Genomic DNA, 42,332 nt, shown 5'->3' on the forward strand with positions numbered 1-42,332 from the left:
GCTTCGCTCACAGCCAATTATGGTAGGGCGCGAAGCCATTGTACATTATTCACTGTGCATTGTACATTCTACACTACTCAAAGATACTCATTCCCCGCCGTTGCGGCTGTCGATCTGGCTGCTGCCGCTGCTGTTTTTCGAGAGATTTTTTACCTCATCGAAGCTGGCCCGGCTGGCTCCGGTGGTCGATACGTTGGCGGTTTCTACGCGCATCTGTCTGGCGTTGAGCTTGCTGGCCCCCGACAGGGTGGCCGTCACCTTGTCAGCCTGGCCGCGCAGGATAATTTTTGCCGCCCCGGTCTGGTCGGTCACCAGCGTTTTCACGTTCGTCTTCACCAGCACCTGACTATCGCCCGACAGATCGACCGTGAGCTTGTCCAGCGCGTCGAACTCGGTCATCCGGGCCACCGCCCCGCCCGATAGCCGCAGGGTTTCTACCGTGGGCAGGGTGATAGTGATGCCCATGCGCGGCCCCAGATCGTTACCTCGTTGTTCAATGCGCAGTGTGCCATCTTCGTTGGTATGACTTACGTTGGCCAGTTGCTCCTGACCGTTGCCATCAACTACGGCTTTGAGCTGATTACCCTTCTGGAAACGAACCGCGAAGTTGCCCGAAACAGTCACCGTTGTGGGTGTATTAGCTGGCGAATTTGGACCCAGTTCCAGCGTCTTCGTTTCTGACCCGTCGGTATCTACGTCCACATCGTCAGTACCATTAGCGTCACCCTCGTCGTTCTGGCGTGAACTGGTGTCTTCTTTGTCCAGCGTACGCTCGAAACCAATGCCTACCAGGCCGGTTTCCAGAAACTGCCACCGCTTGTTGGCGATGTTGTCAAACTCCTTGTCATCGAACCGGTTCTGGATGAAGTGTGCCGCATCGTTCGACATACGGAACGCCCGACCGTAGGGGATATAGACGGTCACGTTCAGGCTCTGCCCGCGGAACTTGGCATTGTCGGGCAGGAGGAACTCGCGGCTGAACTTTACCAGTGAATCGGTCACAAGGGGCTTATACTGAACCAGTTGGGCTTGGGTCTGTGCATCGCGGCGGCTGCGTCCACGGGCAGTGGCCACCGTGACCACTTTGATGTCGGTACCGGCATACCCCTGCAAGTCTATGTTAGGCCGGAGACCGTCTTCTTCGTCGGCGTTGTCCATCACAAACGTGGGGGTGCCCGCGGGATTGATCACCTGCGTGTTTTCTACAGTGCCGTTTTTGCTGAATTCCCTGACGGTCTGCGGTATGGTAACGGCCAGCATCACGGCGCAAACTACCCAGGCCCCTAGCAGGCTTAGGCCGGTGCTGCTGCTGATGAGCGCCCTGCGGGTCATCACCAGCAGGCCCGTGAGCGCCAGCCCCAGGCTGGGTATGAAACAAACCCCAAACCCAGCCAGCAGGGTTAGGAAATTGCCATCTTCGTGCAAGAGCGATACCCAGACCGGATCACTGCTTCCGGGGCCAAAGTGAACCCCGTTGAAGATGCCTATGCCAAAGCCCAGGAATACGAGGCAGGTGATCATGAAGCCGATACCCATGCACACCATGATGAGGCCAAACAAGATGCGAAGTACGCTGCCCAGCCCCCTGAGTGTACCGCCCAGCAACCGCCCAATGACCCGAAAAACGGCTGCCAGCGCCCGAAACGGGAACAACAATAGTTGGGTGAAGCCACCCTCAGGGACCGTTTCTGAGATGTTCAGGCTACTTTTCACGCTATGTTCGATATTGCTGAGCGTAATGGGCTGCCCCGCCATTTCCATTTTTTGCGTCAGGGTGCGGGCTTCGGGTGCCACCATCCAGAGAATGATGTAGGCCAGAATACCGAAGCCAAACAGGAATACGCTGGCAACGAGCGCAAACCGCACAACGCCCGCGTCGAGGCCAAAATAAACGGCTAGCCCCGATGCCACCCCGCCCAGCACTTTGTTGTCGGGGTTGCGGTAGAATTTTTTAACGCCTTTTTCTTCTTCCAGCGTGGTTTCGCCCGGTAGGAAAATCCAGAGCAGTATGTAGGCGATGACAGTGACGCCACCCAGCGACCCAAATCGACCGTTGCCATGCATAAACCCATCGCCGATGGCCGGAAAACCGACTACCAGACAAACGATCAGTACCCGCATCCAGACCGGGTCGATTCGGAAATAGTGAGCCAGACCAGCAGCTACCCCGCCCAGTGTTTTGCGGCGCAGGTCGCGGGCCAGTTTGCGGCCATTGTAGCTGTAAGAAGTTCGCGCTTTGCCCGTGGTGGGGTCATACTTGTAGTCGTATTCGTAGCCACGCTGGCTGCTTTGACTACCGCTGGCTGGTTCGTCGTCAAAGGTACCTGCTCCCGTCGCGTTGGGGCGGGGTGGGGTGGTAGGGGCAGCGGTGCCTGTTTTGGCCCGGCTGCCACTGGCCACCAGCATATCGTCATTATCAACGGCTTCAAAGTCGGCTACGGTACCCATCTGGGCAATAAGTCCGTTGACATCGTCGATGGTAACGGCCTGGCGGGCGGGATTTTTTTCGTCGCCTTTGAGGGTCTTGAGGAGCTTTTCGGCAATCCGGTTCTCAATGTCCGTTACAATTTCCTGGCTGTCCTCGTAGGTTGAAAAGTATTGCTGAATAGACGACAGATAGCCCTTGAGCTTCTCGTAGCCATCTTCTTCAATGTGGAATATCACCCCACTGATGTTGATGCTGATAGTCTTTTTCATGATCGTAGGGGAAGATTATTGGTCTTGCTTAGGTTGGGGTACCACAATGTCAATAGAAGAAGCGTCGGCGGGCTTGTCGGTTGAAGGGCCAGCGGCGGGTTCGGGTTTGGGCGCGGGCTGCACCACCACCGACACTTGCGGGGGGGCACTACTTCCTTTGCCGTTTTTGCGGGTGTGGCTCACGATCTGATCAACCGATTCAGACAACTCCTGCCAGGTTTCGTCCAGTGCTTCGAGCGAGTTTTTGCCCAAGTCGGTGAGCACGTAGTACTTACGCGGCGGCCCCGACGTCGACTCCACCCATTTATAGTCGAGCAGACCAGCGTTTTTCAGGCGAGTGAGCAAGGGGTAGAGTGTACCTTCAACCACCATAATCCGGGCCGAAGTCAGCTCATCGAGCATATCGGAGGCGTAAATTTCGCCCCGCGAGATGATGTGTAGGATGCAGAATTCCAGAATGCCCTTGCGCATCTGGACCTGCGCGTTTTCGATATTCATATGCTGTTGGGGATCATAGGCCAAACCGATGCATCAAAAGTAGTATAAGGTACTTTGTGATGCAAGGTACCTAAGCACGAATACAAAAATTTGTATGACGAACGGTGGATACGAAGGATATATGATTTTGGATTGGGGATTGCGGATTTCGGATTGTTGCTTACGCACGGGGTTGCTTCGGCAACAATCCGAAATCCGCAACCGCAGCGGCGGACCGCCCCAATCCAAAATCCTTCCCGTAACTTGTAGCTGTTTTTATGACCACCGTATGCTATCACGTTTATACCTTTTTCTGCTGATACTAGCTGCTTCGAGTTCCTACGCCCAAAAAGCCGTTTATGGCAATGAGTGGATCAACCCGCAGCAGGCCTATTATAAAATCCCTATTGCCCAAAAAGGCCTGTATCGCCTCACCTTCGCCGACTTGCAGAAGGCGGGTCTGCCGCTGACGAGCCTCGACCCCCAGAAACTGCAACTCTTTCACCGGGGCACCGAACAGGCCATTTGGGTAGAAGGCGAGGCCGATGGTAAATTCGACGCCACCGACTACGTGGAATTTCTGGGAAGAGGTAACGACGGTGTGCAGGACTCGACGCTCTACCGCCCCGCCTCGGCGCAGCCCAATGCCTATTACAGTCTCTATTCCGACAGCACGGCTTTCTTCCTGACCACCCGCCTCGACGCACAGGGCGGCAAACGCATGGCCCGCTACACCGACCTCGATGCCGGAACAGGCGCAGCGGCACTACAGCCTGAGCCTTACGTCTGGGCTGAAGAACTGCGGTATTTCAACGATTCGTACCCGGCGGGCAACATCTACCCCATAGGGGCCTGGTATGACAACGGTGCTATTCTCGCGCCCTATGACGTGGGCGAAGGCTGGATGGGCAGCAACATCAAACCAAAAACAAACTACACGCAAGCCATTACCCTAACCAACGTGTTCAGCAGCAGCCTGGTACAGCCCATGCTGATGATGCAGCTTATTGGCCGCACCCCCGTGGCACATACTGTCAACGTGCAGGTTGGCGCGTCTGCCAATCCGCGCAAACTAGCACCAATCCAAAGCCAGAACTACGATCCGTACCTGCTGACCGTGCCGCTCTCAACCACCGACGTGGCCGATGGGGGGCGGGTGGTATGTACGCTGAGTCCGCAGAACGACGACGACGAAGTGTCAATGGCCTATTTGCGGGCTGTGTACCCCCATCAAACCAACATGGCGGGCTACGCCTACCGCGAATTTTGGCTGAACCCGGTGGCGGGGGGGCGGGCCTTGCTGCGGCTCACCAACGTGGCGGCTAATGCCCGCGTGTATGACGTCACCACGCCCGGCCAAACGTCGATACTGTCGGGTACACTGGTGAATGGCACGTTTACGAGCGTGGTACGCGAAGCCGCTACGGCGCGTAAACTACTGATTACCAACGCAATATTACCGGTGTCATCTATCAGGCTAGCGGCGTTTCGGGCCATCAACCCCGCCAAAGCCAGTTTCATTATTATAGCTCACCCTATGGTGCGTACCGCCACCGCCGATTCGCCTGATCCTGTGCTGACCTATGCTGCCTACCGTGCCTCGAAAGCGGGTGGGGCGCATGACACCCTGACGCTCAACATTCATCAGGTATACAATCAGTTTGGCTACGGCGAACGGTCGCCCGTAGCTATCCGGCGCATGGTTGACTACCTGACCAGGAACGGCAATGCCAAACACCTGCTGCTTATTGGCCGGTCGCGCGATCCGCAGGCGGTACGCCGCAACGCCAACGCCGATACCCTCGACATGATCCCGAGCGGCGGCTGGCCGGGGTCTGATCTGGCCATTGTGACGGGCCTGAACGGCAAAGCGCCCTACGCCCCCGCCATTGCCGTGGGTCGGCTGAACGTGACACAGCCCCGGCAGGTTCTGGACTACCTGAACAAAGTGAAAGAGCACGAAGCCGCCCCCGTCACCGCCCCCTGGCGGAAGCAGATGCTGCACCTGAGCGGCGGCAAATCGGCTTATGAACTGAGCCTGTTCCGGGCTTTTGTGGATGAGTTTGGACGAAGCATCACGGCTAAATACGTCTGCGCCACGGTAGAAACGGTCTCGAAACAAACCGACGACCCCACTGAGGTGATATCGGTAGTGGCGCAGGTGAACCGGGGGCTGGGCATCATTTCCATGTTTGGCCACTCCAGCCTCGAACTGTCCGACATCGACATTGGCTACGTGAGCAACGACCGGCTGGGCTACCGCAACAAGGGTCTGTACCCTTTGTTGCTGGCCAACGGCTGCGCGTCGGGCAACTTTTATTATGGCCCCAGAACGTTTGTCACCGACTGGGTGCTGACCCCCGACCGGGGTGCTATTCTGGGTTTGGCCCACACCCATAATGGCTTTGCCAGCGCGCTGAAGGCCTATTCAGATAACCTTTATGCCGTGATGACCGACAGCCTGTACCAGGCCAAAACCTTCGGCGAAATCCAGGTTGAAGCCATTGGCCGGTACGTAGCGGCCAACACGTCGGTGTTTGACAAGGCTGGTGCCGAAGAGATCGCCCTTCAGGGCGACCCTGCCGTGCGGCTGTTTCCGTTTGCCAAACCCGACCTCACGTTTTCCAATAAAGGTGTGGTGGTGAAGGCCGTGAAGGATTCGGTCGTGATCCAGGCGGTATCGCTCAACCTGGGCCGGGGCACGGGTATTCGGCCCGACGTGCGCATCCGCCAATATGCCGCCAACGGCCAACTCCTGCTCGACACCAGACAGCGCGTGAGTGCCGCTGCCTATGCCGATACCCTGCGGGTGAAGCTGAAAATTGCCCGCCTCACCGACACCTACTTCGAGCTGTTTGCCAACCCCGACAGCCGTCTCGACGAAGAGCGGACGGACAATAACAGCCTGCAAATCAAGGCCGACGGACAGGTGGCGAACCTGCCGTTTGACGTGGATAATACCCCCCCCGTGGTGGAGGTATCGTTTGACGGGCGGCGCATTCAGAACGAAGCCTACGTGGCCCCCCAACCCCAGATTCAGGTGCTGGTAGCCGACGAAAACACCAAACTCTTCCGCACCGACCCCGCCGGTCTGGAACTGTATTTGCAACGGCCCTGCGCGAGTCAGCCCTGCCCCTACGACCGGCTGCCCATCTCGTCGGCCACGGCCTCGTGGTCGTCGGTGGGGGGTAAGTTTATGTTGGTTTACCGCCCCGCGCAGCCCCTGCCCGACGGTGCCTATACGCTGGAAGTATACGGCAGCGACCTTAGTGGCAACCGCGCCCAACCCTACGCCATCCGGTTTTTGGTTAAGACCGAATCAACGCTGGCGAATTTGAGCGTATCGCCTAATCCGCTCATTACCAGCACGGTAGTGCGTTATACGCTCACGGGTGCGCAGGTGCCCACCATGCCCGCCACGCTCCGTTTGTTCGACATCACCGGTCGCGAGATTCGGTATTTCAGCCAGCCCGTTTCCATTGGTACCAACGAATTTGTCTGGGATGGCACCGACGGCGGCGGCACCCGCCTGTCCAACGGCGTGTACCTCTACCGTCTCGACATCCCCGGCCAGACCCCGTTCTCCGACAGCACGAAATCGAACCTAACGGGACGCATTTTGCTAACGCGATGAAGGAGGGTTTACTGTTTGCTATCTGGCTGTTGCTGGGGGGGTTAATTGGCGGGTTGAGCTACGTCAATCCCAACCACTTCACCAGCCCCGACTCTACCTACTACCTGGCTTTTGCGGGCTGGCTGGTGGGGCTGGACGGCAACAGGTACGGGCACGTCAGCACGGGTTGGGACGGCACTTTTCCGTTGGGGTATCCGCTGCTGATTGGGCTGCTGGCGCGGGCCACGGGGCTATCGTTGCTGGTGGCATCGAAAGTGCTCAACGTGGGGCTAGTGGGTATTTTCCTGCTCATCTGGCGGCGGCGGCTGGGAGCGCGGCGGGCCGTATGGGTAGGGTCGGTGCTGCTGCTGGGCGGCTTTGTGCGCATCCTTACCTACACATGGTCGGAGTGGGCGTTTCTGATTTTGCTACTGGAATGGGCGTGGTTTATAGGCCACCAGACCACCTTGCCTACCTACGCCACAACCACCCGGCTGCTGGTCCTGACCATGTGCCTTTTTTTGCTCCGCTACGTGGGCGGCTACGTGGTTATCGTCTACGGATTGCACGCCCTGTGGACTTACGCCCGTGGGGCTTACGGACAACCTGGGCGCGACGTGTTTCGACAGCGAATCGGCCCCGACGCGCTGTATGGGCTGGTTTCTGTGGGTTTCATGCTGGGTTATTTCTACCTCAACGCCCTGCTCACACCCTCGGCCTACGGTGGCGAACGCTTCTACGAAACCGCCGAAACCCTGGGCGATAAGCTCCTGCTGATTGCCATTGCCCTGCCCAATGAACTGCTCCTGCTCCGCGACTACATCATTGGCGAACCCAGCAGCCTGGTTTGGCTGGGATTATTCATGCAGCTTGGCCTGGGCATCTGGGGTTGGCGAATTATTTCGGACAAACGGGCCACGCTACCCGGTGAGTTACCTACCGAAAGAGCTATGCTGAACTGGCTGCTGCTGTCGGCGGGGGTATACTTGGCTATTCTGTTCATCATGCGGTTGTTCAGCCCCTTCAACGGCCCCAACGCCCGGCTGATGGCGCCCATCACGCTACCTTTTCTCTGGCTCCTGGCCCAATACATCAGCCGCTGGACCAACGTTATCAGCCGCCGCCAGCTGGGTTTCTGGTGGACCATCTTACTGCTCTGTTCCTGGCTCCAACTGCTTCCCCAAGTCGATCTACTGGGAAAGTTGGGGTTGGGGAGGTGAGTGTTGGCCATTGTGCGTATGTTCAAGCGTATTCGTGCCGTAGGTACGACATGTTTGTAGCCCGTAGGGGTACACGTGCCGGATAACCACAGCGTGCCGTAGGTACGCGACCACCGCGCCTGTGTTGTGGCGTACCTACGGCACGCTGTGGCTACACACGCACAATTTCTCTGCTACAAACATGTTGTACCTACGGCACAAATAGCCCCAATGCCTGCACCATTGATAGCCGTTCACTGTTTCACCTGTCCCAACGCTTTTCCCGTTAGCCGGAGTTGTGCCGTTGAGTCGGCTTGCAAGGTGAACCCGTTGACGAAATCGCTGTACTGATGCAGCCGGGCACTGTCGCGAACGGTGACGTTGGCCTGAGCGATTTGGTTATTGAATTCCTGAAAAGTGAGCTGATTGTGTCCTGACAATGAGGCGATTAAGTTTTTTGTCTGGACATGATTCAGTAGCAGCCGACCACCTAAACCCTGTTGCTGTAGCGTAAGTGTAGGGGTTACAACATCACACAGTTGACAGTACACATTGGTTGTTGACAGCGCTCTAAGTGAAGAGATTTGCACCACGTAGTGCACCCCGTGCCAATTGTCATCCTCGTCGTCAGGCCTGAAATCCCAACCGTTCACAGGGGCCATTTGCATGAACAACGTATCACGTTCTACACGATACGTATACCCGTCCTTACCCGAATGATTCCCTGACGTATCGACTAGGAGTCGGCATGTTTTACCGGGTTCAACCTGCACCATCGCCGACGACGGTCCAGTGATCGCTACCACCGAAAAATTGGGCAATGGCTTCTTTTGCCAACGGGCATAGGGATCTTTCTTGTCGAAGCTATCATATTGATGCCGTAGCGAAATGGCGGCCACGAACATAGCGGCAACCAGGCTTAGTAAGAGGCTGATGAGGAGTTTGGTGCTGGTATTCATGAGGCAGCGGCTAGTTGAAACGTGTTGAATCGGGTTTCTAAATCAGCAATGGTAATGCCCAGCAGGGTCATGGTGCGGAATACGTTGGGCAGTTCTACGTCCAGGAAACGGGCGCGGCGCATGGCGCGTACGCGGTCGGGGGCATCGTCGGCGGCGTAGTAGCCCATGCCGCGTTTGTTATACAAAATGCCCTGTTGCTGGAGGTAGTCAAATGCCCGCATGGCCGTATTAGGGTTTACTTCCAGCGACGAGCCAAGGTCGCGCACCGACGGAATGCGTTCGCCGGGTGGCCAGGCCTGCTGGAGAATCTGCTCGCAGACATAGTCGGCGATTTGCAGGTAGATGGGTTGTTTATCAGAGAATTCCATGTGCTTACCGTTCTAGTTCGTTAAACCGAATCCGGGCAATCACCCACATGGCCATCAGCGTACCACCATAAGCCAGGTAAGTAAGCCAGCCGGGCGGCATCAGGGTTTCGTATCCATTTATGTCATGCACGTTTACGGACAGAAAAGGCAGAGTTGAATTCACCTCATGCCCGCCAAATTGCGACATCATGATCCAGAAATAAAGCAAAACCAGCACCACGGCACATATGATAGCCACGCCTACATTACGGACAAACACGCCGCGCCGAAAGTAGAAACTACCCAGCCAGGCAATGGCCAGCCCCAGGAAGATAGCATAAGCCAGCATCAGCAAGATGCCCTTCTCGTTGTGTGTGGGCGTTGAATAATACAACAGCGTAGGTACGTACCGTTCGGTTTGGCTGGCGGGCAAGCGGCTATTGGCAATGCTAAATATAAGGGACTCATAACCCCAGAAAACTATTGAAAACAAGACCACGGCCATCACCGAATACAGCACACCCAGCCAGAATTTCTCGCCCCGCGATGCCGGAATCATCAGGTACGATATGGCCGACTCCTGCCGATAAAGCGCACTATATACGTCGCTGCCTATACTGCCCGCCAGGAGTAGCGCCAGGATGTTGAAATAAACGATATGGCTGGTTAATATGGCTGTGTCAAACCTGGTTTCATAGGCCAGCACCTGCGATAAAATCAGCACCGTAATGACAAGCAGCGCCACCGCGGCTAATGAGTAAGTACGGCCTTTCAACGCCCAAAACCAACGGTTGAGGCGGGCGAAACGGGTGAGTGAAAAGGTCTGATTCATCGTTTTTGGTCTGGAAAAAGGGTTTTCATGCGTTGCGGGCTGCTGATGGCGGCGTTAAACAGCCGCTCTAGGTCAATGGGTGTGTCGTCGGTGGCATCGTAGTTTTCGCGCACTACGGCGTGACCGCGTAGGCTCGGTTCGGCATAGAGCACGTCGGCGGGAATGTCGCGGCCCGATGTCTCGAAGCGGAGGCGTTGGCTTACCTGCTCCAGCGGCGCGTTGAGCAGCAGTTCGTGGTCGTTGAGCACCACCACCGAGTCGATCAGCGTGTCGAGGTCGCGCACTTGGTGGGTCGAGATAACGATGAGCCGGTCGTCGGTGAGTGCCGCCGAGACTACCTTCCGAAACTGCGCTTTCGACGGAATATCGAGGCCATTCGTGGGCTCGTCCATGAGCAACACGCCCGTGTTGGTGGCCAGCCCGAAGCTGATAAACACCTTTTTGCGTTGCCCCAGCGACAGGTCGCTCAGTTTACCAATGTCGGCAGGCAACTGAAACACCTTCAGGTAGTTGCGAAACTGACCGTCGCTGAAGCGAGGGTAGAAAGGGCTCATCGTAGCTACGTATTTCGCCAGCGTCAGCGCCGGTACGTCGACCTCTTCGGGCAGGAAAAACAGGTCTTCCAGAAAAGCCGGTTCACGGCGGCGGGGTTCGCGTTCGTTTACCCGAATCTGCCCATCGGTGGGGTAGAGGAGGCCCGCCATCAGTCGCATTAGGCTCGACTTACCCGCCCCGTTCGAGCCTAGCAGGCCGTAGATATGCCCCGGTCTGAGGTGCAGACTTAGCCCCTGTACTACCGGCGGCTTATGCCCGTACCGAAAGGTGATGTTGTCTAGGTTTATCATTGTTGCAGTGTATTAGTGATATAATACACTGCAATAGTAGAAATTGTTTTTGAAAAAGCAAGTGGGGAGTGAAGGAATGTACAATGAATAATGTACATTCCTTCACTCCCTAAACGTACCTGCCGCATACCACAGGCCGGCAATGGCTTTTTGGTATTTGGTGCGTAGTTCTTCCAGTTTCACGCCCAGGTCGATGAGTTTGCTTTCGCGGGAGTTGACCAGGAACAGGGAGCTTTCGCCCAGCGTAAACCGCTGTTGTTCAGCCTGTACCAGCCTGCGCTGATTAGCTACGGCCTGCTCTTGGACCCGTAACTGCTGACTAAGTGTCAGCAACTCGTTGCGGGTGGTGAGGATATCGTTTTGAATGTCGCGCACGGTCTGCTGCCGGTCCAGGACCAGCTGTTGGCCCTTTATCTGTACCTGCCTGAGTTTACCCCGCTCTTTGCGTAGAAACAGCGGGAAAACAAGGTCAACGCCGATCTTATGGTTGCCGGGGCTAAAAGCATAATAACTGTTCCAGTCATAGCCTTTCTGTAGGTCGGGGGTTTGGCTGAGAAGGCTGGCACTGAGTGCAATCTGAGGCTGTAATAGCGCCCGCCGAAACCTTGTTTCCAAATCATTTTGGGCTGTCTTCGCGTCAATCTTAGCCAGTTCGGGGTGCTGCTCCAGCGCCTGACTCAGTAGCCGTTGCACCACTGTTTCGCTCACGTCAATTGGCACCGATAATTGCGGCACTACGGTGGCGGGCAGGTCGATAGGCTGGCTGTTGGGTCCCCATAAAAACACCGACAGCCGTAGCCGGGCATTCTGCAAGTCGACTTCGGCCTGCTGCCGTTGCACCAGCCGGTCCTGCACCGTAATGAGGGCCTCGGTGGTGTCGATAGTGGCTGCTTCGCCGATGAGTGCCCGCTGCCGAATGCCCGTAAAGCGTACGTTGGCCAGATTAAGGCCTTCATTCACCAGGGTATAGGACCGGTAGGCCAAATACCACTCCCAATAGACCTTGGCAGCTTCGAAAAGGGCTTTGTTGACCTGTTTGCGGCGGTCGGCTTCGGCCAGTCCCAACCCAGCCTGTGCTTGCCGCAGGGCCGTGCGCCGCCCGTCAATCAACAGCGTCTGGCCAATAGGTACGCTCACGCCCACCAGCATCAGGCCCGACGGGGGCGTACTGATTTCAGGGTTTATGGCCTGCCCCACGGCCCGGTCATACTCTACCTTCAGATCGATCCCCGCCGCCCGGATGGGCACCGACAGACCGGTCTGCCAGCGCTCGTAATACAGCTTCTGCGTAAATTCTTTCCGGTCGAAATAGGAGGTCAGCTTGGGGTCGAACGCGCCCCGTGCTTCCATGATCTCGGCGCGGGCCTGTTCTGGAAACAGGTTAGCCTGCCGCACTACGGGGTGATAGTTCAGCACCGCATCGAAAAATTCGGCGGCGGTAAAGGTTGTGGTATCCTGGGCGTAGGTTAATGGTTTGATCAAGAGAAGGATAAACGCAAGTAGGGTGATACGCGAAGCTACCCTACAACGCGAAGCCACACATGCTACGACGCCAGACTGCTGCTTACTGCCCACTGCTACTGCCCATGTCTTCATTTCTTTGCTCCAGTTGATGCCGACGGTTCAGATTTCAGGCTGGGCGGAAAGCCGTTGAGCTGCCGCCAGAGTTCATACCAGATCGGCACGTCGTCGAGCATGACCCAGCCATACACGCCCGACCCCACGCGGAGTTGCGCAGGCCAATTGGGGTCGTGCTTTCCGATTTTGGGCCTCACCAGCAGCCGGTATTTGCCGTTGGTGCTGCTCACGGCGTCGATCACAGCTACTTCACCGGCAAATGTGCCCACGGCCACGCTTGGCCAGCCCGAAAACTGTACGGCAGGCCAACCGTCGAACTCCAGCCGCACAGTACGCCCCGGCTGGATCAGGGGCACGTCGTTGGGGCGTACGAACAACTCGACCCCCACCAGCGGATTAGCCGGTTGCAGGGTCACAATAGACTCACCTTCCTTGATGTTTTCGCCAATACCTGCTTTGAACGAACGCACGATGTAGCCATCCTGCGGGGCACGAATCACGTACAGCCCCTGCCGCACCACCACGCTGCTGATCTTATTGTTAATCTTTGAAATCTCGCCACCCGCTTCGGCCCGGTACGATACCGCCGAACTCCGGTCAGACTGGGCTTTAGCAATTTTTTCCCGATAATCGGCCCCAATGTTGTCCAAATCGAGCCGGGCGTTGGTCAGTTCCTGCCGCGCTACGTTCAGTTTGGCCTCCTGACTCACCACTTTGGCATAGTCCTCCTGGAGTTTCAGGCGGCGGCTTTCCAGGTCGGTCAGGGAAATCAGCCCGTCGGCGTGCATCTTTTCCGAACGGGCCAGCCGGTCGGCGGCAATGCGGTAGTTGGTGCGTTGGGCTACCAGGTCGGTGCTGTCACTAATAACCTTGAAGCGGCTTTGTTTTACCTTGTTCCGTGCCGATTCGAGCTTTACCACCAGTCCAGCCTGCAACGCCGAAATTTGATTATCGAGGGCCGAAATCTTGGTCACGGTGGCGTCCTGACTGCCCTTTTTGGCATCAAGTTGTTCACCCAGCCGGGTAGTCAGGTTAGGGTCGAAATAGTCGTCTTTTACTTCCGAAATCACCACCAGCGTGTCGCCCCGGCGCACAAACTGTCCGTCGCGCACGGCCCAGCGCTCTATGCGACCGGCAATGGCGTTCTGCACGGTCTGGGGGCGGTCTTGTGGCGTCAGGGCCGTTACCTCACCTTCGCCGTTGATATTCTGTTGCCAGGGTAAAAACAACGATGCCAGGCCAATAAATAGGATTAGGAGCATCCATCGCCCCAAAGACCGGCCCGCCCGCAAGTCGGGTAGAGCACGTAACGTCTTCAGCGGGAAATGCGCTAATATGGCATCGTCAACGCGGGTGTTTGATATGTTGAGCATGGGGAGTTGAGTGGTAAGCGATGAACGATAAGCGGTGAGTGAACGAGTTTACAGCACTTACCGCTCATCACTCATCGTTCATCGCTAAGTGGTAGATCTGTTACGGTGCCTAGTTTTTCCACGGCGGTCATGAGGTCATAGACCACGTCGATGCCCATGATGAGTTTGTCTACAGAGCTGGTGATAAGCACAATGACCAGTTCGGCGGCTACAAACTGGCCAAGGGTCATTTCGCGACCTACTACCAGCGTGGTGCCCAAAATAAGCAGGCCACCGGTAATGAGCGTTTTAAAGGCCACCGCGCTGATATAGAATCGTTTCAGTACCGAAAAGTGCTGGTTGCGGTAGGTAATGTATTGAGCTACCAGCTCATCGGTCTGGTTCATGTAGGCGGCTGGTTCGGTGGCTTGTCTGATGGTTGGCAGTTGCCCCGCCATTGTTTCCAGCCATGCCACCAGCTTATACTTGTATTTCGACTCGTTTAAGCTGGTTTTCAGAGCTTTAGGTCCGTTGAGCCACACAATGCCCACCACGGTCAGGATCGTTACAATGCCAAACGCGATGAATACAGGGTGATAAAACGAGAGTAGGATAATGCCCAAACCAATCTGCACCACCGCCGCCGTGATGTCTATGAGCAGCTTGGGCAGGCCTTTCTGGATCGTGAGCACGTCGAAAAAGCGGTTCATCAGTTCAGGTGGGTAGTGGCCGTTGAAGGCCTCAGGCTCAATGCGCGGCAGGCGGTAGGTGAATTCAAAAGCTGCCTTCACAAACAGTCGTTGTTGCAGTACTTCTACCAAAACCTGCTGCCCGATGAGAATAAAGCCGCTGATGATAACGCCTACGATAACTAGCCCGATGAGCACGTACACCGAGCTAAAAACCATGCCGCCCGACACTAGGTTGAATACCGCCTGAATACCCAATGGCAACGAAAGGCCAATTAGTCCCGCCACTATAGCATAAAGATATACGTAGCCAATGTCACGTCGTTCAGTGTTCAGCAGGCGGAAAAGACGTTGCGAGGGGGTGGGGTTGGACGTTGAGTTGGGAGTCTGTACCATAATTGGTGCAAGTTACGCCGCTGTGGAGTTTTAAGTGAATTTTAATGAATTCCTAAGCAAGCTTTAACCTGGAGAGCTATTGCAAAGATAGTATTACTATCATAGATGCGAATAAAACTTATATGAACGGCCCTTTGTTGCTATAACTGGTACATAACCACTATGAACTATAACCACCCATGAACTATTCACTACACCTTCAAATGAACGAGAAGCTGTACCTGCGCGACCCGGAACAGTCCGACTTAGGTCGCCGGATTGTGCGGCAGGGTATTCTCCTTATTCATGAGATTGGTTTTGAAGAGACCACATTTCGCAAATTGGCTGAACGGCTTGGCACTAAAGAGGCTAGCATTTATCGCTATTTTGAGAACAAGCACCGGCTATTGGTGTATATAGTGGCCTGGTACTGGCGGTGGCTCGATTATCAGGTAGTTTATGAAACCAATAACATAACCAGCCCCCGCCAAAAGCTGGAACGCATCCTACCCATCCTGCTTCAGCGTTCGACCGATACCCCCGCCACGCCCGACGATATCGACCTGCGGGCACTCCACAACGTGGTAATCCGCGAGGCCAGCAAAGCTTACCTCACCCGCCATGTATCTGACGACAACCGCGAACAACTCTTCAAACCTTATAAAGACTTGTGTGGCCGGTTGGCCGACCTGATTCTAGACTTCAATCCCAATTATCCCTATGCTCGGTCAAGGGCGAGTTCCCTCATTGAGACGGCGCATTACCAGGCCTTTTTCATGGAAAACCTGCCCTCACTAACCAATTTTGGTGGTGAACCCACCGACGATACCCTGCTTGCTTTTCTCCACCACCTGCTCTTTTCAAGCATAGAACGAACAGTGAAAGAGTGATTAATTAATCTTCACTACGCTATACGCTGCCTGGTTGGGTCGGCGTTGCTGGTTGCCAATGTGGGTACGAACGTGGTCGTCGTCGTGGATAAGCAGGAGGGTATTGGCATCGGTAAAGGTCATGTCCTCGGCCTTATGACTGAAGGTCAGGGGTTTGCCAGTGGCCGTGCGGACTAGTTGAAGGTTGCCTTTGTTGAGCAGGTCATTCTCCGTGATTGTCCAGAGATAGGCCCCCAACTTATCGCCTTCCTCAAAAGAAGTGAGCACCCAGAAACAACGCCGAACTGGGTCATATTCAAGGCTCGAAATAGCCAGTAGCTTTGGTAGGGATGGATCGACAGTACCGACGGTAAAGTCGCGTATGGTTACCACGGGACCAAGCATCACTTGTTTGGCATTGACTGCTGCGCCTGCCCGAAGCGATGGCTCGATATGGTACGGTGCCGACAAGATCGTGATTTTGTGGTCGTATACAGCATGATTGTCCCCCTGTTCGCGCACACCAAACCACAGCCGGTCATTTGTTACTGCAAGGCCTTCTACCTTGAAGTAAGCGGGATTACCCAGTGCCTGCTGAAGCTGACAGCGCAAGGCCGATGATACCCCCGAATTGCCATTTGTGCCGAGCAGTTCGGGGCTATCCTCGCGGCCCACTTGCCAGGCAAGCAACATATTGTAGCCGTTTTGTTCAGAAGAGCCGGACGTGAAGCGGTCGAAAGCGGTGATCAGGAAGACCCACTGCTGATCGGGACTGACGGCGAATTCTTCAAATGTATGTGCTGCCCGCAATAAGGAATGTTCGCTATAGACTGGCTGAGCGTGGTGTCCGGTTGCTGACTTGCCGGGTATGCCGTTAATTCTGAACATGGCCGACCGGGGCGCGGGCATATCTTTATCGTTGGCCAGAAAAAGTTGCCCCCGTTGCGCCAATATGGCTGATGCCTCACACCAGATTTCACTCCCGTTTGGGTCTGGTTCAAAACAGTCGATCCATCCTTCGCGAATAATTTGCGCAGTATGTGGCCGGGTCTGAAGCCGAAACGTCTGGCAGTGAGTAAACACAAATACCGTCAGTAAAAGAATACAGTATTTAAAAAAAATCATATGTCTAAGACTGACAAAAATTGTACCGAGGGGCAGTATGAATAGGCAGATTTGTTGAGCAAGTGCAATTCAATAAGCATATGTGTCTATTGACGCCAATTGCCTTATTTAATGAATCTCTTGTCTCTATTCCGAAATCGTTAAACTATTCATTCACAGGGATGTACGGAAATAAGAACTTCAATTAAACTTGTGTGAAGGCCCTGCGTTTCGCTTGCTTGTTTGAGGCCCGGCACCACACCTTTGACCCGGAAATACAACCAACAAACGCAATGAAAACGATTCGAATTACCATTGCCCTGCTCGCTACAGCATGGCTCCTGACCACCGCCGAAGCGGCCGTGGCACAACACCAAAATCTAGAGTCGCCGGTTACGGTAGCAGCCTTTAAATCGGGCGGTAAGCGCATTCGCCTCGCCACCCCCATCAATAGCGCTGTAGACGTAGCCATTATGGACGAGCAAGGTACACTTTTACACCAAAGTACCATTCGTGCCACCGATAAACGCGGTATTTTGTTGAATCTGAAGAACCTGCCCAACGGCCGGTACTTCGTTACAGCCACCAACAACGACTTTTGGGTGTCGCAAGGCGTCACAGTCAATAACGAGCAGGTGCTGGTCAACACGCGCAACGTAACCGAACTGATCCGCCCGGTGGTGACGGCCTATGCCAAGAATAAGTTTGAAGTGGCCATGCCCGGCGTGGAAAAAATGACCATTTCGATCTATAACCCCACCAACGATCTGGTATATACGCAGTCGTTTGGCGCGGGCAATCGCCACCGCTTCGATCTGTCGAGCCTGCCCGGTGGTCAGTATACGTTCGTATATGGCCCTGAGCAAAAGCAATTTATCGAACGAATCGCCATCAATCAGTAGTGCCGGCTACAGCGGCGGCCCCGGCAGCCGCATCAATCAGCTTACGTATTTTGGGGGAGTAGTCCATTCTTCGCCTACGTCGCGAAGAATGGACTACTCCTTCATTTTGGATTCAAACCTGTGCGCTACCACTTAGGTAGCACATAATTGCAAAGCGAAGCTGGATTTGTCTAATTCACCTGTGGCTGCTGCTTTCTCCATGATTGGTAAATATTTTTCCTGAAGTTCCAGTGATGCATGTTGGATGACCAACCAAGCAGTTATGCTCTGTTTATCGCCGACTAATTTTCTTCCGGGATAGCCATACTTGTTGAATATGTGTTCTATTTTGATGAGATTAATAGAATCCGCCTTGCGCATTTCAGCATAAATAGGCTGAACGTTTGGTGAATTATAACCGTATTGCTTTGCTAACGTGTCAGCATGTAGACGAGGTTGATTATCTGCATGAAAAATTTGTTCAAGCTCACGCTCTAAAGTCGGATCAAGACCGACAGCTATTTTTTGTTTGTCTAATTCTTGCTGAAAAAATGCGTACAATGCCCCCACTCGTAATGAATTTACTTCTGGATATTCCGTTTTGTTTTTCCATACGTCTTCACTTACCCACCAGTCTAATGCTATTGCTTTCTGTATGAAGTTGTAAGCCTGTTCCGTTTGACCGCATTGATACGCACAAACCGCAGCCCTTAATGTGCTGAGCGCGCTTTTTTGTGATAAATCGAAGGCACGTTTGTATTGGTTAAGGCATGCCTGATAATCACTTTTTTTAAGAGAAAGTAGCGCATCTTCTACAGCTTGTTTGTAAGCAGTGTCCTTAATAGCATAAGTCTGTTGAGCGCACGTATATAGAGAACTTAACAAACAGATTAATGAAATTAATAATAGCCTTTTCATAAACTGTGCAATAATTTAGTGTGTTTTGAGCCACTCCATCCAATCTTTGGCAACAGCGTCACCATTATACCCTTTATCAATCGTCTTACCTGTGCTGTCACGCTTCAATTGGTAAAACATATGGTCGTGGTCGAAATAAGGTTTTAGCGTTAAATTTGTCTTACCCAGCGCGATAAAGTCAAGTGGTAGTTTGTCTAAACCCGGTGCCATTTCTTTATCAGCCGTTCCATAGGCAATATATAACGGTGTGTTAATTTTTAATAGATTCGAAAGCATCGGTTTCGAGAATGAATACCAGGCCCGGTACGTGTCGCCAAATGATTTATCAGTAGCCAACGGATGCTTACAAATATCGGCCCAAACACCATACATCATCTCTATTTGTGGTTGACCAACCGCAAATGTTTTCTCGCCAGATTCGATTTGATCCCGAATATTCTGAATAATGATGTTAAACCTACGTCCCGTATTACCAGAAAAGAGTATGGTGTGCGTGATAAACTTATTATGGTTTGCTGATAGCTCGGCACCGATAGTAAAACCTTCAGAACCACCACAATACACTACTTTCTTTTTATCAATCCAAGGTTTCTTTACGAGGTAATTGATCACGTCGTTGCACTGCTCTACGTAGCGCTCCAGGTAATTGTTGGCCAGGTATTTTTTACTGACAAACTTTTCGGGCGGATTTTCCTGACTGATCGCTTTCACGTATTCGTTGTAAAACGTCGTATCAACCACTAACCGAACACCTGGTTTTTGAATCATGACAAAGTGGTATTCATTTTTATACTCGCGGAAATGAAACGGGGCTGCTATATAGTACTTGTCACCTACGAGGTGAATAAATGGCGCTGGTTGTGAGCCTTGTCTAAAGAGAAATAATGGTTTCTTGACTTTCAGGTCATTTTTGTTACCAAAAATGATAAACGTAGTAGTGTCTTTTCCGTCTGGAAGATGGAAAACTTGACATAGTTCGTCGAGCCGTGTAGTCTGGCCAATGGCACCATAACTCAACCAGAAAAATAATATAAACAAGTCGTATCTCATTTGCGCTGCCTTTTTGTTTGGCAAAGCAGCACTTTTTTAAAGCAACCAAATAGGTTTTTAACAGTTGTTGAGATTTTTTAACAGACCAGGCGCTGCCCGTTAATCAGTAGTGCCCACTTTGTCGGCAGCAAGGGCTGCTGTATTTATCAGCTTGAGCATTTTGGGGGAGTAGTCTGGTTCTTCGCCGCGAACGCGGAGGATGGATAACTCCTTCATTTTCGATTCAAAGACGATATCGACGTCTTTGCCGTAGGTGTTAGCGGGGGTGTAGAGCCAGTCGGCGTGGGCTTCTTTGCGGGCTTTGGGGTCTTCGTAGTCCCGCCGCGAATTGGAGAAGTGAAACACAGGCCGCACGTCCCAGGTACCGTAGGCGGTCATGAAGGCTTCTTCTTCGGTCTGTTCGCCGGGGTTGAGCGAGTGATGAAAATAGTCGAACACGATGGGCGTGCCAATCTGTTCATACAGAAATAGCAGGTCCTGCACGGTATAGAGGTTGGGCCGGTCGTCGTTTTCTACGGTGAGGCGGGCGCGGAGATTTTCGGACAGCCGTGCGGTAAAATTATTAGCAAAGCGGGTCAACGTGGCCGTTTTGTCGCCGTAGGTGCCGCCCGCGTGAATGTTGATTTTGTTCCAGTGCGATGGCACCAACCCCATCAGGTCGAACACCGCCGACTGGTATTCCAGGTCTTTCACGGTATTTTCCAAGGTCTTGCCCTGCCCGGCTAGATGGTTGAACGGGCCGGGGTGGCAGGTGAGCCGAATGGGCCGCGCGCCAATTTCTTCCAGTACGGCTCTGATCTCGAAGAAATCGGGTAGTTCGGCCATGCGATACTCCGACGCCCAGGGAAACAGGTCGGACGTGATGCGAAACAGCCGAAAGCCATGCGCCAGGTTCCAGTCTACCACTTTCAGCAGGTCCTGTACGTTCTGCAACGCCAACTGCGAGGCATACTGCACGCCCTTCTCGGTGAATGTCTTTTTGATCATTCCCCGCGTGGTAATCACATTTTCGTTTACCTGTAAAGTCAGGTTAATACAGGCGTACCCGGCGTTGGTCATGGAAACTTGTTTAAAGTTTAATGTTCAAGGTTGCTTCGCGTTCGTGAGGGTGGAGCAACCTTGAACATTAGACCTTAAACTTTGAACTGATTATTTGATGCCCACCAATTCAATGTCAAACACTAAGTCCTGCCCGGCGAGGGGGTGGTTGGCGTCGAGGGTAACGGAGTCATCGCTGAGGGCGCGCACGATTACGGGCACGGGCTGGGGATTGCCATCTTCGTGCATGTTGAGGGTCATGCCCACCTCCAGCGGAATTTCATCGGGAATGTCGGCCCGGTCGAGCGTAAAGACCATTTGCTCATTGGCAGGGCCGTAAGCCTGTTCTACCGGAATATGAATCGTTTTGCTGTCGCCGACTTCCATGCCGGTGATGCCATCGTCGAATCCTTTGATCACCTGGCCACTGCCGAGGGTGAATTCCAAAGGGGTACGGCCCTCCGATGAGTCGAAAAGCGTACCATCGGTCAGGGTGCCTTTGTAGTGGACCTGTACCGTATCACCCGATTGTGCTTGTGCCATGTTCATGCGCATTTTGTGAACCGCAAAGGTACGCACCACGCCCCAAAGCTGGGGGTCACAGGCTCGGAATAGGGTTTGGAGTTTTCAGTTTAGCGTAGCCCGGACGCGGGACCGCCAGCGGGCACCCTTTAGGGCGGGGGCGGTCCCGCGTCCGGGCTACGCTAAACTGAAAACGCTAAACTCCCTTCAACGAATCACCAACAGTGAGCCTTTAAACGTTTGCTGACCAAATACCACCGTGTAATAGTAGACTCCGGTGGGTAGGTTGGGGGCGTCCCACCTGAAATCGGGTTTGATTGATTCAAACACTTGTTTTCCCCAGCGGGAATAAATCTCTACGCGCTCGAATTTCTCGGTGCAGTTGGCCAGTGGCAGGCTGATGACGGAGAAATAATCGTTCTTGCCGTCGCCGTTGGGCGTGATCGTGTTCGGAATCCGCACGTCGTTGTAGTTGACAATAGGCGTTTTCAGGTGGATGACTACGCTGGTGGTATCGGTGTTTTTGGGCTGACAACTGCCGTCGGTGTTGGCGAAATCGAGGGTGTAATACGCCTCCTGTTTGCCCGCCAGCGTGGCGCAGGTAGCCTGCCATGAAAACGGCGATTGCAGCTCAGGGCGGCCATTTTTGTTGGTCCACTTCATGCCCGTTTCGGCAAAACTAAAGCCCCGGCCCGCGCCCGTCAGCCGCAGCGAATCGGTCTTGTCGAGGTCGTTGCCAAACACGTCGAACCGGACCGTGCCCTTGCTGGTGTCGCTGGGGGTAATGACCAGTTCAATCACCCGCTTCGTCAATGACGTACGGATACTGGGCGGCTGGCTGGGCTGCCCTTTGGCCACCAGTTTCACGGTGGTCGTGTCGCGCCGTTCGACGTTGCAGCGTTTGTTGATGGCAATAAAATCGACCAGGTATTCCGCCTGCGAGGCCTGCGCACAAGCCGCTTTCCAGGCAAACGTGCCCTGCGCCACCCCCGTGCCCGACGTCGGCGCGAAACTCATGCCCGCATTAGCCAGCGAAAACCCGCGCCCCACGGCCTGAATGCTGACGGCCCCGTTTTGAAGATCACGTCCAAACCCATTGAACGTCAACGAACTACCCACCGTGAGGGTGGTCTGCGCACCGGGCAGGTTGGTGGTGGCGGCGGGCTTCAGGGCCTTGGTGCCCACAATCTGTAGCTGCACGGCCAGGGTGTCGCTCAGGCCCTGCGGACAGCCGTTGTCGGTGGCCCGGAGAAATAGCGTAAAGGGCTTGCCGTTGTTGGAAAACGAACAGGCATCAAAGCACACTTTGGCCGTAAGCGTGTCTTTGCCCGTTTTGGAAGTCAGCGTGGTAGGCGTAATAGTTAGGCCCGCAATAGAGCCGCTGCCGTTAATGACCGAGATGACCTGACCGGCGTTGATGTCGGTAATGAACAGGTTGAGGCAGGTGGCCGTGGTGTCGGAGAGGGTCAGCACCGAACCCCGCTGGTAGAACGTCTTGGCTCCGTCTACCCGCATCCGCATCACCGGCGGGTCGTTCTTCTGGCAGTCGACCACTTTTAGCTGGAAATCCCGCCGCACCAGGCCAATAGCCACTCCTTTGCGGTACTCGGTCACCTCCACCGAGAAGACGTACAGCCCTATTTTGTTGGCCGTGACGTTCAGAATTCCCGTTCGCGCATCCACGCGCAGGGGCACTAGACCCGGAATCTCGTTGCTTGCCGAATAGCCCGATCCCCAGCTAATGGTGGGGTAGGGGCCGGGCAAAAACTGCGGATTTTCAAAGGAACTGGCTGGCTTTGCCGGGTTGGGTACGGTACGGTTGCTGTAGCCATTGAGCGGCGTCACCAGCCGATACACCAGGCTGTCGCCGTCGGGGTCGGTGGCGCTGAAATTGAACGAAAACGGCGTGTTCAGGCAGATGTAATCGCCCTTGGCATTGTTGAACACCGGCGACGAGTTGTAGACCGTCTGACTGCCGTTGGTGATGGCCGGAAATTCGAGATAAAACGCCGAACCAGCCCCGCCAGGGTCGTTTATGTTGCTGATGCTGCTGTTGCGGCAGCACCGTTCCCAGGAAATGTAGTAACCGCCCGGATCGTTGAACGCCGAGGGGTTCAGCGTCACGTCGAGGCCGTAGCGGATCAGACGGGTGCGCAGGTCAGGCACCGAGCAGCTGGGCACGCTGTAGCCAATGATTTCTGAGCTGACGCGGGGCAGTTCTACGCCTGACAAAAAGGCACCGTCGCGTTTGCGAAAAATGCCCAGCACCACCGTCTGGTCGTCGGCACCGGGGTTGCCCAGAATATCGTCGAAATACAGGTTCAGGTTGATGCGGTGGGTGTAGGCCCTGCCTGCGCCGAGGTATTGCAGTTCTATTTCGCCGCCCACAATGTGGGTGGCGTGGGCAAGGCCCGGCAGCAGGCCAAACAGAGCCAGGATAAAGCAACGGATGAAGGAATTACGGTATAGTTGAGACATACAATTAAGAGTAGGGTACGGCCCGTCCGAAAACGGATGCTTAATTTAGCAGTTTTTACAGGAAAATGAGTGTAAAGTCCAAGGTGTAAAGTCCAATGTTTTGCTGCAATCTTCTGATAATCAGCAGCGAGCAACTATAGACTTTAGACATTAAACATTGGACAGTCTGTTAATGCGTCGCAACAAAAATAAAGCGCCCGAACTCCTCACGAACATTCGTATCAACGACGTGGCGGCCGAGGGCAAGTGCATTGTTAAAACTCCCGAAGGTGTGATCTTCGTGGAAGGTCGCCCCGGATACCCCATGCCCGCCGCTGGTGATCTGGTCGATATCAAGATTGTTAACCAGAAAAAGCAGTATCGCGAAGCCACCGTTGAGCGCATCATCGAGCCGTCGGCAGTGCGGACGGAGCCCTTCTGCGAACACTTCGGTATCTGCGGCGGCTGCAAATGGCAACACATCCAGTACCCCGAACAACTGCGGTTTAAATACCAGCAGGTGGTTGACCATCTTACGCGCATTGCCAAGGTTCCGTTGCCGGAAATTGCCCCGATTTTAGCTGCCGAACGTACCCAGTACTACCGCAATAAACTGGAATTTACCATCGCCGATGGTCGGTGGCTGACCCAGGCCGAAGTGCAGTCGGGTGAGCAGATGGACTGGCGGGCGGTAGGTTTCCACATACCCGGCCGGTTCGACAAGGTGCTGCCCATCAAACACTGCTACCTCCAGCCCGACCCGTCGAACGACATCCGCCTCGCTGTGGCCGATTATATGTTCGCCAACAACCTGTCGGCCTATAACCTGAAGACCCATCAGGGGTACCTCCGCACGCTCATCATCCGCACCGCCGCCAGCACCGGGCAACTGATGGTAACGATGCAGGTGGCTCAGGATCATGCCGATACGCTGGCTACGTTGCTGGATCACCTGCGCGAACGGTTTCCCCAGATCACATCGCTCAACTACATCATCAACCGGAAGATGAACGACAACTACGGCGATCAGGAAGTAATTAACTACGCCGGAACGCCATATATTGAAGAGACAATGGAGGCTGGAACGCCTGATAATTCGAAGCTGCTGACGTTCCGTATCAACGCCAAATCGTTCTACCAGACCAACGCGCAGCAGGCGTTCGAACTCTACAAAATTGCCCGCGACATGGCTGGACTGACGGGGCAGGAAATCGTCTATGACCTCTACACCGGCACGGGCACCATTGCCCTGTTCGTGGCGCACCAGGCCAAAAAAGTAGTGGGCGTAGAATACGTAGAAGCCGCCGTGGCCGATGCAGGCGTGAATGCCGAAGTAAACGGCATCAGCAACGCCACCTTCTTTGCGGGCGACATGAAAAATCTGCTCACCGAAGCCTTTTTTGCCCAGCATGGCGCCCCGGATGTGGTCATCACCGACCCGCCCCGCGCCGGTATGGACGAGGCCGTGGTGCGTCAGTTGCTGCTGGCTGCCCCGCAAAAAGTCGTCTACGTTAGCTGCAACACCGCCACGCAGGCCCGCGACATCGCCTGGCTCGATGAGAAATATACCGTCGCCGCTGTCCAGCCCGTCGACATGTTCCCCCACACGCACCATGTGGAAAATGTGGTTCTTTTAACGAAAAAATAGGAGGAGAGGGAGGAGGGGGAAGAAGGGGAGGAAAGGGGGGCTTCGCGTTCAGCATATATCAAGCGCGAAGCCCCCCTTTCCTCCCCTTCTTCCCCCTCCTCCCTCTCCTCCCCTCAATATGACTCTCCTCACCCCCACCCTCTGGCCCGATTACGAGTTGATCGACTCCGGCGATTTTATGAAGCTCGAACGGTTTGGCCCCTATGTGCTGGCCCGCCCCGAACCCCAGGCCATCTGGGATTGCTCCCTCTCCGAAGCCGAATGGGAACGGCTGGCCCACGCCACCTTCCGCCGCGACAAACAGTCGCCGGAGCGGGGCGAATGGCAAAAGCTGAAGCCCATGCAGGACCCCTGGACGGTCGATTTCAGGCAGCAGGGACTGAATTTGACGTTTAAGCTGGCTCTTACCTCGTTCAAACATGTCGGTATTTTTCCCGAACAGGCCGTAAACTGGACCTACATCCACGACGCGGTGAAGGCTCTGCCCGTTGAGCGCCCCCGTGTGCTGAACCTGTTTGCCTACACTGGCGGGGCTACCCTCGCCGCCCGGCAGGCCGGTGCCGACGTCACCCATGTTGATGCCGTAAAGCAGGTGATTTCGTGGTCGAAAGAGAACATGACCATGAGCGGCCTGGACAACGTGCGGTGGCTGGTGGAAGATGCCATGAAGTTTGTGAAGCGTGAAGAACGGCGTGGCAACACCTACCACGGTATCATCCTCGACCCGCCCGCCTACGGCCGCGGCCCCGATGGTGAAAAGTGGGTACTGGAAGATCAGTTGAATGATTTGCTAAAAACCTGCGCCGCCCTGCTCGACCGGCAGGACTTCTTTTTCATCATCAACTCCTACTCGCTGGGTTTTTCCTACATCATCCTCGACAACCTGCTCACGCAGTGCTTCGGCACCCTCCCAAACAGCCAATCCGGCGAGCTATATCTGACCGATTCAACCCACAAACGCCTCCCACTGGGCGTTTTCTCTCGTTTTTCTTCAGTACTTTTGTGATGAAAGAGTGAAAGAATGAAAGAGTGAAAGAGCGGTATTCGCTTGTAGACACCCTTTCACTCTTTCATTCTTTCACTCTTTCAATTGGGGACATCTTGCGGTACATATTGATCCTGTTGGTGGTGGCCGGTATGGCGTCGTGTGGCAACGATAGTCGGCGGCTTTCGCGCATCCCACCCATGCCCCAGGCGGCCGACAGTGCGCTGGCCGGAAACACCCTCCGCGCGCTCAATCGGGCCATCAGCCAGTCATCATCGGCTTCGGCCTACGCCAAGCGGGCATTGCTGCACCTCCAGATGGGTCACCTGCCAGAAGCACAGGCCGACATCGACGAGGCTATCTCTATGAACAACAACGTCGGCTCGTTCTACCTGGTCCGGGCGCGGGTGATGCAGGCGCAGAACAAAGCCGACAAAGCCTTTGCCGATGCGCAGCGGGCCGAAATTCTGGGCCTGAGTTCGCCGGAATTGTTCACCCTCATGAGCGACGCCCTTCAGCAGCAAACGCAGTATCCCAAAGCCCGGCTCTATCTGGCCAAAGCCCTGCAAATGGCCCCCTACGATGGTGAGGCACACTATTTCGATGGATTGATTGCCGCCAAAACCGGCGACACTACCGGGGCGCTGACCCATTTTCAGGAAGCCCTGCAACTGAAACCGCGCTTTCTGCCCACCTATAATCAGCTGACGGCCGTCTACCGGTCGCTGGGCGATCTAAACACGGCACTGGTATATAACGACCGGGCCACGCGCTACTTTCCCATTAACGCCGAACTGCTCTTTCAGCGCGGCATGATCTATCAGAACGCGGGCCGTGCCGACAGTGCACTGATTGCCTACCAAAAGACCGTGACACTGCAACCCGACTACGTGCAGGCCTATTTTCAGGCTGGTTTGATTTTTGATCGCTTCCGAAACTATGCCGCCGCGCTGGCTAATTTCGAGCAGGTGCAGAAACGGAAACCAACCTTCCCCCATATTGATTATTTCGTAGGGCACGGGCTGGAAATGACAGGGCAATGGGACCGGGCGCTGGCGCAATACACCACCTCGCTGCAAAAAGACCCCGGCGACCCCGCCGCGCAGGCCGGACTCTGGCGGGTGCAGCGGAGACAGCAGCAGATCAACGCCGCCTACAACGACTACCTGCTACCCGTTGCCCCCGAAACCGGTCTGCTGGCGGCCCCTCTTGCCCGAACCCCCGGTGGGGGACGAACACTCGACACCAGCCGAATACGCATACAACCCATTCAACCCCGAACCAGAGTCCGCTCCATGAACGACTCCACGTTTCAGGTAAGACCAATTGATTAATATGACAACGCAGGATATACAATTACACGTGGCTTTGCCCGACGGCAGTGTGCGTGATTACCCCGCTGGCTCTACGGGGCTTGACGTGGCCCTGGGCATCAGCGAGGGCCTGGCCCGCAACGTGCTGGCTGCCAAAGTAAATGGTAAGGTGCAGGATGCCACCTTGTCTATTGAAACCCCCGCCGACGGGTCGGCGGTGACGGTGCAACTGCTGACCTGGAACGACCTGGAAGGCAAATCGACGTTTTGGCACTCGTCGGCCCACTTGCTGGCCGAGGCGCTAGAAGCGTTGTACCCCGGCATCAAATTCGCCATTGGTCCGCCTATTGAAAACGGCTTCTATTACGATGTCGACTTTGAGGGCAAGCACTTTTCGCAGGACGATTTCAAGAAGGTCGAAGACAAGATGCTGGAACTGGCCCGGCAGAAGAACGAGTACGTCCGCAAGGCCGTGAGCAAGGCCGACGCCATTGCTTATTTCGAAGACAAAGGCGACCCCTATAAGATCGACCTGCTCGAAAACCTCGCCGACGGCAGCATCACATTCTACACGCAGGGCGGGTTTACGGACCTTTGCCGGGGGCCACACATTCCGAACACGGGCTTCATCAAAGCCGCCAAGCTCATGAACGTGGCGGGAGCCTACTGGCGCGGTGACGAGAAAAATAAGATGCTCACCCGCATCTACGCCATCACGTTTCCAAAGCAAAAAGAGCTTGACGAATACCTGGTGCTGCTGGAAGAAGCCAAAAAGCGTGACCACCGCAAGCTGGGTAAAGAGCTGGAACTGTTCGCGTTTTCAGAGAAAGTAGGGCAGGGGCTGCCGCTGTGGTTGCCCAAGGGTGCCGTGCTGCGCGAACGCCTCGAAAACTTCCTGCGCCGGGCACAGGTGCGGGCGGGCTATTCGCCGGTGGTGACGCCCCACATTGGCTCCAAGCAACTCTACGTAACGTCGGGGCACTGGGACAAGTACGGGGCCGATTCGTTTCAACCCATCCGTACACCCGACGCCGACGAGGAGTTCATGCTGAAACCCATGAACTGCCCGCACCACTGCGAAATCTACAAGACCAAGCCCCGCTCTTACCGCGACCTGCCCCTGCGCCTGGCCGAGTTTGGTACAGTGTACCGCTACGAGCAGTCGGGCGAGTTGCACGGGCTGACGCGGGTGCGCGGGTTCACGCAGGACGATGCCCACATTTTCTGCCGCCCCGATCAGGTGAACGACGAGTTTAAGAAGGTAATTGACCTGGTGCTGTACGTGTTTAAATCGTTGGGATTCAGCGACTACAGCGCGCAGGTGTCGTTGCGTGACCCGGAGAATAAAACGAAATATATTGGGTCTGACGAGTTGTGGGAGAAAGCTGAAACCGCCATTATTGAGGCGGCGAATGAAAAAGGGCTGAAGACGGTTATTGAATTGGGCGAAGCGGCATTCTATGGCCCCAAGCTCGATTTCATGGTCCGCGATGCACTGGGCCGCAAATGGCAACTCGGCACGATTCAGGTAGACTACACCCTGCCCGAACGGTTCGAACTCGAATATACCGGTGCCGACAACCAAAAGCACCGCCCCGTTATGATCCACCGGGCACCGTTTGGGTCGATGGAGCGGTTTATTGCTATCCTGATTGAGAACACGGCGGGTAATTTCCCCCTTTGGCTCTCACCCGATCAGATTGCGATTTTGCCTATTTCAGAGAAGTACGAGACCTACGCCAACGATTTGTTTTTCACGCTTCAGGAAGCCGACATCCGCGGGTTTGTTGACCTGCGCGATGAGAAGATCGGTCGGAAGATTCGGGATGCCGAAGTAGCCAAAGTACCGTTTATGCTCATTGTGGGCGAAAAAGAAGCCGCCGAAGGCACCGTCTCGGTTCGCCGCAAAGGCGAAGGCGACCTGGGCAGCATGAGCATCGCCGCGTTTACGACCCTGTTTCAGGAGCAAGTGAAAGTGTAAACTTTTATATTGTCCCTACGTTTACAAGACCAATAAGTTACCACGTTAACCAAATCATATGGCATTACCCCAACGCAGACCACCCCGTCGCGTGGTTGAAGAACCCTACAAGATCAATGAGCGGATCCAAGCCCGCGAAGTACGGGTTGTCGGCGAGAACGTCGAGCAAGGCATTTTCCCCATTGCACAGGCATTGGCTATTGCCAAAGCGCAGAGCCTTGACCTGGTCGAAATTTCGCCCAATGCGGTGCCGCCCGTGTGCCGCGTGATCGACTACTCGAAGTTCAAGTACGAACAAAAGAAGAAGCAGAAAGAAATAAAGGCCAACGCCCAGAAGGTGGTGATCAAAGAGATTCGGTTTGGTCCGAACACCGACGACCACGATTTTGAGTTCAAGCTGAAACACGCCACTACGTTCCTGAAAGAAGGGGCAAAGGTGAAAGCGTATGTTCACTTCGTGGGTCGTTCCATTGTCTTTAAAGACCGCGGCCTGCAGCTACTCGACCGGTTCTCGAAAGGCCTCGAAGACGTAGGCAAGATCGAGCAGGAGCCAAAACTCGAAGGCAAGCGCATGATCATGTTCCTGGCCCCGAAAGCCGTGGCGGTTAAAAAGTAAGAAAGGATTTCGGATTGGGGCGGTCCGCCGCTGCGGTTTGGGATTTCGGATTGGCTGACGCAAGCACTACTATTGCGTCAGCCAATCCGAAATCCCAAACCGCAGCGGCGGACCGCCCCAATCCAAAATCTTTTCTTACCTTTGCGGCCTGTTTATTTAACGCGGTCCGGCGATACGGTCTTTTAAGCACATGCCAAAGCAAAAAACAAACTCGGCAGCCAAGAAGCGCTTCAAGCTGACAGGTACCGGGAAAATTAAAATGAAGCACGCCTTCCATTCTCACATTCTGACCAAGAAGTCGACTAAGCGCAAGCGTAACCTTGTGCATACATCGACGGTTCACCCCACGAATGAAGTGCGTATTAAAGCGTTGTTGCGCCTGTCGTAACCCCGCTGGTCTATTGTTTCACCCGACGAAGGGCTTAAAAAGAGGAATTATGAATTAAGAATTAACAATAAAGAATTAAGGTGTCTGCGAAGGCCATTCTTAATTCCTAATTGACCATTCTTAATTACCCAGCCCGCCTTAGTCAAAAAGCAAAAAAAATTATGCGTTCCGTCAATCACGTCGCCTCAAGGGCACGCCGGAAGAAAATCCTCAAGATGGCCAAAGGGTACTATGGCCGTCGTAAAAATGTCTGGACAGTAGCCAAAAACGCTGTCGAGAAAGCAATGGGCTATGCCTACCGCGACCGCAAGGCCAAGAAACGCGATTTCCGCAGCCTGTGGATTCAGCGTATCAACGCCGGTGCTCGTCAGCAAGGCATGTCCTACAGCGTCCTGATGGGCGCGTTGAACAAATCAGGTATTGAACTAAACCGGAAAGTACTGGCCGACCTGGCCATGAACCACCCGGAGGCATTCAAAGCCGTTGTGGATCAGGTTAAATAAACAGAACCGCCTACGTGAAAACCCCGACCTGCAAAGGCCGGGGTTTTTTGTGTTTAGCGAAGTGGTACCGGACGGCCTTCCGCTCCTTTGCGAGAAAGTGCGTCCATTTGCATTGTAGAACGCTGACTATTAGCGCTCTCCTGTATAGTCTTGCATTGTTAAGCAAATATGAACACTTGTAAGAATAAGTAACGTAGACCGATAAATAAAAACCATATTGCTGTAGTGATTTGCGCACGATAATTACTTACCTCTGCATTAAGTATTCGATGATTGAATTGCGTACAGCTACTCTTCACCTTTTACTCAGACAAATTCTATGAAAAAACTATTAGCATTGCTGTTGCTGATGGCCTTATAACTTCAGCAGTGCCTTAAGTGAAATAGTCGATATTCACTCATAGTTCAGACGCCATGAAAACGAAATGGATGATTGCAGTGGTTTGCCTGGCAGGTATGTTGTCGGTTTTGGCAGGCTGTTCAGGAAATGGTACTAATACACCGGGTATACTACCTGGGAGCGAGTTCATGGGCTTTGCCGATAAAACCAAGGGACCCATGGTTGTCAATGGAAAAATGCGTATTGAGCGCGTCAACGTAGATGATACAACGGAGGTCATCGAATCACGTGTTGCTACTGCATGCATCTCATATACAAGCAGTGATGAGTATACCTATCTATTCATGATAAAAGGGCAAGCCTCGGGTAACACTTTTGTCGTCAGAGGAAAAAACAAGTATCGCTTTGTTTATGCCGATAGGGAGGAAGTAGATTGGCTTGAGTTCTACAGCATTTCGTCAGAGTATGCGGTTCCATCTGATCTAAAATTCAACGGAAAGCCAGTTGCACGAGTGCTTGTAAATGACCCTGTTCCGCAGTCTTATTTGTATATCTTGAAATAAACAGAACCGCCTAAACAGTTTATGTCTCCACCACCTTTGTCTTTATCCCGACGCGGGGTTCACCTTCGGCGAGTTTGCCCAGCAGATACACGTCAATTTCGGTGTTGCCCACGCGGAACACCTGGCGGTTGGTGAGGGTGGTTTCGAGCTTGGTTTTTAGGGCCTGGAATTTGGCGGCGGTGGCTTTTTCGTCGTCGCCAAACCAATCCTCGATGGTGGTGACGGGTGCCCAGAAATCGGCTTCGGGTTGCTCTTCCACAAACTCAGACGGGGGTAGCATGAGCCAGTCTTTGATGTGGCTCACGGTGACAGGTTCGGCCATTTTCAGGTAGCTCTCTACCGGCTCAATCGGCTCGTCGGATTCGCTGGGGTAGAGCAAATCGGTCAGGAGCGGGGCTACGCTGGCCGAAAAAGTAGCCGAGGCCATTGGCTCAGGTTGAGTCGCCTGGTTGGCCGCTGAGGCGTTACTATCAGATGAATCGGGCGTCATATCGTTCGTTGGTAAGCAGGTCGGCAAAATACGGCTATAGTGCCACTCAGCAGATGCTATTGGTATAAAAGTTGCCTACATTTAACTGCTTAACCAAGTATTTCTAACCAAGTTTTTCCAAACCAATCGTATGTTCGAGACCTTAATGAACCTTGTCCAGCAAAACGCTGGTAGTGCAATTACCAACAACCCAGCCATTCCGAACGAACATAATAATTCGGCTATGCAAACCGTGGCTGAGAGCATCATGGGCGGACTGGGTCAGCAAGCACAGGGCGGTGGCCTGGGCAACCTCCTGGGCATGGTGGTCAACGGTGGCGGTAACGTGCAGGACAACCCCGTTACGCAGGGGGTACAGCAACATGTAGAGCAGAGCCTGATGCAGAAGCTGGGCATCTCGCCCGGTGTAGCCATGTCGGTAGCCGGTGCGTTGGTGCCGATGGTGTTGAGCAAACTAATGCACAAAGCCGCCGACCCCAACGACAGCAGCGTTGACGGCAACACCATTATGGGGGCGGCCACGGGTCAACAAGGCACTGACTGGATGGGTATGGCGGGTTCGGCTATGGCCGACGGTAAACTGGATATGAACGATCTTATGCGCGTGGCCGGTAGCCAAATGGGCGGCGGCGGTGGCCTCGGCGGTATGCTGGGTGGCCTGCTGGGCGGACGGTAGTAGTGAAAGCGCGAAAGAGTGAAAGAGTGGCTGACGCAAGGACTCCTGTTACGTCAGCCACTCTTTCACTCTTTCGCGCTTTCACGCTTTCACTACGCTGCCATGTCGGCCCGTTGGCTATGAAGAATCTGCCAATCTGTCACAAATTTGAACAAAATCAGGGGCTGGCATTTTGCTTGATAGATAGTGGTTAACTGTTTTTGAACACAACTCTAATCAGCATACAACTTAACCAATTATGGGAAAGATTATTGGCATTGACCTGGGTACGACCAACTCCTGCGTGGCTGTTATGGAAGGTAACGAGCCTGTGGTGATCCCCAACAGCGAAGGCCGTAGGACTACCCCCTCGGTGGTCGCTTTTATGGACAACGGCAACGGCGAACGCAAAGTGGGTGACCCAGCCAAACGTCAGGCGATTACCAACCCCCAGAACACGATCTCGTCGATCAAGCGGTTCATGGGCAAACGCTTTAATGAAGTAGCCAACGAAATTGGTCAGATGTCGTACAAAGTGGAGAAGGGTCCCAACGACACCCCCCGCGTACGCATCGGCGACCGTCAGTATACGCCACAGGAGCTTTCGGCGCTGATTCTGCAAAAGATGAAGCAAACCGCTGAAGACTACCTTGGCCAAACCGTAACGGAAGCCGTGATCACGGTGCCCGCTTACTTTAACGACGCCGAACGGCAGGCCACCAAAGAGGCTGGTCAGATTGCCGGTCTCGACGTGAAACGGATCATCAACGAACCCACCGCAGCGGCCCTGGCTTATGGTCTCGACAAGACCAGCAAGGACATGAAGATCGCCGTGTTTGACCTTGGCGGCGGTACGTTTGATATCTCGATTTTGGAACTGGGCGACGGTGTGTTTGAAGTAAAATCGACCGACGGTGATACCCACCTGGGCGGTGACGACTTCGACCAGGTGATCATCGGCTGGCTGGCCCAGGAGTTCATCAACGATGAAAACATCGACCTGCGCAAAGACCCGATGGCCCTCCAGCGCCTGAAGGAAGCTGCCGAAAAGGCCAAGATCGAGTTGTCAAGCTCATCGTCGACGGAAATCAACCTGCCCTATATCATGCCGGTTGATGGTATTCCCAAGCACCTTGTTCGCACGCTAACCCGCGCCAAGTTCGAACAACTCGCCGACTCGCTGATTCAGCGGAGCCTGGAGCCTTGCCGCCGCGCCCTGAAAAACTCAGGCCTGAGCGCAGCCCAGATCGACGAAGTGATTTTGGTGGGTGGGTCAACCCGGATTCCAAAAGTACAGGAAGAGGTAGAAAAGCTGTTTGGCAAGAAGCCTTCGAAAGCCGTTAACCCCGACGAAGCCGTGGCCATTGGTGCTGCCATTCAGGGTGGTGTATTGACGGGTGAAGTGAAAGACGTGCTCCTCCTCGACGTGATTCCCCTGTCGCTGGGTATCGAAACGATGGGCGGCGTATTCACCAAAATGGTGGAGTCAAACACGACGATTCCAAGCAAGAAAACCGAAACGTTCTCGACCGCGTCTGACAACCAGCCAAGCGTAGAGATCAACGTGTTGCAGGGTGAGCGTCCCATGGCGGGCCAAAACCGTCAGTTGGGCCGGTTTATCCTCGCCGACATTCCACCCGCACCGCGCGGTGTGCCCCAGATTGAGGTGACCTTCGACGTGGATGCCAACGGTATCCTGAACGTAACGGCCCGCGACAAAGGCACCGGCAAAGAGCAGAAGATTCGCATTGAAGCCAGCAGTGGCCTCACCGACGCCGAGATTACCCGGATGCGTGAAGAAGCCAAAGCCAACGAAGCATCGGACAAAGCCGAGAAGGAAAAAGTAGAGAAAGTCAACCAGGCCGACTCGATGATTTTCCAGACCGAGAAGCAGTTGAAAGACTATGGCGACAAACTCTCTGCCGGTAACAAAACCGCCATTGAAGACGCCCTTGCTACGCTGCGCACCGCCCATGGCAACCGCGACGCCGCCGCCATCGACACGGCCCTCGAAGCCCTGACGACCGCCTGGAACAACGCCTCGCAGGAGATCTACGCCGCCACCCAGGGTGCCGACGGAGCCAACCCCATGGACGGTTTCGGTGGTCAACCCGGCGGCAACGGTAACGGCCAACCCAACGGCAACCAAAACCAACCCACCGACGGCGATGTGTCAGACGTACCGTATGAAGAGGTGAAGTAAAATAGGATAAAGTACAGCCCCGCCAGAGAAATTTAGCGGGGCTTTTTTTAAATAAAAATCATATGGGAATTTTTACGATCGAAAATGAAGATAGACTTACGAAAGTAATAGAAGGGACGGGTGCTTCTCTTATAAAAGGTTCGAAATATGCATCTTTTGATACAAAAGTACTTGGCCTTGGCAATTTAAGTCAAGAATCTAAACCGATGAATGCTATTGCTGCTATATTTGATTTGGAGGGATTTACTAATTTTTGCCAACAGGTTGACCCACATTTAGCTGTACCCGAGTATTTAAGTTTATTCTTAGACTGGTTATTTGAAGAAATTAGGGAAGGTATTAAACATTCAGAAATTGAAGGAGATATCGTCACCTATGCGGATTTGCCTCTCTTGTCAAAGTTTTTAGGTGATGGCGTGCTTTTTCTCTGGAATACTGATAATATGAGGCCAGTAGCTTTAAGTAATATTATATTTCAGTTGAAATATATATGCATTGCTTATTTTGAGGAATTTTTACCGAGTATTAAAAATGATATAACAACTCCCCCTCTTAGGTTAAGATGCGGTGTTGCAAGAGGCATTGTTTACAGTGTGGGCAATGGACAAGATTTCGTCGGCCCATGCATTAATATGGCATCCAGATTGCAAAAGATAGAATCTTTATCATTTTGTTTCGCAAGACGTGGAATCGACTAGACCAAGAATATGGACGCATCAGAGTCAGTAGATTTTATTGTGAAAAAAACAAATATACGCGGAATCGGGGATGATGAGCTTATATGTGTTATACGCTCTGAATTTGAAAATTTACGAGATGAAGAGAAGGTTATTTTTTTGGAACCTTAGCTCCTAAAAAATACGTATGGCTTATTATTAAAATAAATGTAAACAACCGGATTACATCATAATAGATATAGAAATTTTTTAGTAAAGATACTATTTTCTGTACGAAGCAGTTCATGGTGTTGAAAAGAAAAATTTCTCTTCTATAAGAGCCCCTAGACTAATTATTTATGAGAATTAATACAAATTAGATTGTGTGAGTAGATCATCAACGAAGTAATGCCTTGCTGAAGAATTTAACATCGATTATAGACGTATCAACATTTCATTGTCAATTAATGAGTTGCTCCAACGCTTTGCTCCGGCAAAGCCCCATCGGGGCGCAACGTCGGTAGCATTTAGGCGGTCCACACGGTCAGTAAGCCCCAGCGGGGCGCAACGTGCGGATACGCGGTATGTGGCATTTCAATTGAATTAAAATCGCGGCCCAATTATTTACCCGCGTATCCGCACGTTGCGCCCCGCTGGGGCTTTGTGCTCGTACGGCCTGCCAAATACTACCGACGTTGCGCCCCGCTGGGGCTATTCGTGCATGCGGCCATTCTTAATGCTATCGATGTTATGCCCCGCTGGGGCTATGTATCACTGTCATTACTGATCACCCACCCAACCGGTCATGTCCTGAAAATCGAACAGGTATTCGTCCTTGTAATCAATGTCAAACTTCTGAAGCATCAGGACATATTCTTGCCGGAATGTACGTTTGCTGTGGTGCGCTTCCTGATTCTGAATGTATTGAATAACCGTTTGTCGTTCGGAACGACCGTGTGAAAACGCGCCGTAGCCGACCTGCCAACTAAATGCTGATTTAGCGTATCCCCTTTCCCGGATGTATTGGTTGCTCGACGTTTTTATTTCCTTCACCAATTCGGGCAATAGCTGCGTCGGATTGTAACCAAGGAAAATGTGTATGTGGTCGGCCATACCACCGATCTGAAGCATTTTGTGCTTGTGCGTTTGCACGATGCCTGTGACGTATTGATAAAGATCTTCGCGCCAACGTTTATGGATAAGTGACTCGCGACCTTTCACGGCGAATACGAGATGAATATCTAATTGTGTGTAGGTGTTGGCCATGTTGTTCGGTGGTTTGTGTCACCGTAAAAATAGCAGGCCACACCAGCCCTAGGTACGACATCACCTATGGCTACCCGCGCAGTGCTGCCCCGTTGGGGCGTATGGAGCCAAACACCCGAACCCCGCCCGGCGTTACTGATTGATACTGTGTTTCCGACGAAACGCAAAACTCAACAACAGTGATGAAAGCAGCCATTATTGATCAGTACGGCCCGGCAAGTGAACTGCATGTGGCCGAGGTGCCCAAGCCTGAACCCGATACCCACGAGGTGCTCATTCGCGTACACGCCACCTGCGTAAACCCCTTTGAAACGCATCAGCGGTCGGGCGATATGAAAGCCATGATGTCGGGTGATTTTCCGAAGATTTTAGGGGCCGACGTGGCGGGCGTGGTAGAGGCCGTGGGCCTGATGATCACCGATTTTCAGCCCGGCGACCGCGTCATGGCCTCGTTGGGCATGAGTGGCGGGGCCTATGCCGAATATGCCGTGGCGAAGGAAACCAGCCTGGTGAAACTGCCCGACGCCATCAGTTTTGAGCAGGCAGCAGCTATGCCCGTAGCCGCCGGAACAGCCCTGCAAGCCATGCGCGACAAAGGCCACCTGCGCCCTAGAGACCGGGTGCTTATCAACGGGGCAGCCGGGGGCGTGGGGCACTACGCGGTGCAACTGGCCAAAATTATGGGCGCTACCGTCACGGCGGTTTGCGGTCCTGACGCGGTGGCGATGGTAAAAGAACTGGGTGCCGACCGGGTCATCAATTACCACGAAATCGACTTTACGAAAGAAGCCGAAACCTACGATGTGGTGTTCGATGCAGTGGCTAAAAGCTCGTTTGAGGCATGCCAGCCTATTCTGACAAAAACTGGTACCTATGTGACCACCAGGCCCTCTGCTGAAGGTATGCTCGACAAAGTAAAAACCCTTTTTGCTGACCAGAAAGCCACGTTCATCCTCTTCAGTTTCACCCAAACCGACATGAACTGGATGCTGAAACACGCCGCCGAAGGCCGGTTGAAAGCCGTGATCGAACACACCTACCGCCTCGATGAACTACCACAAGCCCACGCCGCCAGCGAAGCCGGACACGTGAAGGGGAAGCTGGTTGTCGTGGTGGAGTAGGGGGGGTAATGGTTTGTAGTTGCTGACGCCCAGTCCGGCGTTCCAGCCAGGCGTCAGCTACTACAGCGCGAAGCCAACCACCAACTACAAACCCCCAATCAGTTCCGCCACGAGCCGGCCGGTTTGCATGGCGGCGTTGAGTGAGGGGTAGGCGGTTTGGTCGCCGCACTGGAAGAGGCCATCGCCGAGAGACAGCGGCTGATGCACGGCGTTGGGGCCGTAGGTAGGCAATGCCTGCGGAATATGGTCGGTGCGGAGGTGTTGCCAGCCCCGGACCGAGTCGCCAAACCAGTTCGTCAGTTCGGTCCGGATTTGGGTGGTCAGGGCTGGCTCGTCAACGTGGGTTAGTCCCTGCGTACTCACCGAAATCAGCAGTTTGTCGGCGGGGGCGTAGGCGGGTGCCACGTCGCTGATGACGGTCAGGTTATGCACCGCTGAGGATCGTTTGGTATTGAGCATCAGGAATTTATCGGCTTTCAGGCTGTCGGGGCGGGTGCTAGATGGTGCCGAAAAATAGGTGCAGGTGGTATGGTTGAAGGCCTGTGCTGCGGGAGGCGTTTTGCCCAGCAGCCGAGCCGACGCGGCGGCATCTACGGCCAGTACGACGGCCTCGCCGGTCAGCACCTCACCCGACGACAAGGTCACGGTTCGGCCCGACACGCTGGCCACGGCAGTGTTCAGTCGGATGCTGTTTTCGGGCAAATTACGGGCCAGTTGGGCGGGTATTTCGCCGATACCCAAGGCCGGTACGGCAGCGTCGCCGAGGAAGAAGCTTTTAAAGCAAAACTGGAAAAAGTTGCTCGACGTGGTCAGGTCATCTTCCAGGAAAACACCCCCGAAAAAAGGTCTGAAAAATCGGTCGATCATCGGCTCTGAAAAGCCTAGTTCACGTATATAGGCCAGGGTACTGGTGGCCGGTTGGTTGAACAAGTCCTGCGTCGACAGCCCCTGTACATGCCGGATCAGGGTCACGATACGGATCTTATCGGCCAACGTGCCAATGGGCGAAAACAGCGTTTCGAACACGCTGAACGGCTCCTTAAACGGATTGAGCAGCCGCATCCACGGGTTGGTGGTACCGGCCTCGTCGTGATGAATGCGGGCACCAGAGCGGAAAAGTTGCAGGTCTAACGCACTGTAGTTCAGCAGTTGACGAGCTTCGGGGTAGGCTGTAAGCAGGATTTGAAACCCCCGGTCGAGGCGGAAACCGGCCACCAGATCGGTGCGGACGCGGCCCCCTACGGTGTCGGCGGCATCGAGGAGCAATACGGCGCGGCCTTGCCGGTGGAGGTAGTTAGCGCAGGTGAGACCTGCCATGCCAGCACCAACAACGAGAATGGGCATAGGGTGGAGATGACTAGTTCGAATAAACAAAAAACGGTCCTGCCGGGAGCAAAAGCAAATGAAGCGTTGTTGTGGTACTATTCAGAGATAAATTGCACTTAGTTAAGGTAATAAAAAAATAACATGCTGTTTTTCAGTGCTTTGCAATTTTGCATTTGACAATTATTCTTAGAAAGGCCTACTTTAGGCCTACGTTAGTCACTTTCTGTATGCGTGTGCTTTTGCTCGACAACTTCGACTCGTTTACCTACACCCTGGCAGACTACCTGCAACAGGCCGGGGCCGAGTGCGTGGTGCGCCGCAGCAACCTCCCACTCAGTACCATTACCGCCACGCCTTACGACGCCGTGGTGCTGTCGCCGGGGCCGGGCGTACCGGCGTCGGCGGGGTGCCTGCTGAGCGTAATCGATTATTACCACCGCCGCCTGCCCATGCTGGGGGTGTGTCTGGGGCAGCAGGCCATCGGGCTCTACTTTGGGGCTAGCCTGCAAAAAAGCCCCCGCCCCATGCACGGCAAGGTGTCTACGATTCGGGTGCAAACCAGTGACCCCCTGTTTCGGCATGTGCCGGAGCGCATCCGGGTAACGCGCTACCATTCGCTGACGTTGACCCAGTTGCCCGATTCGCTCACTACGCTGGCCGTTACAGAACCGGCCCTGGCTACCGACACCACTACAACTGGAGGCGAGATCATGGCGATTCGGCACCGAACGTTGCCCATCTGGGGGGTACAATTTCATCCCGAAGCCGTGCTTACTGAATCTGGATTGACCATATTACGCAACTTCATCACCACAAAACAGCCCACGCTATGAACCATACCATACACCAGGAAGGCGAGTTTCGCTACATCGACGAGGGGCAGGGCGAAGTGCTCCTGCTACTTCACGGCCTCTTTGGCGCTCTCAGCAACTGGGACGACGTGATCGAGACGTTCTCGAAGCAGTATCGCGTGGTCATTCCCGTGCTGCCCATCTACGACATGCCTGTGCGCGAGGCGGGCCTCGATGGGCTGGTGGCGTTTGTGGAGCGGTTTGTCCAGTTTCGTGGCCTGGGTGAGCTAACACTATTGGGTAACTCACTGGGGGGGCATGTAGGGCTGCTCTACACCTTTAGTCACCCCGATATGGTGAAGCGGCTGGTGCTGACGGGCAGCTCTGGCCTGTTTGAAAACGGTATGGGCGGCTCATTTCCCAAGCGCGGTTCCTACGATTTTGTGGCCGAACGCGTGGCATATACTTTCTATAACCCCAAAGTAGCCACCAAAGAACTGATCGACGAGGTGTTTGAGGTGACGAGCAGCATTCCTAAGTGCATGAACATTGTGCAGATTGCCAAGTCGGCACAGCGCACCAACGTGGCGAAGGATTTGCACCAGATCACGGTACCTACGCTGCTGGTCTGGGGTCTGAACGACACGATCACCCCGCCCCACGTAGCACACGAATTCGACCGACTCATTGCCGACACCGAATTGTTCTTCATCGACAAATGCTGCCACGCCCCCATGATGGAACACCCCGCCCGGTTTAACGCCCTGCTCCTGGACTGGCTGGCCCGCCACCCTGTTGAGGCTGTGGTCAGTGAAGGGGTATAATGTACAATGTACAATGGCTAGGCAACGAGTAGTCTTGCGTCAGCCATTGTTCATTGTGCCTTATACATTGTACATTATATCCCTTACATAGATTTTGCGAACTATCGAAAAATCTTCTTAGTTTTCATCGTTATCACTCGACTGCTAGAACCTATGAACGCCGCTGAACTGATTGACCCTATGATTCCTGCCCTCAAACCGGGCGATTCTGTTGCCGACGCGCTGGAATGGATGCAGGAGCACCGCCTGGCGCAGTTGGTCGTGGCCGACGCGGGTATCTATATTGGCATTGTGAGCGAAGATTTGTTGCTCGACTTGTCGGACGACGAGCGGCCTATCAGCGACGTGATGAAGCTGGCCGAGAACGTGATGGCCCGCGAAAACCAACATCTGCTGGAGCTAATCCCGATGGTGACCGAGCACCGCCTCGACCTGCTGGCTATTGTGGGCGAAGGCAACGAACTGCTGGGCTGCGTCACCACCACCGAACTCCTGCGGCAGTTTGCCCGCGACCTGGGAATGCTGGAGAGTGGAGCCATCATTGTGCTGGCGTTGGACGAGCACGACTATTCCATGTCGGAAATTAGTCGGCTGGTTGAGTCGAACAATGCCAAGATCATCAGCAGTTATTACAGCAGCGCCGCCATTGGTATGGCCGACCGCTCGCGGCTGACCCTGAAACTGAACCGCCGCGACATTACGCCCCTTGTCTCGACCCTCGAACGGTTTGGCTACACCATTGAATCCGCCTTTGCCAATGTACCCATCGAAAGCGTCGATCAGGAACGGTACGACGCCCTCATGCGGTATTTAAATACATAAAAATGAGTCGTAAGTCATAAGTCGATAGTCGTAAGTCGG

Annotated in this window: 37 protein-coding genes; 19 read left to right on the top strand and 18 right to left on the bottom strand. The window is 54.1% G+C overall.

Going from position 1 to position 42,332, the window contains the following annotated elements; translation table 11 throughout:
* Positions 1-87: 87 nt before the first annotated feature.
* Entirely contained in the window at positions 88-2,697 is a 2,610-nt protein-coding gene (locus J2I48_RS27595) for a PspC domain-containing protein (protein ID WP_207338772.1), read from the bottom strand.
* Between the two features lie 15 nt (positions 2,698-2,712).
* Positions 2,713-3,195 (bottom strand): PadR family transcriptional regulator, encoded by a 483-nt coding sequence (locus tag J2I48_RS27600; protein WP_207338773.1) that lies wholly within the window; start codon positions 3,193-3,195, stop codon positions 2,713-2,715.
* A gap of 268 nt (positions 3,196-3,463) precedes the next feature.
* Here J2I48_RS27600 and porU2 point away from each other — a divergent pair, with 268 nt between their 5' ends.
* Positions 3,464-6,808, top strand: a complete 3,345-nt coding sequence (porU2, locus tag J2I48_RS27605; protein ID WP_207338774.1) for a putative type IX secretion system sortase PorU2 — start codon at positions 3,464-3,466, stop codon at positions 6,806-6,808.
* Positions 6,805-8,007, top strand: coding sequence for a hypothetical protein (locus tag J2I48_RS27610; protein ID WP_207338775.1), 1,203 nt, complete (start codon positions 6,805-6,807; stop codon positions 8,005-8,007). The genes porU2 and J2I48_RS27610 overlap by 4 nt, the downstream gene beginning before the upstream one ends.
* Before the next feature lie 233 nt (positions 8,008-8,240).
* Here J2I48_RS27610 and J2I48_RS27615 read toward each other — a convergent pair whose 3' ends face one another.
* The 7 genes from J2I48_RS27615 to J2I48_RS27645 all read right to left on the bottom strand — a co-directional run bounded on the left by J2I48_RS27615 (position 8,241) and on the right by J2I48_RS27645 (position 14,984).
* Positions 8,241-8,945, bottom strand: a complete 705-nt coding sequence (locus tag J2I48_RS27615; RefSeq protein ID WP_207338776.1) for a hypothetical protein — start codon at positions 8,943-8,945, stop codon at positions 8,241-8,243.
* The gene (locus J2I48_RS27620) at positions 8,942-9,313 is read right to left on the bottom strand and encodes a GntR family transcriptional regulator (protein ID WP_207338777.1); all 372 of its coding nucleotides are present in this window, start codon (positions 9,311-9,313) and stop codon (positions 8,942-8,944) included. The genes J2I48_RS27615 and J2I48_RS27620 overlap by 4 nt, the downstream gene beginning before the upstream one ends.
* Positions 9,314-9,317: 4 nt before the next feature.
* Positions 9,318-10,124: a hypothetical protein gene (locus J2I48_RS27625; RefSeq protein WP_207338778.1), complete on the bottom strand. Its 807-nt coding sequence runs from the start codon at positions 10,122-10,124 to the stop codon at positions 9,318-9,320.
* Positions 10,121-10,969, bottom strand: coding sequence for an ABC transporter ATP-binding protein (locus J2I48_RS27630; RefSeq protein ID WP_207338779.1), 849 nt, complete (start codon positions 10,967-10,969; stop codon positions 10,121-10,123). Before J2I48_RS27630 ends, J2I48_RS27625 begins: the two co-directional genes overlap by 4 nt.
* A 102-nt stretch (positions 10,970-11,071) precedes the next feature.
* Positions 11,072-12,451: a TolC family protein gene (locus tag J2I48_RS27635; RefSeq protein WP_229376845.1), complete on the bottom strand. Its 1,380-nt coding sequence runs from the start codon at positions 12,449-12,451 to the stop codon at positions 11,072-11,074.
* A 110-nt stretch (positions 12,452-12,561) separates the two neighbouring features.
* The gene (locus tag J2I48_RS27640) at positions 12,562-13,920 is read right to left on the bottom strand and encodes an HlyD family secretion protein (protein WP_207338781.1); all 1,359 of its coding nucleotides are present in this window, start codon (positions 13,918-13,920) and stop codon (positions 12,562-12,564) included.
* Positions 13,921-13,991: 71 nt separating this feature from the next.
* A complete protein-coding gene (locus tag J2I48_RS27645; protein WP_207338782.1) occupies positions 13,992-14,984 on the bottom strand; it encodes an ABC transporter transmembrane domain-containing protein in 993 nt (330 codons plus the stop codon).
* A 179-nt stretch (positions 14,985-15,163) separates the two neighbouring features.
* Here J2I48_RS27645 and J2I48_RS27650 point away from each other — a divergent pair, with 179 nt between their 5' ends.
* Entirely contained in the window at positions 15,164-15,853 is a 690-nt protein-coding gene (locus J2I48_RS27650; protein WP_207338783.1) for a TetR/AcrR family transcriptional regulator, read from the top strand.
* Here the strand turns inward: J2I48_RS27650 and J2I48_RS27655 are convergent, their stop codons facing one another.
* A complete protein-coding gene (locus J2I48_RS27655) occupies positions 15,854-16,957 on the bottom strand; it encodes a hypothetical protein (RefSeq protein ID WP_207338784.1) in 1,104 nt (367 codons plus the stop codon).
* 272 nt (positions 16,958-17,229) lie between these two features.
* Here J2I48_RS27655 and J2I48_RS27660 point away from each other — a divergent pair, with 272 nt between their 5' ends.
* Positions 17,230-17,838: a T9SS type A sorting domain-containing protein gene (locus J2I48_RS27660; RefSeq protein ID WP_207338785.1), complete on the top strand. Its 609-nt coding sequence runs from the start codon at positions 17,230-17,232 to the stop codon at positions 17,836-17,838.
* A gap of 132 nt (positions 17,839-17,970) precedes the next feature.
* Here J2I48_RS27660 and J2I48_RS27665 read toward each other — a convergent pair whose 3' ends face one another.
* The 5 genes from J2I48_RS27665 to J2I48_RS27685 form a co-directional block, all read right to left on the bottom strand.
* Complete coding sequence (locus J2I48_RS27665; RefSeq protein WP_207338786.1) at positions 17,971-18,735, bottom strand: DUF6624 domain-containing protein; 765 nt, start codon at positions 18,733-18,735, stop codon at positions 17,971-17,973.
* A 15-nt stretch (positions 18,736-18,750) separates the two neighbouring features.
* Positions 18,751-19,809 (bottom strand): hypothetical protein, encoded by a 1,059-nt coding sequence (locus tag J2I48_RS27670; RefSeq protein ID WP_207338787.1) that lies wholly within the window; start codon positions 19,807-19,809, stop codon positions 18,751-18,753.
* A 75-nt stretch (positions 19,810-19,884) separates the two neighbouring features.
* Positions 19,885-20,844 carry a UV DNA damage repair endonuclease UvsE gene (gene uvsE / locus J2I48_RS27675; RefSeq protein WP_207338788.1) on the bottom strand — a complete coding sequence of 320 codons (960 nt, stop codon included), beginning with the start codon at positions 20,842-20,844 and terminating at the stop codon, positions 19,885-19,887.
* A 90-nt stretch (positions 20,845-20,934) separates the two neighbouring features.
* A complete protein-coding gene (locus J2I48_RS27680; protein WP_207338789.1) occupies positions 20,935-21,366 on the bottom strand; it encodes an FKBP-type peptidyl-prolyl cis-trans isomerase in 432 nt (143 codons plus the stop codon).
* A gap of 186 nt (positions 21,367-21,552) precedes the next feature.
* Positions 21,553-23,823, bottom strand: coding sequence for a T9SS type B sorting domain-containing protein (locus J2I48_RS27685; RefSeq protein WP_207338790.1), 2,271 nt, complete (start codon positions 23,821-23,823; stop codon positions 21,553-21,555).
* A gap of 172 nt (positions 23,824-23,995) precedes the next feature.
* Between J2I48_RS27685 and rlmD the strand changes: the two genes are divergently transcribed.
* The 8 genes from rlmD (at position 23,996) to J2I48_RS27725 (ending at position 32,139) form a co-directional block, all read left to right on the top strand.
* Positions 23,996-25,450: a 23S rRNA (uracil(1939)-C(5))-methyltransferase RlmD gene (gene rlmD, locus J2I48_RS27690; RefSeq protein WP_207338791.1), complete on the top strand. Its 1,455-nt coding sequence runs from the start codon at positions 23,996-23,998 to the stop codon at positions 25,448-25,450.
* A gap of 118 nt (positions 25,451-25,568) precedes the next feature.
* Entirely contained in the window at positions 25,569-26,456 is an 888-nt protein-coding gene (locus J2I48_RS27695; RefSeq protein ID WP_207338792.1) for a class I SAM-dependent methyltransferase, read from the top strand.
* 95 nt (positions 26,457-26,551) lie between these two features.
* Positions 26,552-27,769, top strand: coding sequence for a tetratricopeptide repeat protein (locus J2I48_RS27700; RefSeq protein WP_229376848.1), 1,218 nt, complete (start codon positions 26,552-26,554; stop codon positions 27,767-27,769).
* 1 nt (position 27,770) lies between these two features.
* On the top strand, positions 27,771-29,729 hold the full coding sequence (gene thrS / locus J2I48_RS27705; protein ID WP_207338793.1) for a threonine--tRNA ligase: 1,959 nt from the start codon (positions 27,771-27,773) through the stop codon (positions 29,727-29,729).
* Positions 29,730-29,787: 58 nt separating this feature from the next.
* A complete protein-coding gene (infC, locus tag J2I48_RS27710) occupies positions 29,788-30,345 on the top strand; it encodes a translation initiation factor IF-3 (RefSeq protein ID WP_207338794.1) in 558 nt (185 codons plus the stop codon).
* A 190-nt stretch (positions 30,346-30,535) separates the two neighbouring features.
* Positions 30,536-30,733, top strand: coding sequence for a 50S ribosomal protein L35 (rpmI, locus tag J2I48_RS27715; protein WP_207338795.1), 198 nt, complete (start codon positions 30,536-30,538; stop codon positions 30,731-30,733).
* A gap of 158 nt (positions 30,734-30,891) precedes the next feature.
* Positions 30,892-31,236 carry a 50S ribosomal protein L20 gene (rplT, locus tag J2I48_RS27720; RefSeq protein WP_310587319.1) on the top strand — a complete coding sequence of 115 codons (345 nt, stop codon included), beginning with the start codon at positions 30,892-30,894 and terminating at the stop codon, positions 31,234-31,236.
* Positions 31,237-31,650: 414 nt separating this feature from the next.
* The gene (locus J2I48_RS27725; RefSeq protein WP_207338797.1) at positions 31,651-32,139 is read left to right on the top strand and encodes a hypothetical protein; all 489 of its coding nucleotides are present in this window, start codon (positions 31,651-31,653) and stop codon (positions 32,137-32,139) included.
* A 19-nt stretch (positions 32,140-32,158) separates the two neighbouring features.
* On the opposite strand, the gene J2I48_RS27730 is transcribed toward J2I48_RS27725, so the two are convergent.
* Positions 32,159-32,629 carry a nuclease A inhibitor family protein gene (locus J2I48_RS27730; protein WP_374758176.1) on the bottom strand — a complete coding sequence of 157 codons (471 nt, stop codon included), beginning with the start codon at positions 32,627-32,629 and terminating at the stop codon, positions 32,159-32,161.
* 130 nt (positions 32,630-32,759) lie between these two features.
* Here J2I48_RS27730 and J2I48_RS27735 point away from each other — a divergent pair, with 130 nt between their 5' ends.
* The 3 genes from J2I48_RS27735 (at position 32,760) to J2I48_RS27745 (ending at position 36,185) form a co-directional block, all read left to right on the top strand.
* A complete protein-coding gene (locus tag J2I48_RS27735) occupies positions 32,760-33,305 on the top strand; it encodes a hypothetical protein (protein ID WP_207338798.1) in 546 nt (181 codons plus the stop codon).
* 238 nt (positions 33,306-33,543) lie between these two features.
* Positions 33,544-35,487, top strand: a complete 1,944-nt coding sequence (gene dnaK, locus J2I48_RS27740) for a molecular chaperone DnaK (protein WP_207338799.1) — start codon at positions 33,544-33,546, stop codon at positions 35,485-35,487.
* Between the two features lie 62 nt (positions 35,488-35,549).
* The gene (locus tag J2I48_RS27745) at positions 35,550-36,185 is read left to right on the top strand and encodes a hypothetical protein (protein WP_207338800.1); all 636 of its coding nucleotides are present in this window, start codon (positions 35,550-35,552) and stop codon (positions 36,183-36,185) included.
* A gap of 738 nt (positions 36,186-36,923) precedes the next feature.
* Here the strand turns inward: J2I48_RS27745 and tnpA are convergent.
* The gene (gene tnpA / locus J2I48_RS27750; protein ID WP_207338801.1) at positions 36,924-37,409 is read right to left on the bottom strand and encodes an IS200/IS605 family transposase; all 486 of its coding nucleotides are present in this window, start codon (positions 37,407-37,409) and stop codon (positions 36,924-36,926) included.
* Positions 37,410-37,591: 182 nt separating this feature from the next.
* Here tnpA and J2I48_RS27755 point away from each other — a divergent pair, with 182 nt between their 5' ends.
* Positions 37,592-38,530 (top strand): NAD(P)-dependent alcohol dehydrogenase, encoded by a 939-nt coding sequence (locus tag J2I48_RS27755; RefSeq protein WP_207338802.1) that lies wholly within the window; start codon positions 37,592-37,594, stop codon positions 38,528-38,530.
* A gap of 84 nt (positions 38,531-38,614) precedes the next feature.
* On the opposite strand, the gene J2I48_RS27760 is transcribed toward J2I48_RS27755, so the two are convergent.
* The gene (locus tag J2I48_RS27760) at positions 38,615-39,874 is read right to left on the bottom strand and encodes a protoporphyrinogen/coproporphyrinogen oxidase (RefSeq protein ID WP_207338803.1); all 1,260 of its coding nucleotides are present in this window, start codon (positions 39,872-39,874) and stop codon (positions 38,615-38,617) included.
* A 209-nt stretch (positions 39,875-40,083) separates the two neighbouring features.
* On the opposite strand from J2I48_RS27760, the gene J2I48_RS27765 reads away from it, so the two are divergent.
* From J2I48_RS27765 to J2I48_RS27775, 3 genes are all read left to right on the top strand, one after another.
* The gene (locus J2I48_RS27765) at positions 40,084-40,689 is read left to right on the top strand and encodes an anthranilate synthase component II (RefSeq protein ID WP_207338804.1); all 606 of its coding nucleotides are present in this window, start codon (positions 40,084-40,086) and stop codon (positions 40,687-40,689) included.
* On the top strand, positions 40,686-41,471 hold the full coding sequence (locus tag J2I48_RS27770; RefSeq protein WP_207338805.1) for an alpha/beta fold hydrolase: 786 nt from the start codon (positions 40,686-40,688) through the stop codon (positions 41,469-41,471). The genes J2I48_RS27765 and J2I48_RS27770 overlap by 4 nt, the downstream gene beginning before the upstream one ends.
* Before the next feature lie 153 nt (positions 41,472-41,624).
* Positions 41,625-42,293, top strand: coding sequence for a CBS domain-containing protein (locus J2I48_RS27775; RefSeq protein WP_207338806.1), 669 nt, complete (start codon positions 41,625-41,627; stop codon positions 42,291-42,293).
* Positions 42,294-42,332: the final 39 nt, after the last annotated feature.

It is taken from the genome of Fibrella aquatilis (assembly GCF_017353255.1).
Taxonomy (GTDB): Bacteria; Bacteroidota; Bacteroidia; order Cytophagales; family Spirosomataceae; genus Fibrella; species Fibrella aquatilis.

Coding starts and splice junctions, on each gene's coding strand:
- J2I48_RS27595 (WP_207338772.1), bottom strand. CDS start 2,697: ATGAAAAAGACTATCAGCATCAACATCAGTGGGGTGATATTCCACATT.
- J2I48_RS27600 (WP_207338773.1), bottom strand. CDS start 3,195: ATGAATATCGAAAACGCGCAGGTCCAGATGCGCAAGGGCATTCTGGAA.
- porU2 (WP_207338774.1), top strand. CDS start 3,464: ATGCTATCACGTTTATACCTTTTTCTGCTGATACTAGCTGCTTCGAGT.
- J2I48_RS27610 (WP_207338775.1), top strand. CDS start 6,805: ATGAAGGAGGGTTTACTGTTTGCTATCTGGCTGTTGCTGGGGGGGTTA.
- J2I48_RS27615 (WP_207338776.1), bottom strand. CDS start 8,945: ATGAATACCAGCACCAAACTCCTCATCAGCCTCTTACTAAGCCTGGTT.
- J2I48_RS27620 (WP_207338777.1), bottom strand. CDS start 9,313: ATGGAATTCTCTGATAAACAACCCATCTACCTGCAAATCGCCGACTAT.
- J2I48_RS27625 (WP_207338778.1), bottom strand. CDS start 10,124: ATGAATCAGACCTTTTCACTCACCCGTTTCGCCCGCCTCAACCGTTGG.
- J2I48_RS27630 (WP_207338779.1), bottom strand. CDS start 10,969: ATGATAAACCTAGACAACATCACCTTTCGGTACGGGCATAAGCCGCCG.
- J2I48_RS27640 (WP_207338781.1), bottom strand. CDS start 13,920: ATGCTCAACATATCAAACACCCGCGTTGACGATGCCATATTAGCGCAT.
- J2I48_RS27645 (WP_207338782.1), bottom strand. CDS start 14,984: ATGGTACAGACTCCCAACTCAACGTCCAACCCCACCCCCTCGCAACGT.
- J2I48_RS27650 (WP_207338783.1), top strand. CDS start 15,164: ATGAACTATTCACTACACCTTCAAATGAACGAGAAGCTGTACCTGCGC.
- J2I48_RS27655 (WP_207338784.1), bottom strand. CDS start 16,957: ATGATTTTTTTTAAATACTGTATTCTTTTACTGACGGTATTTGTGTTT.
- J2I48_RS27660 (WP_207338785.1), top strand. CDS start 17,230: ATGAAAACGATTCGAATTACCATTGCCCTGCTCGCTACAGCATGGCTC.
- J2I48_RS27665 (WP_207338786.1), bottom strand. CDS start 18,735: ATGAAAAGGCTATTATTAATTTCATTAATCTGTTTGTTAAGTTCTCTA.
- uvsE (WP_207338788.1), bottom strand. CDS start 20,844: ATGACCAACGCCGGGTACGCCTGTATTAACCTGACTTTACAGGTAAAC.
- J2I48_RS27680 (WP_207338789.1), bottom strand. CDS start 21,366: ATGGCACAAGCACAATCGGGTGATACGGTACAGGTCCACTACAAAGGC.
- J2I48_RS27685 (WP_207338790.1), bottom strand. CDS start 23,823: ATGTCTCAACTATACCGTAATTCCTTCATCCGTTGCTTTATCCTGGCT.
- rlmD (WP_207338791.1), top strand. CDS start 23,996: ATGCGTCGCAACAAAAATAAAGCGCCCGAACTCCTCACGAACATTCGT.
- J2I48_RS27695 (WP_207338792.1), top strand. CDS start 25,569: ATGACTCTCCTCACCCCCACCCTCTGGCCCGATTACGAGTTGATCGAC.
- thrS (WP_207338793.1), top strand. CDS start 27,771: ATGACAACGCAGGATATACAATTACACGTGGCTTTGCCCGACGGCAGT.
- infC (WP_207338794.1), top strand. CDS start 29,788: ATGGCATTACCCCAACGCAGACCACCCCGTCGCGTGGTTGAAGAACCC.
- rpmI (WP_207338795.1), top strand. CDS start 30,536: ATGCCAAAGCAAAAAACAAACTCGGCAGCCAAGAAGCGCTTCAAGCTG.
- J2I48_RS27725 (WP_207338797.1), top strand. CDS start 31,651: ATGAAAACGAAATGGATGATTGCAGTGGTTTGCCTGGCAGGTATGTTG.
- J2I48_RS27730 (WP_374758176.1), bottom strand. CDS start 32,629: ATGACGCCCGATTCATCTGATAGTAACGCCTCAGCGGCCAACCAGGCG.
- J2I48_RS27735 (WP_207338798.1), top strand. CDS start 32,760: ATGTTCGAGACCTTAATGAACCTTGTCCAGCAAAACGCTGGTAGTGCA.
- dnaK (WP_207338799.1), top strand. CDS start 33,544: ATGGGAAAGATTATTGGCATTGACCTGGGTACGACCAACTCCTGCGTG.
- J2I48_RS27745 (WP_207338800.1), top strand. CDS start 35,550: ATGGGAATTTTTACGATCGAAAATGAAGATAGACTTACGAAAGTAATA.
- tnpA (WP_207338801.1), bottom strand. CDS start 37,409: ATGGCCAACACCTACACACAATTAGATATTCATCTCGTATTCGCCGTG.
- J2I48_RS27755 (WP_207338802.1), top strand. CDS start 37,592: ATGAAAGCAGCCATTATTGATCAGTACGGCCCGGCAAGTGAACTGCAT.
- J2I48_RS27760 (WP_207338803.1), bottom strand. CDS start 39,874: ATGCCCATTCTCGTTGTTGGTGCTGGCATGGCAGGTCTCACCTGCGCT.
- J2I48_RS27765 (WP_207338804.1), top strand. CDS start 40,084: ATGCGTGTGCTTTTGCTCGACAACTTCGACTCGTTTACCTACACCCTG.
- J2I48_RS27770 (WP_207338805.1), top strand. CDS start 40,686: ATGAACCATACCATACACCAGGAAGGCGAGTTTCGCTACATCGACGAG.
- J2I48_RS27775 (WP_207338806.1), top strand. CDS start 41,625: ATGAACGCCGCTGAACTGATTGACCCTATGATTCCTGCCCTCAAACCG.